Annotated in this window: 52 protein-coding genes and 2 riboswitches (1 of these 54 running past the window's edge); of the genes, 33 read left to right on the top strand and 19 right to left on the bottom strand. The window is 71.8% G+C overall.

Going from position 1 to position 56,387, the window contains the following annotated elements:
• Positions 1–1,037, bottom strand: partial view of an aminotransferase class V-fold PLP-dependent enzyme gene (locus ACZ5ID_RS15095; RefSeq protein WP_468897464.1) — the 5' portion only. Its footprint begins 346 nt before the window's first position; only the first 1,037 of its 1,383 coding nucleotides appear in the window; it begins with the start codon at positions 1,035–1,037; its stop codon lies beyond the left edge, outside the window.
• A 375-nt stretch (positions 1,038–1,412) separates the two neighbouring features.
• Here ACZ5ID_RS15095 and ctaC point away from each other — a divergent pair, with 375 nt between their 5' ends.
• The 4 genes from ctaC to ACZ5ID_RS15075 all read left to right on the top strand — a co-directional run bounded on the left by ctaC (position 1,413) and on the right by ACZ5ID_RS15075 (position 5,932).
• Entirely contained in the window at positions 1,413–2,384 is a 972-nt protein-coding gene (ctaC, locus tag ACZ5ID_RS15090) for an aa3-type cytochrome oxidase subunit II (protein WP_406553733.1), read from the top strand.
• Positions 2,381–4,120 (top strand): aa3-type cytochrome oxidase subunit I, encoded by a 1,740-nt coding sequence (ctaD, locus tag ACZ5ID_RS15085; RefSeq protein ID WP_406553732.1) that lies wholly within the window; start codon positions 2,381–2,383, stop codon positions 4,118–4,120. The genes ctaC and ctaD overlap by 4 nt, the downstream gene beginning before the upstream one ends.
• A complete protein-coding gene (locus ACZ5ID_RS15080; RefSeq protein ID WP_358833664.1) occupies positions 4,117–4,515 on the top strand; it encodes a cytochrome c oxidase subunit 4 in 399 nt (132 codons plus the stop codon). The genes ctaD and ACZ5ID_RS15080 overlap by 4 nt, the downstream gene beginning before the upstream one ends.
• A 163-nt stretch (positions 4,516–4,678) precedes the next feature.
• Positions 4,679–5,932 carry a L,D-transpeptidase gene (locus tag ACZ5ID_RS15075; RefSeq protein WP_468897462.1) on the top strand — a complete coding sequence of 418 codons (1,254 nt, stop codon included), beginning with the start codon at positions 4,679–4,681 and terminating at the stop codon, positions 5,930–5,932.
• Between the two features lie 31 nt (positions 5,933–5,963).
• Here the strand turns inward: ACZ5ID_RS15075 and ACZ5ID_RS15070 are convergent, their stop codons facing one another.
• The gene (locus ACZ5ID_RS15070) at positions 5,964–6,380 is read right to left on the bottom strand and encodes a hypothetical protein (RefSeq protein ID WP_468897460.1); all 417 of its coding nucleotides are present in this window, start codon (positions 6,378–6,380) and stop codon (positions 5,964–5,966) included.
• Positions 6,381–6,558: 178 nt separating this feature from the next.
• On the opposite strand from ACZ5ID_RS15070, the gene ctaE reads away from it, so the two are divergent.
• The 6 genes from ctaE to ACZ5ID_RS15040 all read left to right on the top strand — a co-directional run bounded on the left by ctaE (position 6,559) and on the right by ACZ5ID_RS15040 (position 13,769).
• Positions 6,559–7,179 (top strand): aa3-type cytochrome oxidase subunit III, encoded by a 621-nt coding sequence (ctaE, locus tag ACZ5ID_RS15065; protein ID WP_358833667.1) that lies wholly within the window; start codon positions 6,559–6,561, stop codon positions 7,177–7,179.
• A 63-nt stretch (positions 7,180–7,242) separates the two neighbouring features.
• The gene (gene qcrC / locus ACZ5ID_RS15060) at positions 7,243–8,052 is read left to right on the top strand and encodes a cytochrome bc1 complex diheme cytochrome c subunit (RefSeq protein WP_358833668.1); all 810 of its coding nucleotides are present in this window, start codon (positions 7,243–7,245) and stop codon (positions 8,050–8,052) included.
• Positions 8,049–9,098 carry a cytochrome bc1 complex Rieske iron-sulfur subunit gene (qcrA, locus tag ACZ5ID_RS15055; protein WP_358833669.1) on the top strand — a complete coding sequence of 350 codons (1,050 nt, stop codon included), beginning with the start codon at positions 8,049–8,051 and terminating at the stop codon, positions 9,096–9,098. Before qcrC ends, qcrA begins: the two co-directional genes overlap by 4 nt.
• Positions 9,095–10,723 (top strand): cytochrome bc1 complex cytochrome b subunit, encoded by a 1,629-nt coding sequence (gene qcrB, locus ACZ5ID_RS15050; protein ID WP_406553729.1) that lies wholly within the window; start codon positions 9,095–9,097, stop codon positions 10,721–10,723. The genes qcrA and qcrB overlap by 4 nt, the downstream gene beginning before the upstream one ends.
• Before the next feature lie 135 nt (positions 10,724–10,858).
• Positions 10,859–11,923: an anthranilate phosphoribosyltransferase gene (gene trpD / locus ACZ5ID_RS15045; protein ID WP_468897458.1), complete on the top strand. Its 1,065-nt coding sequence runs from the start codon at positions 10,859–10,861 to the stop codon at positions 11,921–11,923.
• A gap of 88 nt (positions 11,924–12,011) precedes the next feature.
• Positions 12,012–12,129: riboswitch (SAM riboswitch) on the top strand.
• A gap of 230 nt (positions 12,130–12,359) precedes the next feature.
• On the top strand, positions 12,360–13,769 hold the full coding sequence (locus tag ACZ5ID_RS15040) for an aminotransferase class V-fold PLP-dependent enzyme (protein WP_468897456.1): 1,410 nt from the start codon (positions 12,360–12,362) through the stop codon (positions 13,767–13,769).
• Between the two features lie 183 nt (positions 13,770–13,952).
• Here ACZ5ID_RS15040 and ACZ5ID_RS15035 read toward each other — a convergent pair whose 3' ends face one another.
• Together ACZ5ID_RS15035 and ACZ5ID_RS15030 are read right to left on the bottom strand one after the other, a co-directional pair.
• Positions 13,953–14,234: an Lrp/AsnC family transcriptional regulator gene (locus ACZ5ID_RS15035; protein WP_067158275.1), complete on the bottom strand. Its 282-nt coding sequence runs from the start codon at positions 14,232–14,234 to the stop codon at positions 13,953–13,955.
• Positions 14,231–14,974, bottom strand: a complete 744-nt coding sequence (locus tag ACZ5ID_RS15030) for a rhomboid family intramembrane serine protease (RefSeq protein ID WP_468897454.1) — start codon at positions 14,972–14,974, stop codon at positions 14,231–14,233. Before ACZ5ID_RS15030 ends, ACZ5ID_RS15035 begins: the two co-directional genes overlap by 4 nt.
• A 188-nt stretch (positions 14,975–15,162) precedes the next feature.
• Between ACZ5ID_RS15030 and ACZ5ID_RS15025 the strand changes: the two genes are divergently transcribed.
• The 5 genes from ACZ5ID_RS15025 to ACZ5ID_RS15005 all read left to right on the top strand — a co-directional run bounded on the left by ACZ5ID_RS15025 (position 15,163) and on the right by ACZ5ID_RS15005 (position 20,617).
• Positions 15,163–15,408: a hypothetical protein gene (locus ACZ5ID_RS15025; protein WP_406554663.1), complete on the top strand. Its 246-nt coding sequence runs from the start codon at positions 15,163–15,165 to the stop codon at positions 15,406–15,408.
• A 42-nt stretch (positions 15,409–15,450) separates the two neighbouring features.
• Positions 15,451–16,812: an NYN domain-containing protein gene (locus ACZ5ID_RS15020; RefSeq protein WP_468897452.1), complete on the top strand. Its 1,362-nt coding sequence runs from the start codon at positions 15,451–15,453 to the stop codon at positions 16,810–16,812.
• Between the two features lie 254 nt (positions 16,813–17,066).
• On the top strand, positions 17,067–18,092 hold the full coding sequence (locus tag ACZ5ID_RS15015) for a C40 family peptidase (protein ID WP_468897450.1): 1,026 nt from the start codon (positions 17,067–17,069) through the stop codon (positions 18,090–18,092).
• A 262-nt stretch (positions 18,093–18,354) separates the two neighbouring features.
• On the top strand, positions 18,355–19,371 hold the full coding sequence (locus ACZ5ID_RS15010) for a C40 family peptidase (protein WP_468897448.1): 1,017 nt from the start codon (positions 18,355–18,357) through the stop codon (positions 19,369–19,371).
• Between the two features lie 16 nt (positions 19,372–19,387).
• Entirely contained in the window at positions 19,388–20,617 is a 1,230-nt protein-coding gene (locus ACZ5ID_RS15005) for a hypothetical protein (RefSeq protein WP_468897447.1), read from the top strand.
• Between the two features lie 15 nt (positions 20,618–20,632).
• On the opposite strand, the gene ACZ5ID_RS15000 is transcribed toward ACZ5ID_RS15005, so the two are convergent.
• A complete protein-coding gene (locus ACZ5ID_RS15000) occupies positions 20,633–21,157 on the bottom strand; it encodes a PadR family transcriptional regulator (protein ID WP_468897445.1) in 525 nt (174 codons plus the stop codon).
• An 85-nt stretch (positions 21,158–21,242) separates the two neighbouring features.
• Between ACZ5ID_RS15000 and ACZ5ID_RS14995 the strand changes: the two genes are divergently transcribed.
• Positions 21,243–22,577: an MATE family efflux transporter gene (locus tag ACZ5ID_RS14995; protein WP_468897443.1), complete on the top strand. Its 1,335-nt coding sequence runs from the start codon at positions 21,243–21,245 to the stop codon at positions 22,575–22,577.
• On the opposite strand, the gene ACZ5ID_RS14990 is transcribed toward ACZ5ID_RS14995, so the two are convergent.
• Positions 22,535–23,770: a glycosyltransferase 87 family protein gene (locus ACZ5ID_RS14990; RefSeq protein ID WP_468897441.1), complete on the bottom strand. Its 1,236-nt coding sequence runs from the start codon at positions 23,768–23,770 to the stop codon at positions 22,535–22,537. The two genes, ACZ5ID_RS14995 and ACZ5ID_RS14990, sit on opposite strands and share 43 nt — an antisense overlap.
• A 112-nt stretch (positions 23,771–23,882) precedes the next feature.
• On the opposite strand from ACZ5ID_RS14990, the gene ACZ5ID_RS14985 reads away from it, so the two are divergent.
• Together ACZ5ID_RS14985 and ACZ5ID_RS14980 are read left to right on the top strand one after the other, a co-directional pair.
• Complete coding sequence (locus ACZ5ID_RS14985; RefSeq protein WP_468897439.1) at positions 23,883–25,025, top strand: glycosyltransferase family 4 protein; 1,143 nt, start codon at positions 23,883–23,885, stop codon at positions 25,023–25,025.
• 534 nt (positions 25,026–25,559) lie between these two features.
• The gene (locus ACZ5ID_RS14980) at positions 25,560–27,179 is read left to right on the top strand and encodes a GMC oxidoreductase (protein ID WP_468897438.1); all 1,620 of its coding nucleotides are present in this window, start codon (positions 25,560–25,562) and stop codon (positions 27,177–27,179) included.
• 30 nt (positions 27,180–27,209) lie between these two features.
• On the opposite strand, the gene ACZ5ID_RS14975 is transcribed toward ACZ5ID_RS14980, so the two are convergent.
• Entirely contained in the window at positions 27,210–29,006 is a 1,797-nt protein-coding gene (locus tag ACZ5ID_RS14975) for an AMP-dependent synthetase/ligase (protein ID WP_406554787.1), read from the bottom strand.
• Positions 29,007–29,279: 273 nt separating this feature from the next.
• On the opposite strand from ACZ5ID_RS14975, the gene ACZ5ID_RS14970 reads away from it, so the two are divergent.
• From ACZ5ID_RS14970 to ACZ5ID_RS14945, 6 genes are all read left to right on the top strand, one after another.
• The gene (locus ACZ5ID_RS14970; protein ID WP_468897436.1) at positions 29,280–30,041 is read left to right on the top strand and encodes a metallophosphoesterase family protein; all 762 of its coding nucleotides are present in this window, start codon (positions 29,280–29,282) and stop codon (positions 30,039–30,041) included.
• A 93-nt stretch (positions 30,042–30,134) separates the two neighbouring features.
• On the top strand, positions 30,135–30,617 hold the full coding sequence (locus ACZ5ID_RS14965) for an SRPBCC family protein (protein WP_468897434.1): 483 nt from the start codon (positions 30,135–30,137) through the stop codon (positions 30,615–30,617).
• Positions 30,618–30,619: 2 nt separating this feature from the next.
• Entirely contained in the window at positions 30,620–31,786 is a 1,167-nt protein-coding gene (locus ACZ5ID_RS14960) for an ArsA family ATPase (protein ID WP_468897432.1), read from the top strand.
• A 64-nt stretch (positions 31,787–31,850) separates the two neighbouring features.
• The gene (locus ACZ5ID_RS14955; RefSeq protein ID WP_468897430.1) at positions 31,851–32,303 is read left to right on the top strand and encodes a DUF5304 domain-containing protein; all 453 of its coding nucleotides are present in this window, start codon (positions 31,851–31,853) and stop codon (positions 32,301–32,303) included.
• Positions 32,304–32,369: 66 nt separating this feature from the next.
• Positions 32,370–33,311 carry an ROK family glucokinase gene (locus ACZ5ID_RS14950; RefSeq protein WP_468897429.1) on the top strand — a complete coding sequence of 314 codons (942 nt, stop codon included), beginning with the start codon at positions 32,370–32,372 and terminating at the stop codon, positions 33,309–33,311.
• Between the two features lie 78 nt (positions 33,312–33,389).
• Entirely contained in the window at positions 33,390–34,160 is a 771-nt protein-coding gene (locus tag ACZ5ID_RS14945; protein WP_468897427.1) for an endonuclease/exonuclease/phosphatase family protein, read from the top strand.
• Between the two features lie 213 nt (positions 34,161–34,373).
• Here ACZ5ID_RS14945 and ACZ5ID_RS14940 read toward each other — a convergent pair whose 3' ends face one another.
• Positions 34,374–34,928 carry a hypothetical protein gene (locus ACZ5ID_RS14940; protein ID WP_468897426.1) on the bottom strand — a complete coding sequence of 185 codons (555 nt, stop codon included), beginning with the start codon at positions 34,926–34,928 and terminating at the stop codon, positions 34,374–34,376.
• Positions 34,921–35,700, bottom strand: coding sequence for an alpha/beta hydrolase (locus ACZ5ID_RS14935; RefSeq protein ID WP_468897424.1), 780 nt, complete (start codon positions 35,698–35,700; stop codon positions 34,921–34,923). Before ACZ5ID_RS14935 ends, ACZ5ID_RS14940 begins: the two co-directional genes overlap by 8 nt.
• Positions 35,701–35,854: 154 nt before the next feature.
• On the opposite strand from ACZ5ID_RS14935, the gene ACZ5ID_RS14930 reads away from it, so the two are divergent.
• The 4 genes from ACZ5ID_RS14930 (at position 35,855) to ACZ5ID_RS14915 (ending at position 39,780) form a co-directional block, all read left to right on the top strand.
• On the top strand, positions 35,855–36,634 hold the full coding sequence (locus ACZ5ID_RS14930; RefSeq protein WP_406556065.1) for a lysophospholipid acyltransferase family protein: 780 nt from the start codon (positions 35,855–35,857) through the stop codon (positions 36,632–36,634).
• A gap of 45 nt (positions 36,635–36,679) precedes the next feature.
• Positions 36,680–37,906 (top strand): MacS family sensor histidine kinase, encoded by a 1,227-nt coding sequence (macS, locus tag ACZ5ID_RS14925; protein WP_468897422.1) that lies wholly within the window; start codon positions 36,680–36,682, stop codon positions 37,904–37,906.
• Positions 37,903–38,574: a response regulator gene (locus ACZ5ID_RS14920; protein WP_468897420.1), complete on the top strand. Its 672-nt coding sequence runs from the start codon at positions 37,903–37,905 to the stop codon at positions 38,572–38,574. The genes macS and ACZ5ID_RS14920 overlap by 4 nt, the downstream gene beginning before the upstream one ends.
• Before the next feature lie 177 nt (positions 38,575–38,751).
• A complete protein-coding gene (locus ACZ5ID_RS14915) occupies positions 38,752–39,780 on the top strand; it encodes a 6-phosphofructokinase (protein WP_468897419.1) in 1,029 nt (342 codons plus the stop codon).
• 288 nt (positions 39,781–40,068) lie between these two features.
• On the opposite strand, the gene ACZ5ID_RS14910 is transcribed toward ACZ5ID_RS14915, so the two are convergent.
• The 3 genes from ACZ5ID_RS14910 to ACZ5ID_RS14900 form a co-directional block, all read right to left on the bottom strand.
• The gene (locus tag ACZ5ID_RS14910; protein ID WP_468897417.1) at positions 40,069–42,039 is read right to left on the bottom strand and encodes an anthranilate synthase family protein; all 1,971 of its coding nucleotides are present in this window, start codon (positions 42,037–42,039) and stop codon (positions 40,069–40,071) included.
• 97 nt (positions 42,040–42,136) lie between these two features.
• A complete protein-coding gene (locus ACZ5ID_RS14905; RefSeq protein WP_358836186.1) occupies positions 42,137–42,193 on the bottom strand; it encodes a trp operon leader peptide in 57 nt (18 codons plus the stop codon).
• A 95-nt stretch (positions 42,194–42,288) separates the two neighbouring features.
• Entirely contained in the window at positions 42,289–45,114 is a 2,826-nt protein-coding gene (locus tag ACZ5ID_RS14900) for an N-acetylmuramoyl-L-alanine amidase (RefSeq protein ID WP_468897415.1), read from the bottom strand.
• A 152-nt stretch (positions 45,115–45,266) separates the two neighbouring features.
• Between ACZ5ID_RS14900 and ACZ5ID_RS14895 the strand changes: the two genes are divergently transcribed.
• Positions 45,267–46,604, top strand: a complete 1,338-nt coding sequence (locus ACZ5ID_RS14895) for a class II 3-deoxy-7-phosphoheptulonate synthase (protein WP_468897413.1) — start codon at positions 45,267–45,269, stop codon at positions 46,602–46,604.
• A gap of 162 nt (positions 46,605–46,766) precedes the next feature.
• The gene (locus ACZ5ID_RS14890; RefSeq protein ID WP_468897412.1) at positions 46,767–47,030 is read left to right on the top strand and encodes a (2Fe-2S)-binding protein; all 264 of its coding nucleotides are present in this window, start codon (positions 46,767–46,769) and stop codon (positions 47,028–47,030) included.
• Positions 47,031–47,032: 2 nt separating this feature from the next.
• On the opposite strand, the gene bfr is transcribed toward ACZ5ID_RS14890, so the two are convergent.
• The gene (gene bfr, locus ACZ5ID_RS14885) at positions 47,033–47,512 is read right to left on the bottom strand and encodes a bacterioferritin (protein WP_188274092.1); all 480 of its coding nucleotides are present in this window, start codon (positions 47,510–47,512) and stop codon (positions 47,033–47,035) included.
• A gap of 153 nt (positions 47,513–47,665) precedes the next feature.
• On the opposite strand from bfr, the gene ACZ5ID_RS14880 reads away from it, so the two are divergent.
• On the top strand, positions 47,666–48,298 hold the full coding sequence (locus tag ACZ5ID_RS14880) for a sulfite oxidase-like oxidoreductase (protein WP_358836181.1): 633 nt from the start codon (positions 47,666–47,668) through the stop codon (positions 48,296–48,298).
• 30 nt (positions 48,299–48,328) lie between these two features.
• Here the strand turns inward: ACZ5ID_RS14880 and ACZ5ID_RS14875 are convergent, their stop codons facing one another.
• The 6 genes from ACZ5ID_RS14875 to thiO all read right to left on the bottom strand — a co-directional run bounded on the left by ACZ5ID_RS14875 (position 48,329) and on the right by thiO (position 54,358).
• The gene (locus ACZ5ID_RS14875) at positions 48,329–48,949 is read right to left on the bottom strand and encodes a DUF4396 domain-containing protein (protein ID WP_468897410.1); all 621 of its coding nucleotides are present in this window, start codon (positions 48,947–48,949) and stop codon (positions 48,329–48,331) included.
• A gap of 91 nt (positions 48,950–49,040) precedes the next feature.
• The gene (locus ACZ5ID_RS14870; protein ID WP_468897408.1) at positions 49,041–49,892 is read right to left on the bottom strand and encodes a deoxyribonuclease IV; all 852 of its coding nucleotides are present in this window, start codon (positions 49,890–49,892) and stop codon (positions 49,041–49,043) included.
• Between the two features lie 8 nt (positions 49,893–49,900).
• Complete coding sequence (gene pknB / locus ACZ5ID_RS14865) at positions 49,901–51,877, bottom strand: Stk1 family PASTA domain-containing Ser/Thr kinase (RefSeq protein WP_468897406.1); 1,977 nt, start codon at positions 51,875–51,877, stop codon at positions 49,901–49,903.
• Positions 51,878–52,151: 274 nt separating this feature from the next.
• The gene (locus ACZ5ID_RS14860; protein WP_468897405.1) at positions 52,152–52,946 is read right to left on the bottom strand and encodes a thiazole synthase; all 795 of its coding nucleotides are present in this window, start codon (positions 52,944–52,946) and stop codon (positions 52,152–52,154) included.
• Positions 52,947–52,949: 3 nt separating this feature from the next.
• Positions 52,950–53,165 carry a sulfur carrier protein ThiS gene (thiS, locus tag ACZ5ID_RS14855; RefSeq protein ID WP_468897404.1) on the bottom strand — a complete coding sequence of 72 codons (216 nt, stop codon included), beginning with the start codon at positions 53,163–53,165 and terminating at the stop codon, positions 52,950–52,952.
• Positions 53,162–54,358 carry a glycine oxidase ThiO gene (thiO, locus tag ACZ5ID_RS14850; protein WP_468897402.1) on the bottom strand — a complete coding sequence of 399 codons (1,197 nt, stop codon included), beginning with the start codon at positions 54,356–54,358 and terminating at the stop codon, positions 53,162–53,164. The genes thiS and thiO overlap by 4 nt, the downstream gene beginning before the upstream one ends.
• A riboswitch (TPP riboswitch) is annotated at positions 54,356–54,469 on the bottom strand. Its footprint overlaps the gene before it by 3 nt.
• 140 nt (positions 54,470–54,609) lie before the next feature.
• On the opposite strand from thiO, the gene ACZ5ID_RS14845 reads away from it, so the two are divergent.
• Positions 54,610–55,887: an NAD(P)/FAD-dependent oxidoreductase gene (locus ACZ5ID_RS14845; RefSeq protein ID WP_468897400.1), complete on the top strand. Its 1,278-nt coding sequence runs from the start codon at positions 54,610–54,612 to the stop codon at positions 55,885–55,887.
• Positions 55,874–56,239 (top strand): Rv2175c family DNA-binding protein, encoded by a 366-nt coding sequence (locus ACZ5ID_RS14840; protein WP_358836483.1) that lies wholly within the window; start codon positions 55,874–55,876, stop codon positions 56,237–56,239. Before ACZ5ID_RS14845 ends, ACZ5ID_RS14840 begins: the two co-directional genes overlap by 14 nt.
• Positions 56,240–56,387 lie beyond the last annotated feature (148 nt).

The following is a 56,387-nucleotide window of genomic DNA, read 5'->3' as shown; positions in this document are numbered from 1 at the left end:
AGCGAGACCCGGACGTTCCCCTCGCTCAGCACCCCCATCGCCCGCAGCACATGGCTCGGCGTCAGGGTGCTGCTCGTACAGGACGAACCGGACGAAACCGAGAAGCCCTCGCGGTCCAGCTCGTGCAGCAGGGTCTCCCCGTCGACATAGAGACAGGAGAAGGTGACCAGATGCGGCAGCCGCCGCACCGGGTCCCCGACCACCTCCACGTCCGGCACCAGCCGGGCCACCTCCGTGCGCACCCGGTCGACCAGCCCGCGCAGCCGCTCCGCCTCGGCCGCCGCCTCCGCCCGTACCGCCCGCAGCGACGCCGCCGCCGCCACGATCGCCGGGATGTTCTCGAAGCCGGCCGCCCGGCCCGACTCCCGCTCGTCGGCGGGGCCCTGCGGCGCGAACCGGACGCCCTTGCGGACCGCCAGCAGCCCCACCCCCGCGGGTCCGCCCCATTTGTGCGCGCTCGCGGCCAGCAGCGACCAGCCCTCCTCGACCGGGCCCCACGCCAGCGACTGGGCCGCGTCCACGAGCAGCGGCACCCCCGCCTCCCGGCACGCCGCGGCCACCTCGCCCACCGGCTGCGCGGTGCCCACCTCGTGGTTGGCGGACTGCAGGCAGGCGAGCGCGGTGTCGGGGCGCAGGGCGGCGGCGTACTCGGCGGGGGAGACGGCGCCGGTCCGGTCGACCGGCACCCGCGTCACCTCGCCGCCGTCCGCCTCCAGCGCCCCGCCCGCGTGCAGCACCGAGGAGTGCTCCACCGCCGAGACCACCAGATGGCGGCCGACGCGCCGGCGCCCGGCGAGCGAGCCGTAAATTCCGGAGTGCACCGCCCGGGTACCCGAAGAGGTGAACACGAGCTCGTCCGGGCGGCAGCCGACGGCCTCGGCCGCGGCCTCCCGGGCCGCGTCCAGCAGCAGCCGGGCCCGCCTGCCCTCGCGGTAGAGCCGGGCCGGATCGGCCCACCCCTCGTCGAGGGAGGCCACCAGGGCCTGGCGGGCGACGGGGTGCAGGGGGGCGGAGGAGGCGGCGTCGAAGTAGGGCACGCGATCACGCTAACGCTACGGGGGCCCGGCCGGCGGGGTGTGGTCCGGCGGCGGGGCGCCGGGGTCGCCCGCACCCGCTCGGCGGAGCCGCGGGCGGCACGGCCGCGCACCCCCTCAGGGCGTCCCCGTGCCCCGTCACTCCCCGTACACCCGTACGGAAAGAGCCGTCAGATGCCCCCCGGAGGCCCGGATTCCACCCCTTCGGGGGCCCCGGCGGCGCGTTGGGCACCCTCCCCGCGCGACCCCAAATAGCGTCCAGTAGGGTTTGGTCCGCATAAACATCCAAACCCCTGCCCGCGGCCAGGGCGGCGACCGACCAGCGAGACGGACGGCCGGAGCCGGCCGGCGCGGGCGAGACTCTCGGGAAGGCGCTACGTGAGTCCCAACGGCTCCGACCGCTCGTCGCGGCGCCCGATGCGGCGGAAGCTGCTGCAGGTGCTGACCGCGGGCCTGGTCCTGGCTACCGCCTCCGGTTGCTCGTACAACTGGAAAGACTTCCCTCGCCTCGGTATGCCCACCCCGGTGACGGAGGAGGCTCCCCGGATCCTCTCCCTCTGGCAGGGTTCGTGGGCGGCAGCGCTCGCCACGGGCGTGCTGGTCTGGGGCCTGATCCTGTGGAGCGTCATCTTCCACCGGCGCAGCCGCACCAAGGTCGAGGTACCTCCGCAGACCCGGTACAACATGCCCATCGAGGCGCTGTACACGGTCGTCCCGCTCATCATCGTCTCGGTGCTGTTCTACTTCACCGCGCGTGATGAGTCGAAGCTCCTCGAGCTCTCGCCGAAGCCGGCCCACACCGTCAACGTGGTCGGCTACCAGTGGAGCTGGGGCTTCAACTACGTCGAGAACGTGGACGGCAACCCGGCCACGGGCGACGCCGCGAAGTCCAAGGAGCTGTCCGCCATCCCGGACCGCTTCACCAAGGACTTCCCGGCCGGCGCCGACGGCGTGTACGACGTCGGCATCCCCGGCACGCGGAACCCGCAGACCGGAAACCCCGGGCCCACGCTGTGGCTGCCCAAGGGCGAGAAGGTCCGCTTCGTGCTGACGTCCCGTGACGTCATCCACTCCTTCTGGGTGGTCCCCTTCCTGATGAAGCAGGACGTCATCCCGGGGCACACCAACTCCTTCGAGGTGACCCCGACCCAGGAGGGCACCTTCCTCGGCAAGTGCGCCGAGCTGTGCGGTGTCGACCACTCCCGGATGCTCTTCAACGTGAAGGTCGTCTCCCCGGAGCGCTACCAGCAGCACCTCAAGGAGCTGGCGGCGAAGGGCCAGACCGGCTACGTGCCGGCGGGCATCGCTCAGACCGACCCCGCCAAGAACGCGGAGACGAACAAACTGTGAGCATCCTCAACGAATCTCAGGGTGCCGCGGCAGCAGACGACTCGTACGAGAACGAGCTGCCGGTCCGGCGCAAGCAGCCGGGGAACGTCGTCGTGAAGTGGCTGACCACCACTGACCACAAGACGATCGGCACGATGTATCTGGTCACGTCGTTCGCGTTCTTCTGCATCGGCGGGATCATGGCGCTCTTCATGCGCGCCGAACTCGCCCGCCCCGGCACGCAGATCATGTCGAACGAGCAGTTCAACCAGGCGTTCACGATGCACGGCACGATCATGCTGCTGATGTTCGCGACGCCGCTGTTCGCCGGATTCGCGAACTGGATCATGCCGCTGCAGATCGGCGCGCCCGATGTGGCGTTCCCGCGGCTGAACATGTTCGCCTACTGGCTCTACCTGTTCGGCTCGACCATCGCGGTCGGTGGCTTCCTCACCCCGCAGGGCGCGGCCGACTTCGGCTGGTTCGCCTACTCCCCGCTGTCGGACGCGGTCCGCTCGCCGGGCGTCGGCGCCGACATGTGGATCATGGGTCTGGCCTTCTCCGGCTTCGGCACGATCCTCGGCTCGGTCAACTTCATCACCACGATCATCTGCATGCGCGCACCCGGCATGACGATGTTCCGGATGCCGATCTTCGTGTGGAACGTCCTGCTGACCGGTGTGCTGGTCCTGCTCGCGTTCCCGGTCCTGGCCGCCGCGCTGTTCGCCCTGGAGGCGGACCGCAAGTTCGGTGCCCATGTCTTCGACGCGTCCAACGGCGGCGCGCTGCTGTGGCAACACCTCTTCTGGTTCTTCGGCCATCCAGAGGTGTACATCATCGCCTTGCCCTTCTTCGGCATCATCTCCGAAGTCATCCCGGTGTTCTCCAGGAAGCCGATGTTCGGCTACATGGGCCTGGTGGGCGCGACGATCGCCATCGCCGGTCTGTCCGTGACCGTGTGGGCGCACCACATGTACGTCACCGGCGGCGTGCTCCTGCCGTTCTTCTCGTTCATGACGTTCCTCATCGCGGTACCGACCGGTGTGAAGTTCTTCAACTGGATCGGCACGATGTGGAAGGGCTCGCTGTCCTTCGAGACACCGATGCTCTGGGCCGTCGGCTTCCTGATCACCTTCACCTTCGGTGGTCTGACCGGCGTCATCCTGGCCTCGCCGCCGATGGACTTCCACGTCTCCGACTCGTACTTCGTGGTCGCGCACTTCCACTACGTCATCTTCGGCACCGTGGTCTTCGCGATGTTCTCCGGATTCCACTTCTGGTGGCCGAAGTTCACGGGCAAGATGCTGGACGAGCGCCTGGGCAAGATCACCTTCTGGACGCTGTTCGTGGGCTTCCACGGCACGTTCCTGGTGCAGCACTGGCTCGGTGCCGAGGGCATGCCGCGTCGTTACGCGGACTACCTCGCCGCCGACGGGTTCACCGCGCTGAACACGATCTCGACCATCAGCTCCTTCCTGCTGGGCCTGTCGATCCTGCCGTTCCTGTACAACGTCTGGAAGACCGCCAAGTACGGCAAGAAGATCGAGGTCGACGACCCGTGGGGCTACGGGCGTTCGCTCGAATGGGCGACGTCGTGCCCGCCGCCGCGGCACAACTTCCTCACCCTGCCGCGTATTCGCTCCGAATCCCCGGCGTTCGACCTGCACCACCCGGAGATCGCGGCGCTCGACCAGCTCGAGAACCACGGCGCCGGTGACAACGCGGCGCTCGCCGGCGGCAAGGAGGCGGGCAAGTGAAGATCCAGGGCAAGATGTTCCTCTGGCTCTCCGTCTTCATCCTGATCATGGCCGTCGTGTACGGCGTGTGGTCGAAGGAGCCGGCCGGTGCCACCGCTCTCGTGATGGCCTTCGGCCTGAGCGTGATGATCGGCTTCTACCTGGCCTTCACGGCCCGGCGGGTCGACGCGGGCGCGCAGGACGACAAGGAGGCCGATGTCGCGGACGACGCCGGTGAGCTGGGATTCTTCTCCCCGCACAGCTGGCAGCCGCTCTCGCTGGCCATCGGTGGCGCGCTCGCGTTCCTGGCCATCGCGATGGGCTGGTGGCTGCTGTACTTCTCGGCGCCGCTGATCCTCATCGGCATCTACGGCTGGGTGTTCGAGTACTACCGCGGCGAGAACCAGAACCAGTAGGTCCTCGTACGCACCCGTGAAGGGCCCCGCGGCTCGTTGTGAGCCCGCGGGGCCCTTCCGCGTACCCGGAGGCTCCGGGGGCCCCGGAGCCTCCGGGGGGCGCCGCCGCCCGTTTGCAGTCCTCCGGCGCGCCGAACGCGCCCGCCCTTCATAACGTGAGGGCATGAGTCAGGCACCGCGTATCCGTACCGTCCTCGGCTGCACCCTGCTGGTCACCGCCCTCGGGGCGGGCGCGGCCGGGTGCGGCCACTCCGAGAGCAACCCGCTCTCGGCCAAGCCGTACGACGCGGCGGGCCAGATCGCGTACAACGGTCCGTCGGGCAGCGCGAAGGCGGACCCGGACAAGCCCCTGGAGATCACCGCCAGGGGTGGCCGCGGGCGCATCACGGACGTGACGGCCGCGGACGCGGCGGGCCGGTACCTCGCGGGCGAGCTCGACGGCGACGGCAACCGCTGGCACTCCACCTCCCCGCTGGTCGCCGGGACCCGCTACACGGTGGTGGTCTCCACGGAGGACTCGGACGGCGCTCCGGGCCGCCGTACGCTGACGTTCGACACCTCCGCGCCCAAAGACACCGTGAACGTCGAATTCGGCCCGGACGCGGGCAAGTACGGCGTCGGGCAGCCCATCACGGCGGAGCTCAGCAAGCCCGTCAAGGACAAGGCGGCCCGCTCGGTCGTCGAGCGTGCCCTCAAGGTCGAGTCCACGCCTTCGGTGGAGGGCGCCTGGTACTGGGTGGACGACAAGAAGCTCCACTACCGGCCCAAGGAGTACTGGCCCGCGCACGCGACCGTCAGGGCCACCTCGCGCCTGGAGGGCGTGCGGATCGCGGACAAGCTGTACGGCGGCCCCGCCAAGCCCCTGAAGATCACCACGGGCGACCGCATCGAGGCCATCACGGACGCGTCCTCGCACTACATGACGGTCAAACGCAATGGAGAAGTGATCAATACCATTCCGGTGACCACCGGAAAGCCGGGCTTTTCCACCCGTAACGGCGTCAAGGTGGTGCTGGGCAAGCAGTACTACGTACGTATGCGCGGGGAGACCGTCGGCATCTCGGCCGGCAGCGCCGACGCGTACGACCTGCCGGTCTACTACGCGACCCGGGTCACCTGGAGCGGCGAGTACGTGCACGCGGCCCCCTGGTCGGTGGGCTCGCAGGGCGCCGAGAACGTCAGCCACGGCTGTACGGGCATGTCCACCGGGAACGCGGCCTGGTTCTACGAGACGGTGAACGAGGGCGACATCGTCAAGGTCGTCAACAGCATCGGCGAGGACATGACGCCCTTCGACAACGGCTTCGGCGACTGGAACGTCGACTGGGACAAGTGGCGCAAGGGCAGCGTGCTCCAGGCCGACGCGAAGGCCGGGCAGAGCAAGCTGAACTCCGCCCGGCTGCGACCGCAGGTCTAGGGCCTGCCCGGTGGGGGTTGGGGCGGGGGGATCAGCCCTTGGTGGCCAGGGCGCCGTCCGGACGGCGCTGGCGCAGCAGGGCGGCCAGTGCGGCGGCGAACTCGACCGGCTCGACCGGGAGGGTCACCGCGGCGTCCGCACGGCTCCAGGTGGCCAGCCAGGCGTCCTGGGGGCGCCCGATGAGCAGCAGCACCGGCGGGCACTGGAAGATCTCGTCCTTGATCTGCCGGCAGATGCCCATGCCCCCGGCCGGGACGGCCTCCCCGTCCAGCACGCACACGTCGATGCCGCCGCGGTCCAGCTCCTTGAGGACGGCGTGCGGGGTCGCGCACTCCAGGAAGGTGACCGGGGGAACGTCGGAGGCGGGCCTGCGTCCGGCGGCGAGCCGCACCTGCTCACGGGTGTTCGCGTCGTCGCTGTAGACAAGTACGGTGGCGCTCGACTGCATTGTTCCTCCGATTCGACGGCGGTACGGGCTCGGGAGCCGATGCGCGGATGCTACTCCGTCCGACACCGTGTCAACACCGGTTCGGCGAGCGCCCGGATGGGCCGTTCGGGCAGGACACGGGGTGCGGACACACCGAACGGCACCCCCCGGAGTGAGCGCGAGATAAGCGACCGACATAATGTCGGTCGTGGCGACAGCAACGACAGTAGAAACCGGGCACGCGCACCCGTCGGTCAATCGGCCGAACCTCACCAGCGTCGGAACCATCATCTGGCTGAGTTCCGAGCTGATGTTCTTCGCGGCCCTCTTCGCGATGTACTTCACCCTGCGATCGGTGACGGGTGCCGAGCACTGGAAGGAAATGGCGTCCTCGCTGAACCTTCCGTTCTCGGCGACGAACACCACGATCCTGGTGCTCTCCTCCCTCACGTGCCAGCTCGGCGTCTTCGCCGCCGAGCGGGGCGATGTGAAGAAGCTGCGCACCTGGTTCATGATCACTTTCGTGATGGGTGCGATCTTCATCGGAGGCCAGGTCTTCGAGTACACCGAGCTGGTGAAGAAGGACGGCCTCTCGCTGTCCTCCGACCCGTACGGCTCGGTGTTCTACCTGACCACCGGCTTCCACGGCATGCATGTGACGGGCGGTCTCATCGCCTTCCTGCTGGTTCTCGGCAGGACCTACGCGGCCAGAAGGTTCACCCACGAACAGGCGACCGCCGCCATCGTCGTGTCCTACTACTGGCACTTCGTCGATGTCGTCTGGATCGGCCTCTTCGCCACGATCTACCTGATCAAGTAATCGGGCACGCAGACCCGACACCATCCCGCACTGACGCAGAAGATCCTGACACCGGGGTAATCCGTGAAAAAGCTCTCCGCACGACGACGCCATCCGCTGGCGGCGCTCGTCGTCCTACTCCTCGCGCTGGCGGCCACCGGGGGGCTGTACGCCGCGTTCGCGCCCGCGGACAAGGCGAAGGCCGACGAAACCGCCCAGTCCCTCGCTATCGACGAGGGCAAGAAGCTCTACTCCGTCGGCTGCGCCAGCTGCCACGGAACCGGCGGTCAGGGCACCTCTGACGGCCCGTCCCTGGTCGGCGTCGGCTCCGCCGCCGTGGACTTCCAGGTCGGCACCGGCCGGATGCCGGCGCAGCAGCCCGGCGCCCAGGTGCCGAAGAAGAAGGTCATCTACTCGCAGGCCGAGATCGACCAGCTCGCCGCGTACGTCGCTTCCCTCGGAGCCGGCCCCATCAAGCCGACCGAGAAGCAGTACAGCCCGGAAGGCGCGGACATCGCCAAGGGTGGCGAACTGTTCCGCACCAACTGCGCCCAGTGCCACAACTTCTCCGGCAAGGGCGGTGCGCTCACGCACGGCAAGTACGCCCCCAGCCTTGAGGGCGTGGACCCGAAGCACATCTACGAGGCCATGCAGACCGGCCCGCAGAACATGCCGTCCTTCCCCGACACGACGATGCCGCAGAAGCAGAAGCAGGACATCATCGCGTACCTGGACGCCGTGAACAGTGAGAAGACGGCGAGCCCCGGTGGCCTGTCGCTGGGGGGCCTCGGTCCCGTCAGTGAGGGTCTGTTCGCGTGGATCTTCGGCCTCGGTGCCCTCATCGCAGTCGCCATCTGGATCGCGGCCCACTCCGCTAAGGCCAAGAAGTCATGAGTAGCCAAGACAATTCCGAGAACCTGCCCAGCGAGCAGGACCCCGAGCACGGCTCGGTCGAGCGCGCCCGCGACCCGTTCGCGGACCCGGGGCTGCCGCCCCACCGTCCGCGCGTCCAGGACATCGACGAGGCGGCTGCCAGGCGCTCCGAGCGCGTGGTCGCCGGTCTCTTCATGCTCTCGATGGTCGCCACGGTCGCCTTCATCGCGTCCTTCGTGATCTTCCCGATCGACAAGATCGTCTACATCTTCCCGTTCGGGCACGTCAGCGCGCTGAACTTCTCCCTGGGTCTGACCCTGGGTGTCGCGCTGTTCTGCATCGGCGCCGGCGCGGTCCACTGGGCCCGCACGCTGATGGCCGACGAGGAGATGTCGGACGACCGTCACGAGATCGCCGCTCCGCCGGAGGTCCGCGAGAAGGTCATGCAGGACTGGGCGGACGGCGTCCGCGAGTCCGGCTTCGGCCGCCGCAAGCTGATCCGCAACACCATGTACGGCGCGCTGGCCATGGTGCCGCTCGCCGGTGTGGTGCTCCTGCGCGACCTGGGCACGCTGCCCGAGGACAAGCTGCGCAAGACGATGTGGGCCAAGGGCAAGGCCCTCATCAACATGAACACCAACGAGCCGCTGCGTCCCGAGGACGTGGCCGTCGGTTCGCTCACCTTCGCCAAGCCCGAGGGCCTGGAGGAGGACCAGCACGACTTCCAGACCCAGATCGCCAAGGCCGCCCTGATGATCGTCCGGCTCCAGCCGGAGAACATCAAGGACAAGCGCGAGCTGGAGTGGTCGCACCAGGGCATCGTGGCGTTCTCGAAGATCTGCACCCACGTCGGTTGCCCGATCAGCCTGTACGAGCAGCAGACCCACCACGTGCTCTGCCCGTGCCACCAGTCCACCTTCGACCTCTCCGACGGGGCCCGCGTCATCTTCGGCCCGGCCGGTCACGCTCTGCCGCAGCTGCGCATCGGCGTGAACAGCGAGGGCTACCTCGAAGCGCTCGGCGACTTCGAAGAGCCCGTCGGTCCTGCCTTCTGGGAGCGCGGATGAGCACCACCACGACTGACGAACGCCGCGAGCCCGGCAACGGCGAGAAGTTCGCCGACTGGGCCGACGGCCGGCTGGGGATCTACACCCTCGCCAAGACCAACATGCGCAAGATCTTTCCGGACCACTGGTCCTTCATGCTCGGCGAGATCTGCATGTACACGTTCATCATCATCATCCTCACGGGTGTGTACCTGACACTGTTCTTCCACCCGAGCATGAACGAGGTCGTCTACGACGGCTCCTACGTTCCGCTCCAGGGCGTACAGATGTCCGAGGCGTTCAACTCGACCATGCACATCAGCTTCGATGTGCGCGGTGGTCTGCTGATCCGGCAGATCCACCACTGGGCCGCGCTGATCTTCCTCGCGGGCATGTTCGTGCACATGATGCGCGTGTTCTTCACGGGCGCGTTCCGCAAGCCGCGCGAGGTCAACTGGCTCTTCGGCTTCCTGCTGTTCTTCTGCGGCATGTTCACCGGCTTCACCGGCTACTCGCTCCCGGACGACCTGCTCTCGGGCACCGGCGTCCGCTTCATGGAGGGCGCCATCCTGGGCGTGCCGGTCGTCGGCACGTACCTGTCGTTCTTCATCTACGGTGGCGAGTTCCCCGGCGGCGACTTCGTGGCCCGGTTCTACTCGGTCCACATCCTGCTGCTGCCCGGCATCATGCTCGGCCTGATGATCACTCACCTGATCCTGGTCTTCTACCACAAGCACACCCAGTTCGCGGGCCCCGGCCGCACCAACAAGAACGTCGTGGGCGCGCCGCTGCTGCCCGTCTACACGGCCAAGGCCGGCGGCTTCTTCTTCCTGGTGTTCGGTGTCATCGCGGTCATCGCGGCGATCGCCTCGATCAACCCGATCTGGGAGATCGGCCCGTACCGCCCGGACCAGGTGTCGACCGGCGCCCAGCCCGACTGGTACATGGGCTTCGCCGAAGGCCTCATCCGTGTGATGCCGGGCTGGGAGATCAACCTGTGGGGCCACACGCTGGTCCTGGGTGTGTTCATCCCGCTGGTGATCTTCCCGCTGGTGCTCTTCGCGATCGCGGCCTACCCGTTCATTGAGGCCTGGATCACCAAGGACACCCGCGAGCACCACATCGCCGACCGTCCGCGCAACGCTCCCGTCCGCACCGGTATCGGTGTGGCGTGGGTGACCGCGTACATGGTGATGCTGGTCGGTGGTGGCAACGACCTGTGGGCGACCAACTTCAACCTGTCGCTCAACGCCATCACCTGGTTCGTCCGGATCGCGTTCTTCGTCGGCCCGGTCGTCGCGTTCATCGTCACCAAGCGGATCTGCCTGGGCCTCCAGCGCCGGGACGCCGAGAAGGTGCTGCACGGTCGCGAGACCGGCATCATCAAGCGGCTGCCGCACGGTGAGTTCGTCGAGGTCCACGAGCCGCTCGACGCGGGCCAGCTGTACAAGCTCACCGCGCACGAGCAGACCCGCCCGGCCGAGCTGCCGGCGGCCGTCGACGAGAACGGTGTCAAGCGCAAGGTCTCCCGCATGGAGAAGCTGCGCGTGAAGCTCCACAAGGGCTACTTCGGCGAGCAGAGCCAGATCGCCAAGCCCACCGCCGAGGAGTACGAGGAGATCACCAGCGGCCACGGCCACCACTGATCCCCTCCCAGCGCACGCTGTACGCCACACAGCACGGGGCCCCGTCCACGCGATGGACGGGGCCCTCCGCCGTCCCCGGGGCTGGATAGGGTGGTCCACGATTCCCCTATCCGTCGGTGGACCCAGGAGCGGACCATGAACGTTGTGACCCCGGCAGGCGGCGACAGCGTGGCGGCCTACTCCTGGCCGGGCGTACTGGACGCACTGCTCAGCGGCACCGACCAGAGCGCCGAGGCGACGGCCTGGGCGATGGACTCGATCATGCGCGGCGAGGCTACCGACGCGCAGATCGCCGGGTTCGCGGTGGCCCTGCGGGCCAAGGGCGAGACGGTCGCCGAGATCACCGGCATGGTCCGCGCGATGTACGAGCACGCCAATCTGATCGAGGTGCCCGGCCGGACCGTCGACATCGTCGGCACCGGCGGCGACGGCGCCAAGACCGTCAACATCTCCACCATGTCCGCCATCGTGGTGGCGGGCACCGGCGCCAAGGTCGTCAAACACGGCAACCGGGCCGCGTCCTCCGCCAGCGGCGCCTCCGACGTCCTGGAGAAGCTCGGCGTCAACCTCGACCTCACCCCCCGGCAGGTGGTCCAGGTCGCCGAGGAGGCGGGCGTCACCTTCTGCTTCGCGGTCAAGTTCCACCCCGCCCTGCGGTACGTCGCCGCGGCCCGGCGCGAACTCGGCATCCGCACCACCTTCAACTTCCTCGGCCCGCTCACCAACCCCGCCCGGGTCATGGCCCAGGCCACCGGGGTCGCGGACGCCCGGATGGCGCCGATCGTGGCCGGGGTGCTCGCCGAGCGCGGCTCCTCGGCGCTGGTGTTCCGCGGCGACGACGGCATGGACGAGCTGACGACCACCGCGACCTCCCGGGTCTGGGTGGTACGGGACGGGGCAGTGCGCGAGGAGGCGTTCGACCCCAGGGACGTGGGCATCGGCCTGGTGCCGGTGGAGGCGCTGCGCGGAGCGGACGCCTCGTACAACGCGGACGCGGCCCGCCGGCTGCTGGCCGGGGAGACCGGGCCCGTACGGGACGCGGTGCTGCTCAACTCGGCGGCGGCGCTGGTCGCGCTGGACCCGGGCCCGGGCACCCTCGTGGAGCAGATCCGGGAGGGGATCGCCAGAGCGGCCGAGTCGGTGGACTCCGGGGCGGCGAGACGGGCCCTGGAGCGGTGGGTGGCGGCCAGCAACGCGTAGCCGCCGCCCGGGTGCGTGACGCGGGGCGCGGTCCGGATGCCGGACCGCGCCTTGCGCGTACGCCGACGTATGGCAGGATGCTTTCCAAGGTCATGAGTGACAGCGACTACGGCCCCGGCCCGCTGTCCGGCAACCCTCCGTCCGTGGCGGGGTGCCCCGGGTGAAGACCAGGCCGCAGGCAGCGAGGTCGGCGGCAAGCGCGGACCCCTGCGCACCCGTTCTCCGGGTGGCGCGCCCCTGGGGTCCTGGTCCTCAAGGGAGCAGTCTCGTGAGCAAGCGAATGCGATAGGGCCTTCGGCCCCTTCTTCTGTACACCTCCGTACGCCTTCTTCGCGTACGTCGAGGTCACCCCCCGTGCGTCCGGCGCCGCCGGTCGGTCCGCCGCGCCCCGGGGGCTCCACAGCCGATTCGCCTCGACCTGCCGGGAGATACCGCCATGTCCGCATACGCGTCCACGCCCACCGCCACGTCCGCCGTCACCTCCCCCTCGCTCTCGTCCCCGTCCGAGCGGCCCTGCTGCGCGGCGCCGCTGCCGGTGCTCGGCCGGGACGTCACCGTTCCGCTCGTCACCGGCGGCGAGGTGACGTACGCGGCCCTCGACTACGCGGCGAGCGCCCCCGCCCTCCAGCGGGTGTGGGACGACGTGGCCGCGTACGCCCCCTACTACGGCAGCGTGCACCGGGGCGCGGGCTACCTCTCGCAGCTCTCCACCGACCTGTTCGAGAACAGCCGGGCGACGGTGGCCGAGTTCCTCGACTGCCGCCCCGGCGACCAGGTGGTCTTCACCCGTTCGACGACGGACTCGCTGAACCTGCTGGCCCGGGTGCTCCCGGCCGACTGCCAGGTCTTCGTCTTCGAGACCGAGCACCACGCGTCGCTGCTGCCGTGGCGGGACGCGCGGGTCACGTACCTCGACGCGCCGCGCACGCCGCGGCAGGCGGTGGCGATCCTGGAGCGGGCGCTCGCCGACCGCGACCCCTACGGTCCGGCGCTGGTCTGCGTCACCGGTGCCTCCAACGTCACGGGTGAGCTGTGGCCGGTGAAGGAGCTGACGGCGGCGGCGCACGCGCACGGGGCGCGGATCGTGCTCGACGCGGCGCAGCTGGCGCCCCACCACCCCGTCTCCGTACGGGAGTCGGACGTCGACTGGATCGCCTTCTCCGGGCACAAGCTGTACGCGCCGTTCGGCTCGGGGGTGCTCGCCGGGCGCGCGGACTGGTTCCAGGAGGCCGAGCCGTACCTCGCGGGCGGCGGCGCCTCCCGTACGGTCGCGCGGCGCGCGGACGGCGGGGTGGACGTCGAGTGGCACACCACGGCCGCCCGCCACGAGGCCGGCTCCCCGAACGTGATCGGCGTGTACGCCATCGCGTCCGCCTGCAAGGCGCTGACGGAGGCGGGCTTCGACGCTCTGGTGGAGCGGGAGCGGCACCTGATCGCGAAGGTGCGGGAGGGGCTGGCGGCGGTGCCGGAGGTACGGGTGCTGTCCCTCTTCGGCCACGACGCGCCGAGGGTCGGGGTGATCTCGTTCGTCGTGGACGGCTGGAACAGCTCGCACTTCGCGGCGGCGCTGTCGGCGGAGTACGGGATCGGGGTGCGGGACGGCCTGTTCTGCGCGCACCCGCTGGTACGGACGCTGCTCGGCGGGGAGCCGCAGGAGCAGGGGGAGTGCGGGGCGCCCGAGGGCGAGCCGGGGGAGCGGTCCCTGAACGCGATCCGGGTCAGCTTCGGGGCGGGGACGCCGGATGAGCATGTGGAGCGGTTCGTGAGGGCGGTGCGGGAGTTGGTGGGGGAGGGGGCGAAGTGGTCGTACCAGGTGGAGGGGGGCCGCTGCGTCCCGGCAAAGTGACGTCCCCGGGGCTACGCCCCGGCCCCCTCTTTCGCCTGCGGACCGCGGAGGGTCGCTCGCGCAGTTCCCCGCGCCCCCAACTGCCCAGGGGCGCGGGGAACTGCGCGCTCAGCCACCCACCGGGCCGCACACGAACCCCGGGCCACGGCTGAGGCGAAATTCGGGTCGCCGCCCGCCCGAGGGCTACGCGTCGAGGCCGATCGCGAACGCCGCCTCCAGGTCGTGCTGGGAGTACGTCCGGAACGCCACATGCGTGTCCGTCACCTCCACGCCCGGGATCTTGCTGATCCGGCCGGGGATGATGTCCGCGAGGTCGTCGTGGCGGGCCACCCGGACCAGGGCGATCAAGTCGTAGGTGCCGGTCACCGAGTACACCTCGCTGACGTTCTCCAGCGACGCGATCGACTCCGCGATCTCGGGGATCCGGTCCACGCTGGTCTTGATGAGCACGATCGCGGTGATCACGGCTGGTTCTCTCCCTCGGTGGCGGCCGGCACGGAAGGCTTCGGCCGTTTCGGTCGTTTCACTCTAGCCGTCCGGCGGAACCGGACCCAGGCGTAGAGAAAGCCCAGGCCGAAGCCGACGAGATGGGCCAGGTAGGCCACTCCGGGCCCGGCCGGAGCGGCCCGTACGGCCAGCCACTGGAGCACGAACCAGAACACCAGCACCGGCGCCGCCGGGAAGCGCAGCGGCAGGAAGAAGAGGAACGGGAAGAGGCTGGTGACCCTGGCCCGGGGAAAGAGACAGAGGAAGGCGCCCAGGACGGCGGAGATCGCCCCGGACGCGCCCACCAGCGTCTGGTCGGAGGCCGCGTGCACCACCGCGTAGGCCAGCAGGGCGAGGTAGCCCGCGCCGAGGTAGAAGAGCGCGAAGCCGGTCCTGCCCATGCGCTCCTCGGCCATCGCACCGAAGACGTGGAGGAAGAGCATGTTCCCCAGCAGGTGCAGCCAGTTGCCGTGCACGAAGAGCGCGGTGAGGGGGGTGAGGAGCGCGCCGGGGTCACCGGCCGTGAGTTCGTTCGGGACGACACCCCACCGGGCGAAATACGTGCTCTGGGCGGCGAGCAGCGCGTCACCGGTCCCGTAGGAGGGGTTGAGGCCCGAGACGGGGCTGACGAGGAAGACCAGGCAGCAGGTCGCCAGCACGGCGTAGGTGACCACGGGGCCCCGCACCACCGCCGCCCGTACGGCGCTCGGCTTGATCATGAACAGAGCATGGCGTACCGGGACCGAACGGTACAGACCGCCTCGCCGTGCCGGGGGATACCCGGTAGGCCGTAGGGTTACGGGCAGTACATCCGCAGTTCGACGGCGCACCGCGAGATCCCCGACCACATCTTCGACACGAAACCGTGGAAATCCGTGGAAAATCCGTGGAAAGAGGACAGCACCCCATGACGAGCGTTCCCCAGCCCACCGCCACCACGCGGTGGCGCTGCACCCTCTGCGGCAATCTGACCCGCTTCGACGTCACCCGTTCGTCCAAGGTCGTCGAGTACGTCCATCTGGACCTCGCCGGAGAGCCGAAGGTCGAGGAACGCGAGGTGGTCAGTGAGACCATCGAGTCGGTGCGCTGCCGCTGGTGCAACGCGGTGGACCAGATCGAACTGGTGGACAGGCCGGGCGCCGGCTCCGAGTGAGCCGCCCCGGTGAGTGACGGACGACAGTTGAGGTGACGGATCGTGGAGCATGCAAGCGGTGCCGAACCGGCCGGTGCGGCCGGTGACGGCCCCGCCGAGGTGCTCGACCGACCGCTTCCCGAAGGGGTGCGGCGCAGGGTCGTCGCGCTGGTCTCGGACGCCTTCGGCGGGCTGACCGTCGCCGAACTGCCGTCGCAGTTGCGGCAGTACGCCCGTTTCACCCCGACTCGTCGTGCCAAGTTCGCCGGCAACGCCATGGCCGCGGCCCTGGAGTCCGACCCGGTCTTCCGGCAGCGGATCGGGGAGCGGTTCAAGGAGGGGCAGCCGGAGCTGGCGGGCGCGCTGGAGTCCGGCGCGCCGCCCGCGGCGGCCGACCCCGTGGACGTCGCCGCCGCCGCGTACGTCCTGCGCCCCACCGGCTGGGTGAAGCTGGTCGCGGCGGCCGGCGAGGAGGCCCAGCGGGCGGACGCCGAGCGCGCCGACGAGGAGGGCCGGCGCGAGCTGGAGCGGCTGCGCGGCGAGCTCGCCGAGGCGCACGAGCGGCTGCGCACCGAGCAGGAGGAGCTCCGCGCCGACCTGGCCGCGGCCCGCAAGGAGGCCGAGGCGCTCCAGCGCAAGCTGCGCAGCGCGCTCAGCGACGTCAAGCGCGGCGAGGCCGCCCTGCGCAAGGTCACCGGGGAGATCGACGGCATCAGAGCGGAGGCGGCGGCCCGGGTGGCCGCCGCCGAGAGCGAGTCGCGGCGGATCAGGACCCGGCTCACCGAGGCCGAGGCGTCCGCCGAGGCGAGCCGCCGCGCGGTGCGCGAGGGCCGCTCGATCGAGGACATGCGGCTGCGGCTGCTGCTCGACACGGTCCTGGACGCCGCCTCCGGGCTGCGGCGCGAACTCGCCCTGCCCCCGGCCTCGGTGCGGCCCGCCGATACCGTGGAAGCGGTCGAACCGGGGCAGATGACCCCGAAGGACATCGCTGCCCGCGCGCTCTCCGAGACCGATCCGGCGCTTCTGGACCAACTGCTCGCGCTGCCCCAGGTGCATCTGGTGGTGGACGGCTACAACGTCACCAAGACCGGCTATCCGACGATGCCGCTGGAGAAGCAGCGGCTGCGGCTGCTCGGCGGTCTCTCCGTGCTCGCTGCGCAGACCGGCGCCGAGGTGACCTGCGTCTTCGACGGCGCCGAGCTGGCCGCGCCGGTGCTGCTGGCGCCTCCCCGCGGGGTACGGGTGCTCTTCTCCAAGGCCGGGGTGACCGCCGACGAGCTGATCCGCCAGCTGGTCCGGGCGGAGCCGTCCGGGCGGCCGGTGGTGGTCGTCTCGACCGACCGTGAGGTGGCCGACGGAGTGGCCAAGGCCGGAGCGCGTCCGGTTGCGTCCGTCATGCTCCTGAAGCGGCTTTCGCGCGTCTAGCAACTCCTGCGTTCAATGCCCGAATTCGGGTGATCAGTTCCCAGCGCTCTGTCAAGTGCCCACTACTACGGGTGGGATGACTGTAAAGAATCCTCCTTTCGACCGAGTTTTTTCCCATCAGGATTTGAACTGATCACAGGGAGGTCACTAGGGTCGGCTCGAACCTTCACGCGGTTGATCACTCGTCCGGGTGGCCGTGGAGGTACCGCCGAGTCCTTCGCTGTTCGGCGCTGAGGAAGAAGGAGCTCGCCTTCGTGGCGTCCCACCGTCGACCCAAGCCTGCGAGCCGCACCCGCGTGACCGTGCTCACCGCAACCGCCGCCGCAGCCGTCGCTCTCACGTCCCAGGCCGCGCACGCGGACCCGAAGCCGTCGAAGAGCGAAGTGAAGTCCAAGGTCGACAAGCTCTACGACGAGGCCGAGCAGGCCACCGAGAAGTACAACGGCGCCAAGGAGAAGCAGGACCAGCTGGAGAAGCAGGTCGGCGCGCTCCAGGACAAGGTGGCCCGCGGCCAGGACGAGCTCAACAAGCTCCGTGACGGCCTCGGTTCGATGGCCTCGGCGCAGTACCGCTCGGGCGGCATCGACCCCTCGGTCCAGCTCTTCCTCTCCGCCAACCCGGACGACTTCCTGGACAAGGCGTCCTCGCTGGACCAGTTGAGCGCCAAGCAGACCGAGGCGCTCCAGAAGATCCAGGAGAAGCAGCGCAGCCTGGCGCAGCAGCGCAAGGAGGCCCAGGACAAGCTGAAGGACCTCGCGGACACCCGCAAGGAGCTCGGCAGCAAGAAGGCCGAGACCCAGTCCAAGCTGGCCGCCGCGCAGAAGCTCCTCAACTCGCTGACCGCCGCCGAGAAGGCGTCGCTCGCCTCCGACGACGCACGCGCCAACCGCGCCAACGAGCGCGTCGACCTCGGCCACGAGGCCCCCGCCTCCGGCCGCGGCGCCGCGGCCCTCGCCGCCGCCCAGACGCAGATAGGCAAGCCGTACGTGTACGGCGCCACCGGCACCGCCTCGTTCGACTGCTCCGGACTCACCTCCTGGGCCTACCGCCAGGCGGGCATCTCCATCCCGCGCACCTCGCAGGCCCAGGCCGGCGCGGGCACCCAGATCGGCCGCAGCCAGCTCAAGCCCGGCGACCTGGTGCTCTTCTACGGCGACCTGCACCACGTCGGCCTGTACGCGGGCAACGGCCAGGTGCTGCACGCCCCGAAGCCGGGAGCCGTCGTCCGCTACGAGGCGATGGACAACATGCCGTTCCAGTTCGGCGTCCGCATCGCCTGACGCCCGGGCCCCCGCGGCCCGCGTATAACAACTCGGTTGCCACCGCCCTCCGAACGGGCGAATTCCGGCAACTCGCGCTGACGCCACGCCCCGCCGGTGACCTGTGATCTCCGGCGGGGCGTCACTTTGCGTACACGTCCGGGTCTTTGGACCCCGTGTGGTCGTCCGACTACTGTCCGGCGTGCGGTTCCCCCGTGATCGTCCAACTCGTCGCCCACCGGGGCGGCAGGGGCCCGCACCAGCGGAAGGAGTGCGGCTTCCCGTGGCGTCCCATCGCCGTCCCACGCAGTCCGGGCTCTCCCAGAGCACCCGGGTCACCGTCCTGTCCGCCGCGGCGGCCACCGCGGCGGCGGCCTTCGCGGCCCCCGCCGGCGCCGAGCCGGCCGGCACCGGCAAGGAGCGCGTCGACCGGCTCTTCGCCCAGGCGGAGGAGGCCACCGAGCAGTACAACAAGGCGGACGAGCGCGCCGACCTCCTGCGCGAGCAGGTCAGGAACGCGCAGGACAGCGTCGCGCGCGGCCAGGAGCGCATCAACCGGATGCGGGGCGCGCTCGGCGCGATCGCCGGCGCCCAGTACCGCTCGGGCGGCATCGACCCCTCGATCGCGCTGCTGCTCTCCGAGGACCCCGACTCGTATCTCGACAAGGCCGCGGCCCTCGTCCGGATCGGTGAGCGCCAGAGCGCCGAGCTGCGCGAACTCCAGCAGGAGCAGCGGCGGATCGGCCAGCAGCGCACCGAGGCCACCCGCAAGCTCGCCGAGCTGGAGCGCAGCCGTGTGGAGGTCGCCCGGCACAAGCGGACCGTCGAGTCCAAGCTCGCCGAGGCCCGCCGGGTGCTGTTCGCGCTGCCGACCGCCGAGCGGGCCGCGTTCGACCGGGTCTCGCGCTCGGGGCGCGGCGCGCTGCCCGACCTGAGCGGGGCGGTGCCCGCCTCCGGGCGGGCGGCGGCGGCCGTCGCGGCGGCCCGCCAGGCGGTGGGCCGCCCCTATGTGTGGGGCGCCAACGGTCCCTCCGGCTTCGACTGCTCGGGCCTGATGCAGTGGTCCTACGCGCACGCGGGCGTCGGGCTGCCGCGCACCTCGCAGGCGCAGCGGTACGCCGGGCGCCGGGTCTCCCTCTCCGAGGCGCAGCCCGGGGACCTGGTCGCCTACCGCTCCGACGCCAGCCATATCGCGATGTACGTGGGCAACGGCCAGGTCATCCACGCCCCCTACCCGGGCGCGCCGGTGCGCTACGACCCGGTGGGCATGATGCCCATCTCCTCGATCACCCGGGTGTGACCGTACGATCGGGAGGATGGCGTACGGCTGGCTGAGCGGCACAGGGCGACGGCGCACGGCGGGATACGGTCTCGCCGCGCTGCTGTTCCTGGGCGCCTGCTCGGCCCCGGCCCCGCGCCCCGACCCCGTCACCGGGCAGGTGCAGCGCACCCTGGACGGCCGGGCGGCGGCCGTCCTCGGGCACGACGAGCGCGGCTATCTGGCCGCCCTGGATCCGGGGGCGCCGGGTCTGCGGGACGCCCAGCGCGCCGAGTTCGCCAATCTGCGCCAGGTGCCGCTGAGCGCCTGGGCGTACCGGGTCACCGACGTCAGCCGCACGGGCGGCCGGGCCACCGCCCGGGTGGAGCTGCGCTACCGGCTCGCCGGGTACGACAGCGCGCCGGTGACCTCGGCCAGGGTCATGGACCTGGACGAGCGGTCCGGGCACTGGTACGTGACGGGCGACCGGGCGGGCGAGGGCGCGGCCGAACCGCTCTGGCGCCAGGGGCCGGTGTCGGTGGTGCGCGGCGTACACAGCCTGGTCCTCGGCGTCGGCCAGGACCGGCCGACGCTCCGGCGGATCGCCGACACCGCCGACCGGGCCGTACCGGCCGTGACGGCCGCCTGGCCCGGCCGCTGGGCGGGCCGGGTGGTGGTCCTGGTGCCCGCTTCGCTCGACGCGATGGCCGCGCTGCTCGCCGCGCCCCCGGCCTCGTACCGGGGCATAGCCGCGGTCACCACGGGTGAGGCGGGCGCGGGCGGGGCGGCGCCCGCGGACCGGGTGATCGTCAACCCCGAGGCGTACGGCGTGCTGGGCGACCTCGGCCGACGGGTCGTCCTCACCCACGAGACCACCCATGTCGCCACCCGCGCCCGCACCTCCTCCGCCACCCCGATGTGGCTCTCGGAGGGGTACGCGGACTGGGTCGGCTACCGCGGTACCGGGCGCACCCCCGCCGAGGCCGCGCCGGAGCTCCAGGAGGCGGTGCGGCGCGACGGACCGCCCGGCGACCTGCCCGCCGACTCCGACTTCGGCTTCGAGGGCGGCGCGGACCGGCTGGCGCGCGCCTACGAGGGCGGCTGGCTGGCGTGCCGCATGATCGCCGAGCGCTGGGGCGAGGCGAAGCTCGCCGCTCTCTACGCGCAGGTGGGCGGCCAGAAGCACCGCGAGGGCGCGGTGGAGAAGGCGCTCAACGACCAACTGGGCACCACGCCGCGCGAGTTCACGTCCCTGTGGCGCGGCTACGTCCGCGACCGGCTGGGCTGACCCGCCCGGCGCCGCTCAGCCCTCCAGCGCCTCGATCGCCTCGGCCAGCCACTTCTTCTCGGCCGTGCCGGTGGCGCGGGCGATCCTGAGCATCCCCTGACGGAAGAGGTCGGGGCTCTCCTCGGCCCGTACCGGCTCGCCGTCGCGGTAGAAGAAGCTCGCGGGGGTGTTCAGGAACTCCTGGCGGCGGCGGAGCACGGCGGCCTGCTCGGCCCGGTCGGGCAGCCGCCCGAGGAAGGCGAGCAGGGTGAAGAACCGCTGTCCGTCGGTGATGTCGACGTCCTTGGGGTGGCGAAGCCGCTCCAGCAGTCCGGCGCGGCCCGCCTCGGTGAGGGAGAGGATCCGGCGGGGGGCCGCGCCGCTGCCGGGTCCGGTCCGCTGCTCCAGCTTCCCCGCCTTCACCAGGCGTGTGATCGCCGGGTAGAGGGCCCCGTCGCTCACCGGCCGGACGTGGCCGCTCAGACCCTGGATGCGCTCCTTGAGCTCATAGCCGTGCAGGGGTTCCTCGTCGAGGAACCCCAGGATCGTCAGCTCCAGCACCCGCTTCTCCTTCCGCCGTGCGCCATGGTATCTCTTTTCGCTGTACCTCGAATCGAGGTACAGCGAAAAGAGGGGGGATGTTTCCGTGTCGCACCGTCGTCGGCTGGTCTCGCTCGCGTACCCGGTCTACTTCGAGCTCCTGGCCGGGGTCGCGGCCGGGGTGATCAACACGGTCTGGGTGGCCCGGCTCGGCCCGGGCGCCGTAGCCGCGGTCGCCGTCGCCACCAATGTGGAGAACCTGCTGCTCGGCCTGATCCTCATGGCCGGTACCGGCACCGCCGTGCTGGTGGCCCGGGCCAGGGGCGCCGACGACCCGGGCGGGACACGGGCCGCCGTCCGCGGCGGCTGGGCGCTGTGGGCCCTGATCACCCCCGTGGTCGCCGTCGGCGGCTACCTCGGCCGCGATGCGCTGGCCGCCCTGGTGCTGGGCGGCGCGGACGACGGCGTACTGGCCCTGACGTCCGGCTACTTCGCCATCGCCCTGCCCGGGACGGCGGTCTTCTTCGCCACCAACGTCGTCGACGGCATCCTCAAGGGCGCGGGCGACACCCGCACCCCGATGCGGCTCGCCTTCCTCGCCAACGCGCTGATCCTCGTCCTCGACCCGCTGCTGATCCTCGGCTGCGGTCTGGGCGTGCGGGGCGCGGCCCTCGCCACCCTCACCGGCCGGACCGCCGCGCTCGCCGTGGGCCTGCTCGCGCTGCGGCGCCACCCCTGTCTGCGCGCCGCCCGCCGGGCCGCGCCGGGCGAGCCATGGGCAGCCGGTCTGCGCCGCGCCTTCACCACCGGGCTGCCCATGTCGCTCGACTTCGTCGTCCGGATGGCCGGGGCGCTCGCGCTGGTCGCCGTGGTCGCCCGGATCGGCGTCGGGGAGGCCGCCGCGTACGGCATCGCGACCAAGGCGATGTACACCGCCACCATGGCCTTCTACGCGGTACGCCAGGCCGCCTCCCTCCACACCGCCGCGCTGCTCGGCGCGGGGCGCGACGAACGGGCCGCGGTCGGGCGGCAGGCCGCGCTCCTCTCCGGCGCGCTGGGGCTCACGGCCGCGCTGATCCTGCTCGCGGCGGCGCCCTGGATCATGGCGGTCTTCGGTGCGAGCGGGGAGGTGGCGGCGGCCGGGGCGCTCTATCTGCGCTGCCTGGGCCCCTACTTGGTGCTGCTCTCCGTCGTCATCGCCCTCGGTGGCGTCTTCGAGGGCAGCGGGGGCAGTCCGGCGCTCGCCGGGATCACCGCGTGCGGCGTCGCCCTCCAACTGCCGCTCGCGGTCGGCCTCTCCGGCGCCGGTCTGCCGGGGATCTGCCTGGCCATGGCGGCGTCCATGGGGCTCCAGTGCGCGGCCGTCGCCCGGATGCACCGGCGGCTGCGTACGGCCGCTCAGCGCACCAGGACCGAGAAGAGCCTCGTGCGGACCTGCTGAACGGGCAGCGGGGGGCGGGGCACCGTGGCGCGCCACAGGCGGCGGCACGCGCTCACCGAAGCCACCACCAGGAGCCCGTTGCGGACGAACAGGAGCAGCACCCCGAGCCAGTCGCTCGCCACCACGTGCGAGAACCAGATGGGGAACTCCAGCAGGGTCACGCCCGCCGCCGCCAGTACCAGATACGCGGGGGGCGCCATCGGGGAGCGGCGCCGGACCAGGCACACCGCCGCGAGGCCCACCAGCCAGATCAGGTACTGCGGGCTGATCACCCGGCTGGTGGTGGTGAAGAGCAGCACGGCCGTGAAGGCGGCGTCCGCGAGGGTGCCGGGGCCGGGGCGGCGCGCCCGCAGCCGCCACAGCAGCAGCCAGCCGAACGCCAGCGCGGTGAGCCCCATCGCCAGGGTGGAGACCAGCGGTACGTACGGGCCGAGGAACTCCACCGACCCGTAGTTGAGCTGCGCCCGGCCCCGCCAGCCCAGATGGCGGGCCACATGGAAGACGAGGGCGCCGAGCGACTCCACCTCGGTGCCCCGGTCGCGCTGGAAGGTGAGGAACGCGAAGGCACCCGGCGCGACCGCGTGGCACACCAGCAGAAAGACGCCCGCGGTGACGGCCGCCGTCGCCCAGGCCCGGCGCGGCGCCCGGGCCAGCAGCAGCACGGGCCACACCTTCAGCAGCGCGCCGAACGCGGCGAGCGCCCCCAGCACCCGGGGGCGGCGCGCCCCCGCCAGCAGCGCGCCCACCGCGACCGCCGTCACCATCAGGTCGTAGCGCGCGTACGCGGTGGGCCCCAGCAGCGGTACGCCCCACACCCAGAGCCAGGCGCCCGCGCGGGACCCGCCGGGGCGCCCGGCCGCGTACAGCAGCAGTCCGAGGACCAGCGCGTCGGCGAGGAGCACGAGGACGAAGAAGGCGGCGGCGTAGTCGAGGAAGGGCAGGGCCGCGGGGGAGAGGATCGCCAGCGCCGCGGCCGGCGGGTACTGCCAGGTGACGTCGTCCAGCGGATACGTGCCGGTCCTCAGCACCTCGTACCAGCCCTGGTAGATGACCGACACATCGCTGGTGACGTCCGGGCCCGGGACGACCAGCACCCGCAGGACGCAGAGCAGCAGCAGGCACCGGGTGACGGCGAACATCGCGAGGAGTCCCGGCACGCTCCTCGCGCGCCCTGTGCCGCTTCCTTCCGACATGCACACCCCGTCCCTGTATCGCGTGGATCGGGCCTTTCGCCCGCCGCCTCATGATGCCGGGCGGGGCCGGGCGCGAGCGACGAGGCGGGGCCGTTCGGTACTGTCGGCGGCGATGCACAAGACGTTGATCGTGACCAATGACTTCCCGCCGCGCCCCGGCGGGATCCAGGCGTTCCTGCACAACATGGCGCTGCGCCTGGACCCGGAGCAGCTCGTCGTCTACGCCTCCACCTGGAAGCGGGGCCGCGAGGGCGTCGAGGCGACCGCCGCCTTCGACGCCGAGCAGCCCTTCACCGTGGTGCGCGACCGCACCACCATGCTGCTGCCCACCCCCCGGGTGACCCGGCGCGCGGTCGCCCTGCTGAAGGAGCACGACTGCTCCTCGGTGTGGTTCGGGGCCGCGGCGCCGCTCGGCCTGATGGCGCCCGCGCTGCGCCGGGCGGGCGCGGAACGCCTGGTCGCCACCACGCACGGCCACGAGGCGGGCTGGGCCCAGCTGCCGGGCTCGCGGCAACTGCTGCGGCGCATCGGTGAGGGCACGGACACGATCACGTACCTGGGCGAGTACACCCGCTCCCGGATAGCCGCCGCGCTCAGCGCGGGGGCGGCCGACCGGATGGTGCAACTGCCGCCGGGGGTCGACGAGAAGACCTTCCACCCCGGCTCGGGCGGCGACGAGGTCCGGGCCCGCCTCGGACTCACCGACCGGCCCGTCGTGGTCTGCGTCTCCCGCCTCGTCCCCCGCAAGGGCCAGGACACCCTGATCCTCGCCATGCCGTCGATCCTCGCGCGCGTGCCGGACGCGGTGCTGCTGATCGTGGGCGGCGGGCCGTACGGCAAGGAGCTCCGCGCCCTGGCCGAGAAGACCGGGGTCGCCTCCTCGGTCCGCTTCACCGGCGCGGTGCCGTGGGCCGAGCTGCCCGCGCACTACGGCGCCGGAGACGTCTTCGCCATGCCCTGCCGCACCCGCCGGGGCGGCCTCGACGTGGAGGGCCTGGGCATCGTCTACCTGGAGGCCTCGGCGACGGGCCTGCCGGTGGTGGCGGGCGACTCGGGGGGCGCGCCGGACGCGGTGCTGGAGGGGGAGACGGGGTTCGTGGTGCGTGGGGGCTCGGCGCAGGAGTCGGCTTCCCGCATCGTCACCCTCCTCCAGGACCCTGACCTGCGTCGGCGGATGGGGGAGCGGGGGCGGGCGTGGGTGGAGGAGAAGTGGCGGTGGGACTTGCTGGCGGAGAGGTTGAAGCGGTTGCTGTGAGGCCCGGGCTTTGTCTGCGGGTGGGTGGTGGCTCGCTCGCGCAGTTCCCCGCGCCCCTTTCTGGCCCGGGCTTTGTCTGCGGGTGGGTGGTGGGTTGCTCGCGCAGTTCCCCGCGCCCCTAAAAGCCTGTGGCTGAGCTGGACTCCCCGGCTGCGGCCAACCCCCAGGGGCGCGGGGAACTGCGCGACCGGCCACCCACCGGGCCGCAGGTGACGAACTGCCCTGCGCGACCGGCCACCCACTGGCCCGCAGGCGACGAACTGCCCAGCGGCGCGGGGAACTGCGCGACCGGCCACCCGCCGGGCCGCAGCTGACGAACCGCCCAGGGGCGCGGGGAACTGCGCGAGCAACCCACCACCCACCCGCAGGCGATGCACGACCCCTCCCCGCTTGCGGGAAGGTGAGCAACCCACCACCGGCCCGCAGACGAACCCCGGGCCCACGCACACTGCACACTCCCACCCCTGACGGTCACTCAGATTTAAGACAGCGTGACCACTGGGCGGAAGCCCGAATTCCGCCCATGCTGCGCGCATGACACCAAAACTGACGCGCCGTCACCTCCTGGGTCTCGGCGCCCTCCAGACCGCCGCCCTGCTGGGCCTGCCCAGAATCACCCTCGACCCCGCCCGCGCCGCGCAGGCGCAGGCCGTCACCCACACCCCCGCCCTGGTCATCGGCTCCGGCTACGGCGCCGCCGTCGCCGCGCTCAGGCTCGGCCAGGCCGGCGTCCAGACCCTCGTCCTGGAGATGGGACGGCTCTGGGACACCCCCGCCCAGGACGGCAAGGTCTTCTGCTCGACCTCCGCCCCGGACCAGCGCTCCATGTGGTTCCGCACCCGCACCGAGGCACCTCTCGCCACGTTCCTCTGGCTGGATGTCGTCAACAAGACCATCAGCCCCTACCCGGGCGTCCTCGACCGCGTGAACTACGGCGACATGTCCGTGTACGTGGGACGCGGCGTCGGCGGCGGCTCGCTGGTCAACGGCGGCATGGCCGTCACCCCCCGCCGCGACTACTTCACCCAGGTCCTGCCGGAGGTCGACGCCGCCGAGATGTACGCCACGTACTTCCCGCGCGCCAACGCCATGCTCGGGGTCAACTCCGTCGACCCGGCCTGGTTCGAGTCCACCGAGTGGTACAGGTTCGCCCGTACCTCCCGCAAGGCCGCCCAGAACGCCGGGCTGAGGACCGTCTTCGTGCCCAACGTCTACGACTTCGGCTACATGCAGCGCGAAGCCGCCGGCACCGCCACCCGCTCCGCGCTCGCGGGCGAGGTCATCTACGGCAACAACCACGGCAAGAGATCCGTCGACAAGACCTACCTCGCCGCCGCGCTGGGCACCGGCAAGGTCACCATCGACACCCTGCACCGCGCCCGCGCGATCCGCCGGGAGCCCGACGGCACGTACGTCGTCACCGCCGACCGCATCGACCTGACCGGAAAGGTCGTGGAGACCCGGGAGATCGGCTGCGGCAGACTCTTCCTCGGCGCCGGCAGCCTCGGCACCACCGAACTGCTGGTGCGCGCCCGCGAGAGGGGCACACTGCCCGCCCTCGACCCGGCCGTCGGCACCGGCTGGGGCCCCAACGGCAACATCATGACGGCCCGCGCCAACCACGTGTGGGACACGGTGGGCGCCGACGAGGCCACCATGCCCGCCCTGGGCATCGACGACTGGGACAACGCCGCCGGCCCGGTCTTCGCCGAGATCGCCCCGCTGCCCATGGGCTTCGAGCACTGGGTGAGCCTCTATCTGGCGATCACCAGGAACCCCCAGCGCGGCACCTTCTCGTACGACCCGGCGACCGACTCCGTGAAGCTCAACTGGACCAGGGCGCAGAACCAGCCCTCGGTCGACGCCACGAAGAGGCTCTTCGACCGGATCAACCTCAGGAACGCGACGATGTACCGGTACGACCTGTTCGGCAACGGCACCCCGTTCGCGGACGGCTTCTGCTACCACCCGCTCGGCGGCTGCCCGTTGGGGCGGGCGACCGACGGCTACGGGCGGGTGAAGGGGTATCCGGGCCTGTACGTCACCGATGGAGCCCTCATCCCCGGCTCCATCGGCGTCAACCCGTTCGTCACGATCACGGCGCTCGCCGAGCGCAACGTCCAGCGCGTCCTCGCGGAGGACGTCCCGGCCTGATGATCGGTCGGCCTGATCGGCCCCGCCCGATCAGTGCGCGTAGATCGCCTCGATCTCGTCGGCGAAGTCCTTCGCCACGACATTGCGCTTGAGCTTCAGCGACGGGGTGATGTGCCCCGCCTCCTCCGTGAACTGGGAGGTGAGAATGCGGAATTTCCGCACCGATTCCGCCTTGGAGACCGCCGCGTTGCCGTCGTCGACCGCCCGCTGCACCTCCGCCAGCAGCTCCGCGTCCTGCCGCAGCGAGGCCGCCGAGGAACCGGCCGGCTTGCCGTGGTCCGCCGCCCAGTGGGCCAGGAACTCCTCGTCGAGCGTGACCAGCGCGCCCACGAACGGCCGCCCGTCACCGACCACCATGCACTCCGCGACCAGCGCGTGCGCGCGGATGCGGTCCTCGATCACCGCCGGGGCGACGTTCTTGCCGCCCGCCGTGACGATGATCTCCTTCTTGCGGCCCGTGATCGCGAGGTAACCGTCCTCGTCGAGCGTGCCGATGTCCCCGGTGTGGAACCAGCCGTCGGCCAGCGCCTCCGCGCTCGCCGCCTCGTTGTTCCAGTACCCCGTGAACAGGTGCTCGCCGTGCAGCAGCACCTCGCCGTCGTCCGCGATGCGCACCACGGAGCCCGGCAGCGGCTGCCCGACCGTACCGATCTTCTGGCGGTCCCACGGGTTGAACGCGGTCGCGGCGCAGGACTCGGTGAGGCCGTAGCCCTCCAGGACCGTGAAGCCGATGCCCCGGAAGAAGTGGCCGAGCCGCTCGCCCAGCGGGGCGCCGCCGGAGATCGCGTACTCGCCCTTGCCGCCGAGCACCGCGCGCAGCTTGCTGAAGACCAGCCGGTCGAAGACCTTGTGCTTGATCTTCAGGCCGAGCGAGGGGCCCTGCGGGGTGCCGAGCGCGCGGCTGTAGGCGATGGCGGTGTGGGCGGCCTTGTCGAAGATCGCGCCCTTGCCGTCCGCCTGCGCCTTGGCCCGCGCCGCGTTGTAGACCTTCTCGAAGACCCGCGGCACACCGAGGATCAGCGTCGGCCGGAACGAGGCCAGCTCGTCGGTGAGGTTCTTGATGTCCGGTACGCAGCCGAGCTTGATCGGCGCCATCACCGACGCCACCTCGACGAGCCGCCCGAAGACATGGGCCGCGGGCAGGAAGAGCAGGACCGAGCACTCGCCGGTGCGGAAGAGCGGCTTGAGGCGCTCGACCACGTTGCCGCACTCCGCGAAGAAGGCGCGGTGGGTCAGCACACAGCCCTTGGGGCGGCCGGTGGTGCCCGAGGTGTAGACGATGGTCGCCGGGTCGTCGGCGTGCGCCGAGGACATCCGCTGGTCGAGCAGCTCGTCCGAGATGTCCGAGCCGCCCGCGGTGAGCTGCGCCACCGCGTCCGCCTCCAGCTGCCAGACGCCCTTGAGGGCGGGCAGCGCCGACTGCACGGCGGTGACGGACGCCAGGTGCGCCTCGGTCTCCACCACGCACAGCGTCGCGCCGGAGTCGCCCAGGATCCACTGGATCTGCTCGGGCGAGCTCGTCTCGTACACGGGGACGGTGACCGCGCCCGCGCTCCAGATGGCGAAGTCGAGCAGCACCCACTCGTAGCGGGTACGGGACAGCAGGGCCACCCGGTCGCCGGGCTCGACGCCGGCGGCGATGAGGCCCTTGGCCACGCCGCGGACCTCGGCGAGGAACTGGGTGGCGGTGACATCGGTCCAGCGTCCCGCGACCTTGCGGCCCATGACCGCGACATCGGGATGCTGAGCGGCATTGCGGCGGATCAGATCCGTCAGGTTGCCGTCCGTGGGGACCTCGTACAGGGCCGGAAGGCTGAACTCGCGCAAGACTGCTGCTCCTCATCGGGCGCCGGTGCCACGGCTCTGTGTGACGCACCGGCTGCGGTCCAAGATCGGGCAGGTGCCCGGAGCAACTTGTTGGGGGTCTGCTCCGAGCACGACTGGACTGCCCGGACGTTACCCACCGGTAGTGGGTTCCCGATAGGGGGTCCTGGTCAGATGTTCGCTGCGTCACACGGATTTCGCGCCGCTTGGCGCACAGTAGTCCACTCCTTTCGCGACTCGGAAGTAACCGCAGGTCCGGCCGCCTAGGGTGGCTGCATGCGAGTACATGTGATCAGCGATGTGCACGGAAACGCCGAGGGCCTGGCGAAGGCGGGCGACGGCGCGGACGCCCTTGTCTGCCTGGGTGACCTCGTCCTTTTCCTCGACTACGCCGATCACTCGCGCGGGATCTTCCCCGACCTCTTCGGCGTCGAGAACGCCCACCGGATCGTCGCCCTGCGCACCGCCCGGCGCTTCGAGGAGGCCCGTGAGCTGGGCCGCTCGCTGTGGGCCGGACTCGACCGGGAGGCCGCCATCGAGGCGGCGGTCCGCCGGCAGTACGCCGAGATGTTCGCCGCCTTCCCCACCCCGACGTACGCCACCTACGGCAATGTCGACATACCGACCCTCTGGCCGCAGTACGCCGGTCCGGGCATCACGGTCCTGGACGGCGAGCGGGTCGAGATCGGCGGCCGGGTCTTCGGCTTCGTGGGCGGCGGACTGCGCACCCCGATGCGCACGCCCCACGAGATCTCCGACGAGGAGTACGCGGCCAAGGTCGAGGCGCTCGGCGAGGTCGACGTGCTCTGCTCGCACATTCCGCCGGACGTCCCCGAGCTGGTCTACGACACGGTCGCCCGCCGCTTCGAACGCGGCTCGCGCGCCCTGCTCGAAGCCATCCGCAAGACCGGGCCCCGGTACTCCCTCTTCGGCCACGTCCACCAGCCGCTCGCCCGCCGGGTCCGGATCGGCCGCACCGAATGCGTGAACGTCGGCCACTTCGCCGCCACTTCCCGGCCCTTCGCGCTCCGGTGGTGAGCCGGGCACCGGCGAGAGGCCCCGGCGGCACGCGATAGCCTGCACGTCTACCGACCCCCACACACCGGCCCGCGCACTGGAGGAGCCACGACGATGGCGGAACACACCAGCTCGTCTATCACCATCGAGGCGGCACCCGCCGACGTGATGGGGGTGATCGCCGACTTCGCCCGGTACCCGCAGTGGACCGGAGAGGTGAAGGAGGCCGAGGTGCTGTCCAAGGACGCCGAGGGCCGCGCCGAGCAGGTCCGTCTGGTGCTGGACGCGGGCGCCATCAAGGACGACCACACCCTCAAGTACACCTGGGACGGCTCCCGCAAGGTGAGCTGGAGCCTGGTGAAGTCCCAGATGCTGCGCTCCCTCGACGGCTCGTACAGCCTCGCCGACGCTCCCGGCGGCCACACCGAGGTCACCTACCAGCTGACCGTGGACGTCAAGATCCCCATGCTCGGCATGATCAAGCGCAAGGCCGAGAAGGTCATCATCGACCGCGCGCTCGCCGGTCTGAAGAAGCGCGTCGAGAGCGGCGCGGCCGGCACCGCCGACGGCACCGCCGACGGGACCGAGAAGGCCTGAGGATGCGCACGGTCCTCGTCACCGGTCCCGGCGGCGCGGGCCGCACCACCGTCGCCGCCGCGACCGCGCTCGCGGCGGCCCGGCGCGGTGCGCGCACCCTGCTCCTGTCCGCGGACCGCGAGGACTTCGCGGCCCGGCTCCGCGGCGACGAGGACGTGCCCGGTCTCGACGTCGTACGCATCGACTCCGCCGCCCACTTCCGCGGCGAACTGCTCGCCCTCCAGGACCGCGCCACCACCGCCCTGGAGCTCCTGGGCGCGGGCCGCCTCGACGAGGAGGAGCTGACCGAGCTGCCCGGCGCCGAGCAGCTCGCCCTGCTCAGGGCGGTGCGCGAGGCGGCGGCCGGCGGCCACGACCTGGTCGTCGTCGACATGCCGCCGGTCCACCAGAGCATCGCCGCCCTCGCCCTGCCCGGGCAGCTGCGGCGCTATCTGCGCCGGCTGCTGCCGCCCGAGCGCCAGGCCGCCCGCTCGCTGCGCCCGGTCCTCGCCCAGCTCGCCGGGGTCCCGATGCCCGCGCGGTGGCTGTACGAGACGGCCGCGCGCTGGGACGCGGAGCTGGCCGCCGCCGAGGCCGTGGTCCGGGACCCGGCGACGACCGTACGGCTGGTCGCCGAGCCCGGCGCGGCCGGTGTCGCCGCCCTGCGCACCGCCCGGCTCGGTCTGGCGCTGCACGAGATCACCCCGGACGCGGTGATCGCCAACCGGGTGCTGCCCACCGGCTCGACGGACCGTTTCCTCGCCGCGCTCTCCGGCCGCCAGCAGTGCGCGCTCAAGGAGCTGGCGGAGGAGTTCGAGGGCGTACCGCTGTACGAGGTCGCGCACCTGGGCCGCGATCCCGAGGGCCCGGAAGACCTGGACGAACTGGCCGGCGGGAGCGGGCCGTGGGCCGGGCACGCCCCCGCACCCGCCCCGGCCTGGCACATCGAGGACCGGCTGGCCGACGACGGCGTCCTGGTGTGGCACCTGCCGCTGCCCGGCGCCGACCGGGACCGGCTCAACCTGGTGCGGCGCGGCGACGAACTCCTGCTCACCGCCGGACCGTTCCGCAGGATCGCCCCCCTGCCCTCCGCGCTGCGGCGCTGCACGGTCTCCGGCGCCGGGCTCACCGACGGCGTGCTGAGGATCCGGTTCACCCCGGACCCCGACCTGTGGCCCCGGACATCCTGAACGCCGTACCCCCGTTCGGGTAACGTCGAGAGGACAGACCCTTCCTCAGCAGCTGGAGTCCGCCATGAGCGAAGCCACCGAGCGCCCCGCACCCGACGCGGATGCCTGGGCCGACGCGTGCGCCGAGGACCTCGCCGAGGAGAAGGCGCGCCGCCGCGCCGCCTACGGGACGCAGCCCGGCTCGGCCGCCGAGGAGCTGCGCAGACTGGTCGACGCCGTCGCCGACAAGGTCTCCTCCCTGCGGTCCTCGCTGCCCGGCATGGCCGCGCAGAGCGCCGTGCAGCAGCTGATCGGCCAGGCCAGGGCGGTGGTCGAGCCGGTCATCGAGCGCAACCCGGACGTCTTCGACCACCTCGCCGCGGCCGGCGGCGAGCTGCTGGCCGCCTACCGCTCGGCGGTCGAGGGCGCCGAGCGCCGCTGGACGGCGGGCGGCCCGTCCGACAGCGCGTCCGGCGGGGCGAAGAAGGACGACGGCGGAGCGGGCGCGGGCCCGACCGAGCACATCGACCTGGACTGACTGACCGGTGCCCGCCCTCGGGTACGGTGGGCCTTAGCGGGGCTCGACCGAAAACTGAGGGACTTAATGGGACTCACCATCGGCGTCGACATCGGCGGCACCAAGATCGCGGCGGGAGTGGTCGACGAGGAGGGCCACATCCTGGAGACGCACACCGTGCCCACGCCGCTGACCGCTGACGCCATCGTGGACGCGATCTGCGCCGCGGTCGAAGGGGCCGGCAAGGGGCACCAGATCGACGCCGTCGGCATCGGCGCCGCCGGATACGTCGACGACAAGCGCGCCACCGTCCTCTTCGCACCCAACATCGACTGGCGCCACGAGCCGCTGAAGGACAAGGTCGAGCAGCGGGTCGGGCTCCCCGTGGTGGTGGAGAACGACGCCAACGCGGCTGCCTGGGGCGAGTACCGGTTCGGTGCCGGCCAGGGCCACGAGGACGTCATCTGTATCACCCTCGGCACGGGCCTGGGCGGCGGCATCATCATCGGCAACAAGCTGCGCCGTGGACGCTTCGGCGTGGCCGCCGAGTTCGGGCACGTCCGGGTGGTGCCCGACGGCCTCCTGTGCGGCTGCGGCAGCCAGGGCTGCTGGGAGCAGTACGCCTCGGGGCGCGCGCTCGTGCGGTACGCCCGCCAGCGCGCCAACGCCACCCCCGAGAACGCCGAGATCCTCCTCGGCCTCGGCGACGGCACCATCGAGGGCATCGAGGGCAAGCACATCAGCGCCGCCGCCCGGCAGGGCGACCCCGTCGCGGTGGACTCCTTCCGTGAACTGGCCCGCTGGGCGGGCGCGGGCCTGGCCGACCTGGCCTCGCTCTTCGACCCCTCGGCGTTCATCGTCGGCGGCGGTGTCTCGGACGAGGGCGAGCTGGTCCTCGACCCGATCCGCAAGTCGTTCCGGCGCTGGCTGATCGGCGGCGAGTGGCGTCCGCACGCCCAGGTGCTCGCGGCCCAGCTCGGCAACAAGGCCGGTCTGGTCGGCGCGGCGGACCTGGCCCGCCAGGGCTGAGCCCCCGCCCCCGTACGGTGGTTGAGCGCCCGCCGCGTCCGTCACGGACGCGGCGGGCGCTGCTCTATCTTGTGCCCCATGCCGCTCACCGATCTTCCCGCGTCCCGTACGGAGAACGGCTCGGCCGTGATCCGTGTCCTCAGCTACAACATCCGCTCGATGCGCGACGACACCGCGGCACTGGCCCGGGTGATCAGCGCCTGCGACCCGGACCTGGTCCTCGTCCAGGAGGCGCCGCGCTTCTTCCGCTGGCGCAAGGCCGCCGCACGACTCGCGGCGGCGAGCGGCCTCGTGGTCCTCAGCGGCGGCGCCACGGCCGCGGGCCCGCTGCTGCTGTGCTCGCTGCGGGCGGTGGTGGAGCGCACCCAGGACGTCCTGCTCCCGCTCACTCCGGGCCTGCACCGACGCGGCTTCGCCTCCGCGGTGGTACGGGTCGGGGGCGCCCGGCTCGGGGTCCTCAGCTGTCATCTGAGCCTTCAGGCGGAGGAGCGGCACACCCAGGCGGGGCTGCTGCTCGACCACCTCGCGGCGCTGGACGTGCCGCACGCGGTCGCGGGCGGCGATCTGAACGACCGCCCCGACGGCCGCGCGTTCCGCCGCCTGGCGGACGGGCTCCAGGACTGCTGGGCGGTACGGCCCTGGGGCGGTGAGTACACCTCGACCCCGGCCGACCCCCATCAGCGCATCGACGCGCTCTTCGCCACGGCGGGTGTGGAGGTGCTGGGGTGCGGGGTGCCCGTAGGGCTGGCGGGGGTGTCGCGGGCGGACCTCGTCGCGGCGACGGACCATCTGCCGGTACTGGCGGCGCTGCGGGTCCCGACAGATCCCCCCACCCCGCCCCTCCCCTGAACCCTCCGGGGGACCATGTCGCCCGCCTGCGGCCTGGTGGACGGTTGCTCGCGCAGTTCCCCGCGCCCCTTGATGCGCCCCCTTCGGGCGCCCAGGGGATTGCCGCGCAGCGCCATTCAAGGGGCGCGGGGAACTGCGCGACCGGCCCACGGCCGGGCCGCAGATGAACCCCGGGCAGAACAGGGGGCCGGGGCCGAGCCCCGGGAAGGAGAGCTAGACCACCGCGCCCCGGCCCGGGTCGTCGTCGCCCTCGTCGTCCTGGCTCATCCGGGCGAACAGGGTGGCGAAGCCCCCGATGAAGCCGCCCACCCCCAGCGTGGTGAGCCACCAGGTGAACTCCCAGCGGAGGATCGCCGCCAGCAGCATCAGCAGCGGACCGCCGATCACCGCCAGCCAGGCGAACTTCGCCGTCACGTCCGACTCCGGCAGCGGCGGCGGCTCCGGCGGGACGAAATGGCCCTCGTCACCGTCGTCCGTGCCGTCGTCGGAGGGCTCCTTCACCGTGAAGTCCCGCGGCCCGCCCACCCCGGGCGCGAAGACCACCGAGCTGCCCAGCGGTCTGGGCCGGGGCTCGGGCGGCTCGGGCTTCGCCGGGGCCTCGGGCGTGATGTTGGGCTCGCTCTCCAGGAGCGCCAGGTCCTCCACCGACTTGAACGGCTTGGCGCCCGGCGGGTCGGACGGCTCGTCGCCGTACCCCGCCACGATCGCCGCCCAGGCGGCCTCCTCGTCGATCGGCTGCGGCTCGCGGTCCGCGTCGTGCTCAGCCACCGGTCATGCTCCCCTTCATACCGACACCAGGAGCGAGGCGGCCGATGAACGCGTGACTCTCCTCGAAAATCCGCTCCGCATCGTGGTCCAACGTCGCCACGTGGTAGCTGTGTTCCAGGAGGATCTCGGTGACGTCCGCGGACGAGACCCGGCGCAGGATCCGCGCCGAGTCGGCAGGCGGCACCACATGGTCCTGCGGGCTGTGCAGCAGCAGCAGCGGCTGGGTGACCTGCGGCAGCTCGTGGTCGACCAGCCGGAAGAAGTTGCGCAGGGCGTGCGCCGAGTGCAGCGGCACCCTGTCGTACCCCACCTCCGCCGAGCCCTCCTTGGCGATGTCGCTGGCGATGCCCTTGGTGGAGCGCACGAAGTGGCGCACCACCGGCAGCGCGTGCGCGGCCAGGCCGTGCACCTTGTTGCCCGGGTTGACCACGACGACGCCGCTGACCGCGTCCCCGTGCTTCGCCGCCAGGCGCAGGGCGAGCGCGCCGCCCATGGAGAGGCCGAAGACGAAGACCTGCTCGCACCGGCCGCTCAGCTCGCGCAGCGCCCGGTCCACTTCCGCGTACCAGTCCTGCCAGCCGGTGAGCTGCATGTCCTGCCAGCGCGTGCCGTGTCCGGGCAGCAGCGGAAGCTCGACCGTCAGACCGCGCTCGGCCAGGAATTCGGCCCAGGGGCGCAGCGACTGCGGGGAACCGGTGAAGCCGTGACAGAGGAGGACGCCGACCTCTCCGCCCTCGTGGCGGAACGGCTCGGCTCCAGGGAGGACCGGCACCGGGGTCTCCTGTTCATGAGCAGGGGCTGGGGAGTCGTACTTCACGGTACGCGACCGGACTGACACCGACCAGAGCCGTCACCGGCCCGCGCGCGGAAGGGCGGGTCCCGTACGGGTTAAGGTCTGTTCGACAGACAGAGGGAAGGCATCCGAGTTGATCTACGGCGCTATGAAGTTCTCCATCGGCGGATCGCTGAAGCTTGCCTTCAGGCCCTGGGTGGAGGGCCTCGACAACATTCCCGCCGAGGGGCCGGCGATCCTCGCCAGCAACCACCTCTCCTTCTCGGACTCCTTCTTCCTGCCGGCGGTCCTCGACCGCAAGGTGACGTTCATCGCCAAGGCGGAGTACTTCACCTCGCCCGGCGTGAAGGGCAGGCTGACCGCCGCCTTCTTCAAGGGCGTCGGCCAGCTCCCGGTGGACCGCTCCGGCGCGCGCGGCGCGGGCGAGGCGGCCATCAAGAGCGGTATCGAGGTGCTGGAGCGCGGTGAGCTGTTCGGGATCTACCCGGAGGGCACCCGCTCGCCCGACGGCCGCCTCTACCGCGGCAAGCCCGGCGGCCTCGCGCGCGTGGCGCTCGCCACCGGCGCGCCCGTGATCCCGGTCGCCATGATCGACACGGAGAAGATCCAGCCGCCCGGGAAGGTCATGCCCAAGCTGATGCGCCCCGGCATCCGCATCGGCAAGCCGCTCGACTTCAGCCGCTACCACGGCATGGAGGGCGACCGCTTCATCCTGCGCTCGGTGACCGACGAGGTCATGTACGAGATCATGAAGCTCTCCGGCCAGGAGTACGTGGACGTCTACGCGACCGCGGCCAAGCGCCAGATCGCGGACGAGGCCAAGCGGAAGGCCGACGAGGAGAAGGCGGCCGAGCGAGCCGAGAAGGCCCGGGAGGCCGAGCAGGCCAAGCGGGCGGAACGGCCCGGCGACTAGGGCGGCGGTACCGGTCGCGTCCGTTCGTTTCAGGGGTGGGGGAGCATGGCGAAGCGCGAGCGCGTCATCAGGATGTCCGTGGAGCTGCCGCTGTGGCGCGCGCTCACCGCGTACCGCGTCCTGACGATGCTCTACGCGGTGCTGGTCTTCGTGTCGGAGTACCGGCACTTCGAGCGCGCCCGGGTGGCCGTCGCCTTCCTGTCGGTGCTGGCCGTGTGGACGCTGGCGACGCTGCCCCGGGTGGCGAACGCGGCGAACTGCACCAAGCGGTTCCTCGGCGTGGACCTGACGATCGCGCTCACCGGCATCCTGCTCACCCCGCTGGCGGACACCGACGCCCAGTCGGTGAACGGCCCGACGCTGCCGACCATATGGACGGCCGGCTCGGTGCTCGCGTTCGCGATCAAGGGCGGCTGGCGCTGGGCCGCCTTCGCCTCCTCGCTGGTCGCCGCCGCCAACCTGGTCGAGCGCGGCACTCCCACCCGGGACACGCTCCACAACGTGCTGCTCGTGTGGGTCGCGTCCATCGCCATCGGATACGTGGTGGAGGTCGCCCGCGCGAGCGAGGCGACCCTCGCCCGCGCCCTGGAGATCGAGGCCGCCACCCGGGAGCGGGAGCGGCTGGCCCGCGACATCCACGACAGCGTGCTCCAGGTCCTGGCCATGGTGCAGCGGCGCGGCACCGCGCTCGGCGGCGAGGCCGCGGAGCTCGGCCGGATGGCCGGGGAGCAGGAGGTCGCCCTGCGGACGCTGGTCTCCAGCGGCCTGGTGCCCACCACGCGCGCGTCGGATGACCCGGCGCTGGGCGCCCTGGTCCGTACGGTCGACGACGACGACGACGAGGACGAGGCGCGGTCCGGGGCCGAGGACGCCGAGGTGGATCTGCGCACCCTGCTCGCCCCGCACGCCGGCTCGCGCGTCTCGCTCGCGGAACCGGGCGCTCCGGTGCTGCTCGCGCCCCCGGCGGCGCGGGAGCTCGCAGCCGCTGTCAGTGCCGCGTTGGACAATGTCCGCAGACACGCGGGGGAGTCGGCCCAGGCCTGGATCCTGGTCGAGGACTGGGGGGACGAAGTGATCGTGACGGTCCGGGACGACGGTCCCGGCATCCCGGAGGGCCGGCTCGCGCAGGCCGAGGGGGAGGGGCGCATGGGCGTCGCCCTCTCGATCCGCGGCCGGCTGCGGGACCTGGGCGGCACCGCCGAGCTGATCTCGGTGCCGGGCCAGGGGACGGAAGTAGAGCTGAAGGTTCCACGGGGGAAGGCGAAGGTATGAGTGAGCGGCAGACGGTGAAGGTCATGGTGGTCGACGACCACCCGATGTGGCGGGACGCGGTCGCCCGCGACCTGGCGGCGGCCGGGTTCGACGTGGTGGCCACGGCCGGGGACGGCCCGCAGGCGGTCCGCCGCGCCCAGGCGGTCACCCCCGACGTGCTGGTCCTGGACCTCAATCTGCCCGGGATGCCGGGTGTCCAGGTCTGCAAGGAACTGGTCGGCGCCAACCCGGCGCTCAGGGTCCTGGTCCTGTCCGCCTCCGGGGAGCACGCCGACGTCCTGGAGGCCGTGAAGTCCGGGGCCACCGGCTATCTGCTGAAGTCCGCGAGCACCGAGGAGCTCACCGACGCGGTGCGCCGCACCGCCGTCGGCGACCCGGTGTTCACCCCGGGCCTGGCCGGCCTGGTCCTCGGCGAGTACCGCCGGCTCGCCTCGGACCCGGCGCCCGTCGCCGCCGACGAGCCCAAGGCGCCGCAGCTCACCGAGCGCGAGACCGAGGTGCTGCGCCTGGTGGCCAAGGGCCTGTCCTACAAGCAGATCGCCGAGCGTCTGGTCATCTCGCACCGCACCGTCCAGAACCACGTCCAGAACACCCTGGGCAAGCTCCAGCTCCACAACCGCGTGGAGCTCGTGCGGTACGCGATAGAGCAGGGCCTCGACGAGGTGTGAGCCACGCGCGCGCGGACGTGCTCCGCTCGTACGGGTGAATGACCACCCGTCAACAGCCGCCTGAATCCAAGGAATTGACCATTCACCCCATCCCGGGGTGACCTGCGTCACCCTTAGCGTGACCCGTGGAGGCCTTCGGGGCCTCCCATGCGTCCGTCACGGCGAAGGGACAATTCCATGCGGGTCGGAGTACTGACCGGAGGCGGTGACTGCCCCGGGCTCAACGCCGTCATCCGGGGCGTCGTCCGCAAGGGCGTGCAGGAGTACGGCTTTGACTTCGTAGGGTTCAAGGACGGCTGGCGCGGCCCACTGGAGGGGCGCACCGTCAAGCTGGACATCCCCGCCGTGCGCGGCATCCTGCCCCGGGGCGGCACCATCCTCGGCTCCTCGCGCACCAACCCGCTCAAGGCCGAGGACGGGGTGCGCCGCATCAGGGAGAACCTCGCCAAGTACGAGGTCGACGCGATGATCGCGATCGGCGGCGAGGACACCCTGGGGGTGGCGGCCCGGCTCAGCGACGAGTACGGCGTGAAGTGCGTCGGCGTACCGAAGACCATCGACAACGACCTCTCGGCGACGGACTACACCTTCGGCTTCGACACGGCGGTCGGCATCGCGACGGAGGCCATCGACCGCCTCCACACCACGGCCGAGTCCCATATGCGGGTCCTGGTCGTCGAGGTGATGGGCCGCCACGCGGGCTGGATCGCCCTGCACTCGGGCCTGGCGGGCGGTGCCAACGTCATCCTCATCCCCGAGCAGCGCTTCGACGTGGACCAGGTCTGCGGCTGGATCACCTCCCGCTTCAAGGCGTCGTACGCGCCGATCGTGGTCGTCGCGGAGGGCGCGGTGCCGAAGGACGGCGACATGGTCCTGAAGGACCAGACGCTCGACTCCTTCGGCCATGTCCGGCTCTCCGGCGTAGGGGAGTGGCTGGCCAAGGAGATCGAGAAGCGCACGGGCAAGGAGGCCAGGACGACGGTCCTGGGCCACGTCCAGCGCGGCGGCACCCCCAGCGCCTTCGACCGCTGGCTGGCCACGCGGTTCGGCCTGCACGCGATCGAGGCGGTCCGGGACGGCGACTTCGGCAAGATGGTGGCGCTGAAGGGCACGGACATCGTCCGCGTGCCGATCGCGGAGGCAACGGCCCGCCTGAAGACGGTGGACCCGGCGCTCTACGAGGAGGTGGGGGTCTTCTTCGGCTGAACAGAGGACGCCCCATCCCCACGGACCAACCCCCAGGGGCGCGGGGAACTGCGCGCCCAGCCCCCGCCCACCCGCAGCCGAACGCGGGGCGGGGGCCGCAGGCCCGCCCTTCCAGGGGCGCGGGGAACGGCGTGTGCACCCCGCACGGACCAGCCCCCCAGGGGCGCGGGGAACTGCGCGACCGGCCCCCACGCACCCGCAGACGAAACGCGGGGCCCGGGGCGCAGCCCCGCCGGGGGCCGGGGGTGCGGCCAGCCCCCGGGGAAGCCGCCCCCATCCCCGGAGGGTTCAGGGAAGGGGCGGGGTGGGGGATCCACACCCGGCCCCCAGCCCCCGCACAAGATCCCCCACCACCCCCACCCCCCGCACCGTCAACACCGACTCCGGATGGAACTGCACCCCCGCGAACCCCGGCCCCCGCACGGCATGCACCTCCCCCGTCACCACGTCCCGGCTCACCTCCACCCCCCGCCCGGCCAGCGCGACAGCCTCCCCCTCCCCGCACCGCGCCGTGAAGCTGTTGTAGAACCCGACCCGCTCCGGACTCCCGAAGAGGTCGATCCGTACCTGCGCCCCCTGGTACGGCACCCGCTTGCGCACCAGCGGCAGCCCCAGCTCCGCCGCGATCAGTTCGTGCCCCAGGCACACCCCCAGCAGCCCGTGCCGATGGGTGCGCAGGAGCTCGGCCGCCAGCGGGCGCAGCACCCGCATCTTCGCGTCCGACCCGTCCGAGGGGTCCCCGGGGCCGGGCCCCAGGACCACCGGCCCCCGGTGCCCGAGCACCCGCTCCCGCAGCCCGGCCGCGTCGTACCGCACCACCGACACCCCCAGCCCCGACGACCGCAGCAGATGCGCCAGCATCGCCGTGAAGGTGTCCTCGGCGTCCACCACCAGCGCCTCGCCCCCCGAGGGCGCGACGGGCTCCCGCATCCGCAGCCAGAACGGCGCCAGATCCGCCCGCCGCGCGTCCAGCGCGGCACGCACCCGCGGATCGTCGGCCAGGGCGGGCCCGGGCCGGGCGGCGGCCGGGCGGCCCGGGCGCACTCCCAGCGCCGCCAGCACCCCCGCCGCCTTGGCGTGCGTCTCCGCCACCTCGCCCGCCGGATCCGAGTGGCGCACCAGGGTCGCCCCGACCGGCACCCGTACCCGCCCGTCCGGCGCGATGTCGGCCGTACGGATCAGGATGGGCGAGTCGAGCGTCTGGCCGCCGTTCGCGTCGCGGCCGAGCAGGGCGAGCGCGCCCGCGTAGTAGCCGCGCCCGCCCGCCTCGTACCGCTCGATCACCCGGCAGGCGTTCTGCACCGGCGAACCCGTCACCGTCGCCGCGAACATCGTCTCGCGCAGCACCTCGCGCGCGTCCAGCGAGCTGCGGCCCCGCAACTCGTACTCGGTGTGTGCCAGATGGGCCATCTCCTTGAGCCGGGGCCCGACCACCACCCCGCCCCGGTCGCCCACCGTGCACATCATCTTCAGCTCCTCGTCGACGACCATGGAGAGCTCGTCGATCTCCTTCTCGTCGGAGAGGAAGGCGAGCAGGTCCTCGGCGGTGGGGCCGGCCGCCGGGTAGCGGTAGGTCCCGCTGATCGGGTTCATGACCACCGTCCCGCCCGCCATCCGCACATGCGCCTCGGGGCTCGCCCCCACCAGCGTGCGCCCGCCGGTGTGGACGACGAACGTCCAGTACGCCCCCCGCTCGCCCGCCAGCAGCCGGCCGAACAGTGCCAGCGCGTCCGCCCGGCCGAAGCCGGGGATCTCGCCCGTGTAGGTGCGCCGGATGACGAAGTTCGCGCCCTCGCCCCGGCCGATCTCGTCCTCGATCACCCGCCGCACGATCCGGGCGTACTCCTCGTCCCCGACGTCGAAGCCCCCGCCCTCGACCGCCACCTCGTGCCGGGGCAGCGCCCTGAGGACCTCCTCCAGCGGCAGTTCGTACGTCTCGTCGGCCTCCAGGACCGAGAGCGGTGTGCCGTCGTCGCGTACGCCGAAGCCGCGCTCGCGGATCTGCCGGAACGGGACCAGGGCGAGGGAGGGCCGCTCGCCGCAGGGGATGTCGGCGAGCCGCTCCACCTCCCGTACGCCGCCGATCAGCAGCTCGACCACGTCGTGGTCGCGGCCGGGCGTACGGCGCCGGATCAGCGCGAAGGGCGGGCAGTCGTCGTCGAGGAGTCTGCCGAGGCGCGCGTGCGTGGACGTGTGCGTGGACGTGTGCGTGGACGTGGGCGTCTGCGTGTGCGCCGGCGTCTGCGCGGTGCGGGACATGCGGGTTCCTTCCGGTGGTGCGGGAGGAGGAACGGCCGCGGGAAACAGAAAAGGCCGCCCCTCGGGCGGCCTTTCGCGTGGTCTGGAGTACGCGCGATCAGTGGGCCGCCGGATGAGCGGTCCACCACCAGTTCTGGTTCGGGTGCGCGAACATGCCCCGCACCCTAGCGGAAGAGGCGCGGGATGCGCGAAGGCCCGTCCGCCCCTCGGAATCCGAGGGGCGGACGGGCCACGCTGAATCGATTCTGCTCAGACCAGCAGGTTGAACATCTGCCAGCCGCCGCCCACCTGGACGCGTGCGGCGAACGGCGCGCCGGTCGCGCTGCCGGTGCCCTTGTAGTACCAGAGCACACCCGAGGAGTCGCGGGCCACCAGGTCCGGGAGGCCGTCGCCGTTCAGGTCGCTCGGGCCGAGCAGGGTGTTGTAACCCTGCCAGCCGCCGCCGATCTGGACGCGCGGGGCGTACGGGGCGGTCGGCGTGCCGGTGCCCTTGTAGTACCAGAGCACGCCCGAGCCGTCCCGGGCTACCAGGTCGGCCCTGCCGTCCCGGTTGAGGTCGCCGGTGGAGACCATCGCGTTGTAGCCCTGCCAGCCGCCGCCTATCTTCACGCGCGCGGCGAAGGGCGCCGCCGGGGTGCCGGTGCCCTTGTAGTACCAGAGCACGCCGGTGCCGTCGCGGGCGATCAGATCGGCCTTCCCGTCCCCGTTGAGGTCACGGGCGCCGGTCAGGAAGTTGTACGTCTGCCAGCCGCCGCCGACCTTGAGCCGCCCCTTGAAGGGCGCGTCCGGGTTGCCGCTGCCCTGGTAGTACCAGAGCGTGCCGGTGCCGTCGCGGGCCACCATGTCGCCGGTGCCGTCCGCGCGCAGCGCGGTCATCGCGGAGACGGTGTTGTACCCCTGCCAGCCGCCGCCGACCTGGTACCGCCCGTAGAACGGCGTCGAGGCGCTGCTGGTGCCCTGGTACTGCCACAGCACACCGGAGGAGTCCCGGCCGAGCAGGTTGTAGCGGGTGGTGCCCGGGTCGGGGGCGGTGCTGGTCGCCTGGTCGACGTCGGAGGCCTTCACCCACGCCATCCGGTGGTTGTACCGGATCGGGTAGAACGCGTTGGTCTTGCCCTGGACCAGGGTGCGGTCACCGGTGCCGGTGCCCGCGAACGTACCGGCGAACCAGTAGTCGCCCAGCTGCGCCGGGCCCGCCTGGACGTAGGCCTGACCGGCCGGGATCGAGTACTTGGTCAGCGAGGCCGAGTTGTTGGCCTGGACCGGGACGTTGGTCCCCGCGTAGGCCGAGTCCTCGGGGTAGGCGCGCCCGTACACCGGGATGGACGCGGCCCCCGCCTTGGGCTGGAGGACCGGCCGGCCGGTCTTGCCCACCGGGGCGGTGAACCTGCCGCCGGGGTTGTAGAACCAGGCCTTCTGACCGCCGTACCAGATCGCGGTCCAGTCGGTCTGCGCCTCGGCGACGACGTACTCGCCACCGGCGACGACCTTGTTGGACCAGTTCGGACCCTCGGTCGCGGTCTGGGCGCCGAGGTAGGGGTCGGTCAGCGGCGAGCCGGACGTGGACGGCGTCTGGTACAGGTAGCCGAAGTTCGCCGGACGGCTGTACGTGCTGCCGTTGTACGTCACCGTGGGCTGGTTGGCCGTGGTGAACGGCGGGACCACCCGGACCAGCTGGCCGGCCTTGAGCGGGCCGCCCGCGCCCTGGTCGCCGCTGGGCGCGCCGACCAGGTTCATGTAGTGGTTCCAGTCCCAGTACGGGCCCGGGTCCCAGTGCTGGGACTTCACATTGGTGTCCAGCACACCCGGCACCTCGTCGTGGCCGACGACGTGCTCACGGTCGAGCGGGATGGAGAACCGGTTCGCCAGGTACTTCACCAGCGCGGCCGAGGACTCGTACTGAGGCTCGGTGTACCACGTGGCGTTGTCCTTGATGGCATAGCCCTCGTGCTCGATGCCGATCGAGTGCATGTTCATCGTCTTGTTGGCCGCGTGCCAGGCCTCGTCCTTGGTCGCCACCAGCTGGGTGACCAGACCGTCGGAGGCCCGGACCATGTAGTGCGCGCTGGCGTACGACGCGGGGTCCTGGAAGGTCTTCAGGGACCCGTCGTAGCCGCCCTCGGTGTCGTGGATGACGAGGTAGCGGATGTCCTCGCCGTTCGAGGGGCGGTTCGACTCGTTGTAGTTGCCGAAGTCGTCCGGCGTGGAGCTGTTCTGCTTGTACGCCGCCGCCTGGAAGTCGCAGTTCAGCCCCGCCGGGCACTCCGGCGTCGGGGCCGTCGTCGCGGTGAACGCCGCCAGCGACATCGTCTCCGGCCTGACCGGCTTCACCGACGGGTCGGCGGCCAGGGCGAGCTGCTGGCCGTCCGCCGTGACCCGGGCCTCACCGGTCCGGATCGACTCGTACACCCGCTTCGCGAAGAGCGACGCGCCCTTGGTGTCCGGCGCCTGGCTGTAGCGGGCCACGGCCGCGTACCACCGGCCCGCGTCCTCGGGCAGCGAGCCCGTCGCGTCCTTCTGGTACTTCGCGAGCAGCGCGGCCCCCGCGCGCACGGACTGGTTCGCGTCCTCGCGGACCGCGTCCACCGGCTTGTCGATCAGCTCGGCGGCCTCGTCCAGCGTGTGCAGCCGGGGGTCGCTCGTGTCGACGGCCTTCGGCGCCTTCTTCAGGGCGCGCCTGGCGTCGAAGTGCTTCATGACGGCCGGGTCGCCGCTCATGTTGAGGTGCGACAGGCGCTCGGCGTCCGTCGGCTGCTCGACGTCGTCCGCCGTCACCCGGGTCAGCCCCATGACGTTGTACGCGCCGGTCGTCGACGGCTGCCCGTCGTGGCTCTCCCACAGCGTCTGCCGGTACGAGACCGCCATCAGCACGCTCTGCGGCACATGGAATTCGCGCGCGGCGTCGGCGAACCGGGCCTGGAGCTCGGTGGCCGGACCGGCCGGCCTGGTGTTCGCGGTGGCGGGGCCGGGGGAGGCCACCGCCAGACCGGTGATCGCGGCACCGGCGACGACAGCCGTGCTCACCCCGTAGGCGATCAGCTTCTTCTTGCGGTCTCTGCGGTGTGTCCGCTTCAACGCCCACCCCTGCTGGCTCTGTTGATTTCTGAAGCACTTCTGAAACGCGCAGAGGCTAGCAGGCACCCGGCTCGGGCCCGTCACCGGGCGACCGTCCGCGTGTCTCATCAGGTGGGCGGGCGTATGGACGGCTTGGCCGACCCCGTAAGGTAATGGGGGTGACCGTGAACGTAAACACCTGGCGTGACCTTCCCGCGGCGCAGCAGCCCGAGTACCCCGATGCCGAGGCTCTGCGCGATGTGATCGCGGACCTCGAGTCGTATCCGCCGCTCGTCTTCGCGGGCGAGTGCGACCAGCTGCGCGCCCGGATGGGGGCCGTCGCCAAGGGCGAGGCGTTCCTGCTCCAGGGCGGTGACTGCGCCGAGGCGTTCGACGGAGTGTCCGCCGATCACATCAGGGCCAAGCTCAAGACCCTCCTCCAGATGAGCGCCGTGCTGACGTACGCCGCCTCCGTGCCCGTCGTCAAGGTCGGCCGGATCGCCGGACAGTACTCCAAGCCGCGCTCCAAGGGCACCGAGACCCGCGACGGCGTGACCCTGCCGACCTACCGTGGCGACTCGGTCAACGGCTTCGACTTCACCGAGGCCGCGCGCGTCCCGGACCCCGAGCGCCTGAAGCGGATGTACAACGCCTCCGCCTCCACGCTCAACCTGGTCCGCGCCTTCACCACCGGCGGCTACGCCGATCTGCGCCAGGTGCACGCCTGGAACCAGGACTTCGTCAAGCAGTCCCCGTCCGGCCAGCGCTACGAGCAGCTGGCCCGTGAGATCGACAACGCGCTGAACTTCATGAAGGCGTGCGGCACCGACCCGGCCGAGTTCAAGGCCGTCGAGTTCTACGCCTCGCACGAGGCGCTGCTGCTCGACTACGAGTCGGCGCTGACCCGGGTCGACTCGCGCACCGGCAAGCTCTACGACACCTCCGGCCACATGGTCTGGGTCGGCGAGCGCACCCGGCAGCTCGACCACGCGCACATCGAGTTCGCCTCCCGCATCAGCAACCCGATCGGGATCAAGCTCGGCCCCACGACCTCGGTCGACGAGGCGCTCACCTACGTGGACCGGCTCGACCCGGACCGCGAGCCGGGCCGGCTGACCTTCATCGTCCGGATGGGTGCCGACAAGGTCCGCGACAAGCTGCCCGAGCTGGTGGAGAAGGTCACCGCCTCCGGCGCGGTCGTCGCCTGGGTCACCGACCCGATGCACGGCAACACCTTCGAGGCGGCCTCCGGCCACAAGACCCGCCGCTTCGACGACGTGCTCGACGAGGTCAAGGGCTTCTTCGAGGTCCACAAGGCGCTGGGCACCCACCCGGGCGGTATCCACGTCGAGCTCACCGGTGACGACGTCACCGAGTGCGTGGGCGGCGGCGACGAGATCTTCGTCGACGACCTGCACCAGCGCTACGAGACGGCCTGCGACCCCCGCCTCAACCGCAGCCAGTCCCTGGACCTGGCCTTCCTGGTCGCCGAGATGTACCGGGACCAGTGATGTACCGGGATCGGTAGGGAGCTTCCTACGAGACGTGGGGCGCGGATCTGTGATCCGCGCCCCACGGGCGTATCCGGGGCTTTTCGTCCTCCCGGACAGCAGGTACGGTTAGGTAAGCCTCACCGAATAGGGGATGGCTGCCGGACCGTTCCTGCCAGGGAGGTGACCCGCGTGTACGTCTGCTCTTGCTTCGGCATCACCGACAAGCAGGTCGAGCAGCACGCGGCCGAGGGCGCCTGCACCCCGCGCCAGATCGCCTCGGTCACCAAGGCCGGCACGGACTGCGGCTCCTGTGTCCGCACCATCCAGGGTCTGCTGGGCCGCGGCGCCTGCCCCCGCCGGGAGCTGCTGGAGAAGGGCGGGTCCGGCGCGGTCCTCGCCGCCGACCCCGAGCTTGCCGACCCCGAGCTCGCCGACGCCGCCTAGCCCTAGCTCTCCGGCTGCTCGATGAGCTGCGCGATGTACAGCGCCTCACCGAGCTTCTCGACCAGTTCGAGCTGGGTGTCGAGGTAGTCGATGTGGTGCTCCTCGTCCGCCAGGATCGACTCGAAGATGTTCGCCGAGGTGATGTCCCCCTTGGCCCGCATGACCTCGATCCCGCGCTTGAGGCGGTCGATCGCCTCGACCTCCACCTGCCGGTCCGCCTGGAACATCTCGGTGACCGTCTGCCCGACCCGGACGTGGAAGAGCCGCTGGTAGTTGGGCAGCCCGTCCAGGAACAGGATCCTGTCGGTCAGCACCTCCGCGTGCTTCATCTCGTCGAACGACTCATGGCGCGTGTACTTGGCGAGCTTCGTCCAGCCGAAGTTCTCCTGCATCTTCGCGTGCAGGAAGTACTGGTTGATCGCGGTGAGCTCGGCGGTCAGCTGCTCGTTCAGGAACTCGATGACCTCGGGGTCGCCCTGCATCGCAGAGGCTCCTTCCACACGGGTGAGGGGCAGATTCGCGCGCATCCTCGCACCGCGTGCGGGGAGCGTCCAGTAAGTACACGCTTAGTAGGAGTTGCCCGAATCGGGCGCCGCTGGTCATGACCACCCCTCGCCGTCTGTCACCATGGAGTCATGGGTCAGCCGGAACGCCCGGAGCAACGGGGAGCAGCGCAGTCGGAGCTTCCCCCGGGGCAGCGGCTCCAGCGCGGCTGGCCGGTCACCCACTACGGCCCGGTGCCCCGGTTCAAGCCGGAGCGGTGGGAGTTCCGGGTCTTCGGGGCCACCGCCGACGGCGACAAGCACTGCTGGAACCACGAGGAGTTCACGGCCCTGCCCTTCGCCACGGTCGTCGCGGATCTTCACTGTGTCACGAAGTTCTCGATGCTGGGGGCCGAATGGGGCGGAGTCCTCGCGCGCACGGTCGCCGAACTCGCGCCGCCCGCCCCGGATGTCACCCATGTGATGGTCTGGGCCGAGTACGGCTTCAGTTCCAATCTGCGCCTCGCCGACTTCCTCTCCGACCGTACGGTCTTCGCCACCCACAAGGGCGGCGACCTGCTGACCGCCGAGCACGGTTTCCCGGTACGGCTGGTCGTCCCGCACCTGTACGCCTGGAAGGGCCCGAAGTGGGTCCGCGGCATCGAGTACATGACGGCGGACCGGCGGGGTTTCTGGGAGGAGCGGGGCTACCACAACGTCGGTGACCCCTGGCGGGAGCAGCGCTACTCGTACCAGGAAGAGCCCGGGGACGGCCCCGAGCTCTGATTTCCCTGGTGTGTGCGGTGCCCTCGGTGATCAGTGGTGGTACTGGTGCACCACCGCGTGGCCCTTGCCGCGCCCGATCATCCACTTGTTGACCGGTGTGGTGATCACGAAGGCGAGCGCCAGCGAGACCACCAGTGAGCCCCAGAACAGCGCGTCCGAGAGCGTCGCGTCCATGGCGGCCGGCCAGAGGGCGATCACCCCGTTGTCGATCAGCTCCATGACGGCGATGGAGAGGGTGTCCGCGGCGAGCGCGACCTTGAAGGCGGTACGGAAGTCGACGCCGGCCCGGGTGATACCGCGCAGGGTGAGCGAGTAGCCGAAGAAGAAGGCCAGCACGATGGCCAGCACCATCGTCGGCATGTTGCCCCAGCCGAACGCGGTGCCCACGATCATGCCCAGCACTTCGCCGATGGCGCAGCCGGTGAGGCAGTGCAGGGTGGCCTGGGCGGCCATCGACCAGCTGACCTTGCCGCCGCCGTGGCCGTGGTGGGCGTGCGCGTCGCCGTGCTGCTGGTGCTCGTGGTGGTCCGCGTGGCCGGCGTGGCCGACGTGTCCCGCGTGCTCACCGTGTCCCGCGTGGCCGCCCTGGTCCTGGTGCGGGCCGTGCTCGTGGTGGCCGTGCTCGGTGTGCGTGTGCGCCTCGTGCTGCATGACTTCCCCCAACGCCGGATGACCGTTCCTGTCGATGACAGGAACGGTATACCCCCCAGGGGTATTCCTCAAGGCTCTTCGGGAGGGAAGATCAGAGTCTCAGGGACTTCAGCAGCGCCACGTCCGCCGCCTGTCCCTCCTTCCCGCCGGGTGTCTCGATGACCAGCGGTACGCCCTCGGTCGCCGGGTGCGCCAGCAGCTCGCGGAACGGCTCGGCGCCTATGTGGCCCGCCCCGATGTTCACGTGCCGGTCCAGGTGCGAGTCGACGCCCTCCTTGGAGTCGTTGGCGTGGATCAGCTTCAGCCGCCCCTCGCCGACGGTCTCCACCAGCAGGTCCAGGGTCTGCGCCGCCCCGCCGGGCGCGGCCAGGTCGTGCCCGGCGGCGTGGATGTGGCAGGTGTCCAGGCAGACGCCGAGCCGGGGGTGGGCGTCCAGTGCCTCGAAGTACGGACCGAAGTCCCAGGTCCGCGAGCACAGCGAGGCGCCCTGCCCGGCCGTCGACTCCAGCAGCAGGAACGGGTCGTCGTCGTGGGTGAGCTCGTCCAGGAGCGGCAGCAGCCGCTCCCGTACCTGCGCCAGCGCCTCGGCGCGCGGCCTGCCGCCGGTCGCCGAGCCGGTGTGCACGACCACGCCGAGCGCGCCGATCGCCCGGCCCCGGCGCAGCGAGTGCCGCAGCGACTCCACCGACCTCTCGGCGGTCGCCTCGGTGTGCGAGCCGAAGTTGATCAGATAGGGGGCGTGGACGTACGCGGAGATGCCCTCGGCGGCGCACTCCGCGCGGAACTTCTCGTCCTGGGCGGGGTTGCCGGGCGGGGTCGCCCAGCCGCGCGGGTTGGCGACGAAGACCTGGACGGTCTCGGCGCCGATGTCGCGCGCGTAGGCGAGGCCGGTCGTGGCGAGGCCGCCGGCCACGGGGACGTGGCCGCCGATGGGGTTGCGCATGGGGTGGTTCAGAGTCCCTTGGTCTTGATGGTGATGGTGGAGCCCTCGGGCGCCTGGGAGCCGGCGTCGACGGACTGACTGGCGATCTCGTCGCTGAGGAACGGGAAGCCGTGGTCGACCTTGACCTTGAAACCCGCCTTCTCCAGGTCCTTCTTGGCGTCGTCGCTCTTCTCGCCGGTCACCTTGGGCACGGTGACCATCCGGGGGCCCTTGGAGACGGTGAGCGTGACCGTGTCGCCCTTGGCGAGGCGGGAGCCCTCCGCCGCGGACTGGGCGGCGACACTGCCCGCCTCCTGCGGCGAGTTGACCTGCTCGGGCGCGACGGTCACCTCCAGCCCCGCGTCCTTCAGCGCCGAGGTGGCGTCCTCCACCGAGTCCCCGACGACGCCGGGGGTCTCGACGGGGGCGCCCTTGCTGACGACGAGGGCGACCGCGGAGTCCGCGCGGCGCGAGGCACCCGCGGACGGTTCGGTGCTGACGACCGAGCCCTGGTCGGTGTCCTCGTCGAACTCCTCGGTGACCGCCCCCGGCGTCAGCCCGGCGTCGGTCAGGGCCTTCTTGGCGTCGTCCAGCGACTTGCCGCCGACGTCCGGGACCTTGACCATCTCGGGGCCGCTGGAGATGACCACGGTCACCGAGGCGTTGCCCCGCACGCGCGCGCCGGTCTCCGGGTCCGTCTCGATGACCGTCCCGCGCTTGACGGTGTCGCTGTGGCGGCGGTCGACCTTCTTCACCGAAAGGCCCGCGTCCTCCAGCCGCTTCTTGGCGGCGCTCTCGCTCTGCCCGATGACGGCGGGGACGTGGGTGAACTGGCCGGAGTTGATGTACCAGACCCCGGCGCCGACCCCCAGGACCAGCAGCACGGCGGCGATCACCGCGATCAGGCCGCGCCGGCCGTTCAGGACGAGGCGTGTCCGGCCGCCGCGCGCACGCGTGGGGGCGGGCCCGGGCGGCGGCATGGTGAGCCGGCTGGTGCGGTTGACGTGGTCCTGCTCGGCCGGGAGCGGGGCGGTGCCCGCCGTGGGCGCGGTGCCCCTGGGCGGGGTCGCCGCCGCGCGCGGTATGACGCTCGTACGGTCCTCGGAGCCGGTGGCCCCGGCCGTCGGCAGGGCCTGCGGGGGCACCGTGTCCAGCTGCTCGTCGGTGAGCGCGGCGCGGGCCGCGCGGGTCTGCGCCAGCAGGCCCACCGCGTCGTACGGCCGCGTGTCGGGGTGGCGGGCGGTGGCCGACGCCACCAGCTCGTCCAGCTCCATGGCGAGGCCGGGCACGACGGCGGACGGGGCGGGCACGCCCTCGTGGAGGTGGGCGTAGAGGATCTGGGCGGCGTTCTCGCCGGAGTGCGGTTTGGCGCCGGTGAGCATCTCGTACAGCACGACACCGCACGCGTAGACGTCGGCGCGGGTATCCGCGGTGCCCTGCTCGATCTGCTCGGGCGCCAGGTAGGAGACGGTGCCGAGGACGGTGCCGGTGGTGCTGGTGACCGTGTCCACGGCCCTGACCAGGCCGAAGTCGGCGACCTTTACCCGGCCGTCGTCCCCTATCAGGATGTTCTCCGGCTTCATGTCCCGGTGGACGAAGCCGGCCCGGTGGGCCGCGCCGAGGGCGGCGAGGACCGGCTCCAGGATGTCGAGGGCGGCCCGGGGCTGGAGGGCGCCGCGCTCGCGCAGCACGTCGCGCAGGGTGCAGCCCGCCACGTACTCCATCGCCAGGTAGACGTATCCGCCGTCGGTGCCCTGGTCGAAGACGCCGACCACATTGGGGTGGGCGAGCCGGGCGACGGACTTGGCCTCGCGGATGAACCGCTCCACGAACGAGCCGTCGGCGGCGAGGGCGGGGTGCATCACCTTGAGGGCGAGCACCCGGTCGAGCCGGGTGTCGACGGCCCGGTAGACCGTGGCCATACCGCCGACGGCGATGCGCGCCTCGACGCGGTAGCGGCCGTCGAGCACCTGCCCGACGAGCGGGTCCTGAAGGGTCGTATCCACGCAGCAGAGTCTACGAGCGGCCTCGGACAGCCCCGCCGTCCCGGGTGGTACCGGGGCGGGACTGAAGCCGAGCTGTGACGCGACGCGGTGACGTGGGGCGGGGTGGGGTGCGGTCTTCGTGTGCGGGTTGCGGGGGGTTGCTCGTGCGGTTCCCCGCGCCCCTGAGAGGGCCCTGCGGGCCCCCGAGGGGCACACCCCGGCCCGGTAGGGGCGCGGGGAACCGCACGACCAGCCCCCCACCGGCCCGCTGGGGAACGCGCACCCACGCGGCCCCTCAGAACGCCGGGCGTTCCGGGTCCAGGGCCGCCCGGCCCTCCACCGGGGACGACGCCTCGGCGAAGTGGCGGCGGGGGATGCGGCCTGCCCGGTACGCCAGCCGCCCCGCCTCCACCGCGTACCGCATCGCCTCCGCCATCAGCACCGGCTCCTGCGCGCGCGTGACCGCCGAGGCGAGCATCACCGCCGAGCACCCCAGCTCCATGGCGAGCGCCGCGTCCGAGGCCGTGCCCGCGCCCGCGTCCAGGATGACCGGGACGGTGGCGCGGTCCACGATCAGCTCGAAGTTGTGCGGGTTGCGGATGCCGAGCCCGGAGCCGATGGGGGAGCCCAGCGGCATGATCGCCGCGCACCCCACGTCCTCCAGCCGCCGGGCCAGGACCGGGTCGTCGTTGGTGTACGGCAGCACCGTGAAACCGTCGTCGACCAGCACTTCCGCCGCGTCGAGCAGCTCGACCGGGTCGGGCAGCAGGGTGCGCTCGTCGGCGACCACCTCCAGCTTCACCCAGTCCGTGCCGAGCGCCTCGCGCGCGAGGCGGGCGGTGAGCACCGCCTCCCCGGCGGTGAAGCAGCCCGCCGTGTTCGGCAGGACGGAGATGCCGAGCCTCTCCAGGACGGACAGCACCGAACCCTGCACGGTCGGGTCGAGGCGGCGCATCGCGACGGTCGTCAGCTCCGTGCCGGAGGCGGCGAGCGAGCGCTCCAGGACGTCCAGGCTCGGCGCCCCGCCGGTGCCCATGATCAGCCGCGAGCCGAAGGTCGTCCCGCCGAGGGCGAACAGGTCGTCGGCCATGGTTCAGCCCCCCTGCACGGCGGTCAGGACCTCGACGCGGTCACCGTCGCCGAGCGTGGTCGCGGCCCACCGGCCGCGCGGTACGACCGTCTCGTTGACGGCGGCGGCGACCCCGGCGCGCGCGGGCGTCAGGGTGGCGACGAGGACGTCGAGGGTGGTGCCGGCGGCGAGGTCGCGCGCCTCGCCGTTCACGGAGACGGTCGTCAGGGAGGCGGTCATACGGTCAGCTCCTGCGGTACGGACTCCGCGGGGGCGGAGGTGAAACGGCGGGGGGTGAAGGCGCGTGCCTCGGCGGGGAGCTCGCCGGTGGCCAGCGCGTGCGCCAGCGCGTCGCCGGTGACGGGGGTGAGCAGCACCCCGTTGCGGTAGTGGCCGGTGGCCAGATGCAGACCGGGCAGGGCGGTGGGGCCGAGCAGCGGCGCGTTGTCGGGGGAGCCGGGGCGCAGCCCGGCGCGGGTCTCGGTGAGCGGCAGCTCGGTGATGCCGGGCACCAGCTCGTGCGCGTCGCGCAGCAGTTCGTAGACGCCGCCCGCGGTGACCGTGGTGTCCCATCCCAGCTCCTCGCTGGTGGCGCCGACGACGAGCTCGCCGTCGGCGCGCGGCACCAGGTAGACGTGGCTGCCGCGGACCACCGCGCGGACCGTGCGGGACAGGAACGGGGCGTACGCGGGCGGCACGGTCAGCCGCAGCACCTGGCCCTTGACCGGGCGTACGGGCGGGCGGAGCTCCTCCGGGACCCCGGCCAGCCGGGCGCTGAGACTGCCGGCCGCGAGGACGACCTGATCGGCGGCGAGCACGGTGCCGTCGGCCAGGACGGCCCCGGCGGCCCGCTCGCGTACCACCGAGAGCCGCTCGGCCCAGGCGTGGTGGAACTCCACCCCGGCCCGCTCGCAGGCCGTGAGAAGGGCCCTGGAGAGGCGGCGCGGGTCGATCTGGTGGTCGCCGTCGACCCGCAGGCCGCCGCGCACGCCGGGGGCCAGCATCGGCTCCAGGCGGCGGCACTCGCGCCCGGTGAGCCACTGCGAGTCGAGCCCCAGACGCTGCTGGAGCGCGTGCAGCTCGCGCAGATGGGCGCGGTCGTCGGCGTCCAGGGCCACCGCGAGGGTGCCGCAGGCGCGGTAGCCGGTGGTGAGGCCGCTCGCCTCCTCCAGCTCGGCCACGAAGTCCGGGTAGCGCCGCGCGGAGGCCAGGTTGAGGCCGAGGAGGGTCTCCTCGCCGTAGTGGAGCTCGGTGACGGCGGCGAGCATGCCGGCCGCGACCTGGGCGGCGCCGCCGCCGGGCGCGGGGTCGGCGAGCGCGGTGCGCAGACCCAGCCGCGCAGCCCGCCACGCCGTGACGAGGCCGATGATGCCGCCGCCGATCACCAGCACGTCCGACCCGTGGGGAACTGCCCCTTTTCGGGATGAATGCATGGGCGTCCAGCCCCTCCCTTCGCCGGCATGACCCGGATCAGGTTCGTACGGTCGGAGGCCGCCGCAGCCTCCCTCTCAGCCCGGTGCGTCCGGGCTCCCGCGAGATGGTTGGGGTGCCGCCGCGCGTCCTTCGGCCCAGGCCTTCGGAGTACGGGCGGTACGTCGGCCAGACTAGCCCCAGCGGCCCATCGGCAGTAGGGAGCATCCGGGCCAGGCTGCCTGACGATTCGTCAGATGCTTATGGTGATCGGGTGAGCGAACAGCAGACGCATGCGGAACAGCGGCACGTGGTGGTCGTCGGCGCGGGCATGGCCGGGGTCCAGACCGCGGTGGCCCTGCGCGAACAGGGTTTCCCGGGCCCGATCACCCTCATCGGCGCCGAACCCCACCAGCCCTACGACCGGCCCCCGCTCTCCAAGGCGGTGCTGCTCGGGAAGGCCGAGGGCTCGGCCTTCGAGGTGGACTTCGAGGGCCTCGGCGTCCGGTTGCGCCTGGACGAGCGGGTCACCGGCGTACGCGCGCGTGAGCACGAGATCGACACCGCGGCCGGACCCGTCCCGTACGACGCCCTGGTGATCGCCTCCGGCGCCGAACCCCTCACCCTGCCCGGCGTCGAGGACCTGCCGGACGTCCATCTGCTGCGCACCCTCGACGACGCCGCACGGCTGCGCGCGGTGCTCGCCGCGCGGCGGCGCGTCGTGGTCGTCGGGGCGGGCTGGATCGGCGCCGAGTTCGCCACGGCCGCGCGCGAGGCGGGCTGCGCGGTCACCGTCGTCGAGGCCGCGGACCGCCCGCTCGCGGGCGCGCTGCCCGCCGAGGTCACCGAGCCGATGGCCGCCTGGTACGCGGAGAGCGGCGCCGAGCTGCTCACCCGCGCGCGCGTGGCGACCGTCGAGCCCGGGGCCGTCGTCCTCACGGACGGCCGCCGCGTGCCGGCCGACGCGGTCGTCGTCGGCATCGGCGCCCGGCCCACCACGGACTGGCTGGCCGGCACCGGCATCGAGCGCGGGGCGGAGGGCGCGGTCACCGCCGACGACCGGCTGCGCACCTCCCTGCCGGACGTCTACGCGGTCGGCGACTGCGCCTCCTTCCCCTCGGCCCGCTACGGCGAACGGCTGCTCATCCACCACTGGGACAACGCGCTCCAGGGGCCGCGCACGGTGGCCGCCGACATCGTCGGCGAGGCGGTCCTGCCCTACGACCCGGTGCCGTACTTCTGGTCCGAGCAGTTCGGCAGGTTCGTGCAGTACGCCGGTCACCACGGCGGAGCCGACCGGCTGCTGTGGCGGGGCGACCCGGCGGGCGCCGCCTGGTCGGTGTGCTGGCTGCGCGAGGGGGTGCTCGTCGCCCTCCTGGCCGTCGGCCGACCGCGCGATCTGGCGCAGGGCCGCAAGCTCATCGAGGCAGGTGCGAGCCTGGATCCGGTCCGCGCCGCCGACCCGTCCGTCCCCCTCAAGGCGGCAGTCGGCCGACCTCCGGCTACCGAGTGTCAGCCCGGGATGGCACGCTTGTCCCGTGACCGAGATTGACGCGAAAACCGATGCACTCGTCCCCGCCTGGCTCCACCTTCCCGACATCGCGGAGATGCTCGATGTCGAGGTGACGCGGGTGCGGCAGCTGGTCAAGGAGGGCCAGCTCATCGCCGTGCGCCGCGGTGAGAACAGGACGCTGCAGGTGCCCGCCGCCTTCATCGACGGCGACAAGGTCGTGAAGGGCCTCAGCGGCACCCTCACCCTCCTGCGGGACGACGGCTACTCCGACCAGGAGATGCTGGAGTGGCTCTTCACCCCCGACCCGACCCTGCCCGGCACCCCCGCCCAGGCCCTGAGCGAGAATCGCGGCACGGAGGTGAAGCGCCGCGCCCAGGCGCTCGCCGTCTGACCTGATCGCCAACAGGTGCGGGGGGGGGGGGGGGGGCCCCCCCCCCCCCCCCCCACCCCCCCGCGGGGATTCCCTCCCCCCCCCCCCTAAGGGACTTTCCCCCCCCCCCCTTTCCCCTCTCCATAACTTCGCACGGTACCAGGGTCGC

This window comes from Streptomyces sp. NPDC031670 (assembly GCF_055580545.1).
Note: the sequence above shows the minus strand (reverse complement) of the source record. Positions and strands in the feature narration are given on the sequence as shown.

Bases quoted from the DNA above. Each gene is read 5' to 3' on its own strand.
- ACZ5ID_RS15075 (WP_468897462.1), top strand. From the start codon at position 4,679: ATGAGTCAGGCACCGCGTATCCGTACCGTCCTCGGCTGCACCCTGCTG.
- ACZ5ID_RS15070 (WP_468897460.1), bottom strand. From the start codon at position 6,380: ATGCAGTCGAGCGCCACCGTACTTGTCTACAGCGACGACGCGAACACC.
- ctaE (WP_358833667.1), top strand. From the start codon at position 6,559: ATGTCGGTCGTGGCGACAGCAACGACAGTAGAAACCGGGCACGCGCAC.
- qcrA (WP_358833669.1), top strand. From the start codon at position 8,049: ATGAGTAGCCAAGACAATTCCGAGAACCTGCCCAGCGAGCAGGACCCC.
- qcrB (WP_406553729.1), top strand. From the start codon at position 9,095: ATGAGCACCACCACGACTGACGAACGCCGCGAGCCCGGCAACGGCGAG.
- trpD (WP_468897458.1), top strand. From the start codon at position 10,859: ATGAACGTTGTGACCCCGGCAGGCGGCGACAGCGTGGCGGCCTACTCC.
- ACZ5ID_RS15040 (WP_468897456.1), top strand. From the start codon at position 12,360: ATGTCCGCATACGCGTCCACGCCCACCGCCACGTCCGCCGTCACCTCC.
- ACZ5ID_RS15030 (WP_468897454.1), bottom strand. From the start codon at position 14,974: ATGATCAAGCCGAGCGCCGTACGGGCGGCGGTGGTGCGGGGCCCCGTG.
- ACZ5ID_RS15025 (WP_406554663.1), top strand. From the start codon at position 15,163: ATGACGAGCGTTCCCCAGCCCACCGCCACCACGCGGTGGCGCTGCACC.
- ACZ5ID_RS15005 (WP_468897447.1), top strand. From the start codon at position 19,388: ATGGCGTACGGCTGGCTGAGCGGCACAGGGCGACGGCGCACGGCGGGA.
- ACZ5ID_RS14990 (WP_468897441.1), bottom strand. From the start codon at position 23,770: ATGTCGGAAGGAAGCGGCACAGGGCGCGCGAGGAGCGTGCCGGGACTC.
- ACZ5ID_RS14985 (WP_468897439.1), top strand. From the start codon at position 23,883: ATGCACAAGACGTTGATCGTGACCAATGACTTCCCGCCGCGCCCCGGC.
- ACZ5ID_RS14980 (WP_468897438.1), top strand. From the start codon at position 25,560: ATGACACCAAAACTGACGCGCCGTCACCTCCTGGGTCTCGGCGCCCTC.
- ACZ5ID_RS14970 (WP_468897436.1), top strand. From the start codon at position 29,280: ATGCGAGTACATGTGATCAGCGATGTGCACGGAAACGCCGAGGGCCTG.
- ACZ5ID_RS14965 (WP_468897434.1), top strand. From the start codon at position 30,135: ATGGCGGAACACACCAGCTCGTCTATCACCATCGAGGCGGCACCCGCC.
- ACZ5ID_RS14960 (WP_468897432.1), top strand. From the start codon at position 30,620: ATGCGCACGGTCCTCGTCACCGGTCCCGGCGGCGCGGGCCGCACCACC.
- ACZ5ID_RS14955 (WP_468897430.1), top strand. From the start codon at position 31,851: ATGAGCGAAGCCACCGAGCGCCCCGCACCCGACGCGGATGCCTGGGCC.
- ACZ5ID_RS14950 (WP_468897429.1), top strand. From the start codon at position 32,370: ATGGGACTCACCATCGGCGTCGACATCGGCGGCACCAAGATCGCGGCG.
- ACZ5ID_RS14945 (WP_468897427.1), top strand. From the start codon at position 33,390: ATGCCGCTCACCGATCTTCCCGCGTCCCGTACGGAGAACGGCTCGGCC.
- macS (WP_468897422.1), top strand. From the start codon at position 36,680: ATGGCGAAGCGCGAGCGCGTCATCAGGATGTCCGTGGAGCTGCCGCTG.
- ACZ5ID_RS14920 (WP_468897420.1), top strand. From the start codon at position 37,903: ATGAGTGAGCGGCAGACGGTGAAGGTCATGGTGGTCGACGACCACCCG.
- ACZ5ID_RS14915 (WP_468897419.1), top strand. From the start codon at position 38,752: ATGCGGGTCGGAGTACTGACCGGAGGCGGTGACTGCCCCGGGCTCAAC.
- ACZ5ID_RS14910 (WP_468897417.1), bottom strand. From the start codon at position 42,039: ATGTCCCGCACCGCGCAGACGCCGGCGCACACGCAGACGCCCACGTCC.
- ACZ5ID_RS14895 (WP_468897413.1), top strand. From the start codon at position 45,267: ATGGGGGTGACCGTGAACGTAAACACCTGGCGTGACCTTCCCGCGGCG.
- bfr (WP_188274092.1), bottom strand. From the start codon at position 47,512: ATGCAGGGCGACCCCGAGGTCATCGAGTTCCTGAACGAGCAGCTGACC.
- ACZ5ID_RS14880 (WP_358836181.1), top strand. From the start codon at position 47,666: ATGGGTCAGCCGGAACGCCCGGAGCAACGGGGAGCAGCGCAGTCGGAG.
- ACZ5ID_RS14875 (WP_468897410.1), bottom strand. From the start codon at position 48,949: ATGCAGCACGAGGCGCACACGCACACCGAGCACGGCCACCACGAGCAC.
- ACZ5ID_RS14870 (WP_468897408.1), bottom strand. From the start codon at position 49,892: ATGCGCAACCCCATCGGCGGCCACGTCCCCGTGGCCGGCGGCCTCGCC.
- ACZ5ID_RS14860 (WP_468897405.1), bottom strand. From the start codon at position 52,946: ATGGCCGACGACCTGTTCGCCCTCGGCGGGACGACCTTCGGCTCGCGG.
- thiS (WP_468897404.1), bottom strand. From the start codon at position 53,165: ATGACCGCCTCCCTGACGACCGTCTCCGTGAACGGCGAGGCGCGCGAC.
- thiO (WP_468897402.1), bottom strand. From the start codon at position 54,358: ATGCATTCATCCCGAAAAGGGGCAGTTCCCCACGGGTCGGACGTGCTG.